Genomic DNA, 57,671 nt, shown 5'->3' on the forward strand with positions numbered 1-57,671 from the left:
GCGGCAAGCAACAACGACATCGAACTCCTGCTTGGGGTTTCGGTTGTCTCGGTCGTGGTCGTTCTGATCACACAGCTGATTTCTGACATCGGCTATGTGTTCCTGAACCCGCGTATCCGCATTTCATAAGGGAGGGCTGGCAATGGAACCGCTTACCTGGTTTGGCGCTTACGGCGCAACTATCGCCCCCCTAATGATGGTGGCAATCACTCTGGCCGTTGTGACGGGGCTTGGCGCCGCGCTCCTGGCCTTTACCAACTCGTCCCCGCGGGCCAGCTTCTCGCTGTTCAATGGTGTCGCCGTTCTTCTCTTGCTGATCGTCGGCTTTATGTATGTCTACGCAGCCATGTCGGGCAGCGGCGGTGGCATGTCGATGACCACCCTACGCAACATACTGATCGGCATTGCACTGCTGGGTCTCTTCGCCGCGATGTTGGCCTACTTCCTGGACACGTTCTTTGACGATCCTGCCGCCTTCATGGGCACAGTGTTCAAATACGCCGTCTATGTGGTCGGCGCCTTGATCGTTCTTTGGCTGGTAGTGACGCTTTTGTTCCAAGGTTCTGGCTACAAGGAATATCTTGCCGGTCTTGACGAAAACGCAATGCCCCCGTCCGAGGACCTGGCGCGCGAGAAATTCGTCCGCACGATCCAGACACGGGGTATTTTGGCGTCGATCGTAGTTCGGTTCTGGCCGGTCATTGCGGCGCTTGTCGTGCTCTTTGCCGTATCGATCCACTTCAAGCGCAAGCTCGGTCTTTATGGCAAGCTGTTTGACAACGTGATCGGGATGATCGGCTTCGGCCTCGTCATGTTCTGGGTGTTCACCGCACTGTTTGCCGGAGCCTTTGACATGATCGCCACACATGGCGCTCTGGATCAGGTATCTGGGCTCAAGAACAAAGTGCCCGGCACCCCGATGCGCAGTTACGAGGAAGGGGTTTATCCCTACTACCTTCTGGGAGGTGACCTCTTGGCCCGGGACGTCTTTACCCGCATGGTCAAAGGCAGCTCGATCGTAATTGTGATTGCCCCGATGGCGACTCTTTTTGCCTTCATGGTCGGCATCACGCTGGGCCTTCCTGCCGGGTATTTCGGCAAGAAGCTCGATGCGACCCTCAGCTTTGTCGCCAACCTGATCCTGGCCTTTCCGGTGATCCTGTTGTTCTTTCTGCTGGTGACACCGGAAATCCGCGCAACTGGCCTGCCACAATACATGGCCATGTTCCTGTTCGTGTTCCCAGTGATCTTCTTGGCCATCCTGATCCACTCGCGATTCAGAACCGAGCCAAACAAGAACATGAAATGGATGGCGATCGTGCTGATCCCGGCGATCTTGGTCTACATGTCGGTCATCAACTCGGACGCCCAGGATTCGAAGATGGGCTGGTGGCCACTGGACCTCTTCGAGATCGACCCCGGCATCCTTGTCGTGTTCGTCTCGGTGGTCTTCGTCAACTCGCCCACCGTGTTCCGGATCGTGCGTGGCCTGGTGTTGGACATCCAGACCCGCGACTATGTCGCCGCCGCCCAGACACGCGGCGAGCGCCCGTGGTACATCATGCTTTGGGAAATCCTGCCCAATGCTCGTGGACCGCTGATCGTCGATTTCTGCCTACGGATCGGTTACACCACGATCCTCCTCGGAACCCTTGGCTTTTTTGGACTTGGTCTTGAATCGGAAAGCCCCGACTGGGGGTCGACCATCAACTCGGGCCGGAAACTGCTTTCGGTCTATCCTCACCCTGCCCTGCCGCCTGCCTTTGCGCTTCTGACCCTGGTTCTGGGTCTGAACCTGCTGGCCGACGGCCTGCGTGAAGAATCGCTCAAGGATTGATGATCCATGAGCTACGCGAACGGTAAGGTAACAAAACGCGCTGGCGCCGAGACCCTCTCTCGGCGCCCGACAGATGCCAGACGGAAACCAGACGGATTCCATACACTGTCGAAACGCGTGAAAGGAGAAAGTTAATGTCGAAGATACACGACTACACCGGCCCCATCCTTGAGATCGACAAACTGTCGATTTCCTTCTTCACCCGACTGCGGGAAATTCCCGCTGTGATGGACTTTTCGGTCAAAGTGGCTCCGGGTGAAGCTGTTGGTTTGGTTGGTGAATCCGGTTGCGGTAAATCCACCGTGGCGCTCGGCGTCATGCGCGATCTGGGCAAAAACGGCCGCATCGTCGGCGGATCGATAAAGTTTAAGGGGCGCGACATGGAACACATGTCGCCCGAAGAACTCCGCGATATACGTGGCAACGAAATTGCCATGATTTATCAAGAACCTATGGCCTCTTTGAACCCCGCCATGCGGATCGGCAAACAGCTGATGGAAGTGCCGATGATTCACGAAGGGGTCAGCGAACACGAGGCCTATCAACGCGCGCTCGAAGTGGTCACGGACGTGAAACTCCCCGACCCCGAGCGGATGCTGAAAAGCTTCCCGCACCAACTTTCCGGCGGTCAACAGCAACGGATCGTGATCGCTATGGCCTTGATGTCAAAGCCTTCATTGCTGATCCTCGATGAGCCGACCACTGCGCTTGACGTGACCGTTGAGGCCGCCGTTGTGGAACTGGTCAAGGACCTCGGAAAAAAATACGGCACTTCGATGCTGTTCATCTCACACAACCTTGGCCTGATTCTGGAAACCTGCGACCGGATCTGCGTGATGTATTCCGGCGAGGCGGTCGAACGCGGTGACATCGATACCGTGTTCAACAAGATGCAACACCCTTATACGCAAGCTCTTTTCCGCTCGATCCCGCTTCCGGGTGCCGACAAGAACTCGCGCCCACTGATCGCCATTCCGGGCAACTTCCCACTACCACATGAGCGTCCTCAGGGGTGTAATTTCGGGCCACGCTGCGACTATTTCGAAGGCGGTCTCTGCGATCAGGAGTTTATCCCGATGTATCCCGCCGGTGACGGTAGCGACGATCACGAAACCCGCTGCCTGAGGTTCCAAGAAATCGATTGGAACGCACCGCTCGAACTTGCTGAAACCAAGAAAAAAGGCGAGATCGGCAAGGTCGTTCTCAAGATGGACAATCTCAAGAAATACTATGAGGTCGCCGCCAACGCCCTCTTTGGCGGGGGTGAGAAACGCGTGGTCAAAGCCAACGAGACCCTCAGTTTCGAAGCCCACGAAAGCGAAACCCTTGCCATTGTGGGAGAATCCGGCTGTGGCAAGTCGACATTCGCCAAGGTGCTGATGGGGCTGGAAACTGCCACGGACGGGGTCATCGAACTTGATGGCAACAGCATTGAGGCGGTGCCAATCGAGGACCGCGACACCCAGACGGTGGCTGACATCCAGATGGTGTTCCAGAACCCATTCGATACGCTAAACCCATCAATGACCGTGGGCCGTCAAATCATTCGGGCGCTGGAGATTTTCGACATCGGCGACAGCGACGCTGACCGGAAGGACCGGATGTTGAAGCTTCTCGACCTGGTAAAACTGCCTCGTGCATTCGCAGAACGCATGCCACGGCAGCTTTCAGGCGGACAGAAACAGCGTGTTGGCATCGCCCGCGCCTTTGCTGGCGGGGCGCGGATTGTTGTAGCCGACGAACCAGTTAGCGCGCTTGACGTATCGGTTCAGGCGGCTGTAACCGACCTGTTGATGGAGATTCAGCGCGAAGAGAAAACCACCCTTCTCTTCATCAGCCATGACCTGTCCATCGTGCGCTATCTCAGCGACCGGGTCATGGTGATGTACCTGGGCCACGTGGTTGAGCTGGGCTCGACTGACGAGGTCTTCGCGCCACCTTACCACCCCTACACCGAAGCGCTTCTCTCGGCCGTTCCCATCGCCGACACCTCCATCGAGAAAAAACACATCGTTCTCGAAGGCGATATTCCGTCGGCTATGAACCCGCCCCCGGGCTGCCCTTTCCAAACACGTTGCAAATGGAAAGACAAAGTTGCTGGCGGTCTGTGTGAAAGCGAAGTGCCGCCAGTTCGGCAACTCTCGGAAGGGCATCAAATCAAATGCCACTTGGATGACGACGCGCTCAAGGAAATGGAGCCAGTCATTAAGCTTGCCGAAGCGGCAGAATGAAAATGAGGCGGCCAAATCGGCCGCCTCACATCTTACCGATGGCCGGCGTTATTCATCGTCTTCCTTGGCTTTGGCAGCCTCAATTTCCTCTGGCGATGCCACGATGATTTTTGGTGAACACCGTCTGTGTTCGTACCTCTTTAACAACCCTTCATTGCGGCGTTGATATGCACGGGCTTCTTCACCAGCAGCCCCTTTCACGTCCATAAAGAACAGGGCCGGGAAAAAGATGAGCCCCCCAACGACACCCGCCGCGACGTTGTCACCTTGTTTCTTCTTCTTCTCGTCGACCAACTTGAGGATGGCCGCGTTGTTCACGGAAATTTCTTGACGAAGTTCCTTGCAGGACAGTTTCGCGTCGCCGTCTTGAACAATTTCTACTGGATTTGGCTTGCGTCCGGCACAGGCGCTAAGCGCCAGCGAAGAAACAACCAGTAAACCGATAACGTTTTTCAACTTAGTATCCTCTCAACTTTTCCGCGATAGGGCTATCCATCTCGCAATCTATGAACAACCTACTAGCAATTAACCCACTGCATTTGCAGGTTGGCTGTTGCCAATGAGCGTCACGGCCAGGTGGTGTACAGTCGATTTTCTCCTTGATGGTTACATTTGTAACTTTTAACACCTCAACAACATTTGAAAAAGGAGCGCCACAAATGAAGATCGAACAGATTCACCACGTCGCCTATCGTTGCAAGGACGCCAAGGAAACCGTCGAATGGTATCGCGACATGCTGGGCATGGATTTCATCCTGGCCATTGCCGAGGACCACGTGCCCTCGACCCACGAACCCGACCCCTACATGCATATCTTCATGGATGCCGGCATGGGTAACGTGCTGGCGTTTTTCGAACTGCCGACCAAGCCGGAAATGGGCCGTGATCCGAACACGCCGATCTGGGTGCAGCATATCGCCTTCAAGGTGAAGGACCACGCTGAACTTATTGAATTCAAAGAACATCTCGAGGCCAAGGGAGTCGAAGTTCTGGGCGTGACCGACCATTCGATTTTCCACTCGATTTATTTCTTTGACCCCAACGGCCACCGTATCGAACTCGCCTGCCCGGACCCCAAGGAAGATGCGATGCTTGAAAAGCTCGACGCCGTGAAATGGGAAATGCTCGAGGAATGGAGCCGCACAAAGAAGGCACCAAAACACGCCGAGTGGATGCACGCCAAAGAACTGAGTGACGTCTGACATCGAGCGGCGGTAACAGCAAAAAGGCCGGGTCAATCGCCCGGCCTTTTCGCATTCAGTGTCAGGATTAGCTGCCCCAGATAATTTTCACGTAATTGCGAGTTTCCTTGTAGGGTGGAACCCCACCGTATTTCGTCACCGCACCGGGCCCGGCGTTGTAGGCTGCTAACGCCAGCCGCCACGACCCGAACTTGCGGTATTGCTGTTTTAAGTAGCGTGCACCACCATCCAGGTTTTCATATGGGTCATGGGGGTTTACACCCAGTTTCCGTGCGGTCCCGGGCATCAGCTGCGCCAACCCGATCGCGCCCTTGTGCGATTTGGCTGACACTTTCCAGCCCGATTCTTGCTGCACCAGCCGTAAGAACAAGTCGGTTGGCACGCCATGCCGTTGAGCCGCGGCCTTAGCCATGCTCAGGTATGGCCCGCGGTACTTGCCACGATAGGATTTCGGGCTGCTGCCCCATTTCGTGGGTGTATGCACTGTTGGTGGCTGCAACCGCACCGAGGCGTTATACTGACTACGCGCCCGCGTATCGAGAAGTTTTGTCTGTGATTTGAATGACTTCGACCGCTTGTTCGCGAACAGGTCGGCCTGCGCCCCCAGAGGGGCAGCCAAGGCGAGCACAAGCGATAAACCAATAATCCGACGCATGACCCGAATAGACCCCCAAAATGCGTGTGCACCTCTATATATGGTTTGTACGGAAATTCCAGACCAAGCATGCCGCAACGCTTTGCGACGGCATGATTTTGCTTCTCCATCGGCACGGTTGTTAGGATTTGACTCGCATTTTAAGCTTTTCTTCACTGCTTTCGGGTGGTGTAACGCTTGTTAACGACAAACGGGGATTCTTGAGGAGAACGCAATGGCCGGCTCATTGAACAAGGTAATGCTAATCGGCAATCTGGGCCGCGACCCCGAGGTGCGCACGTTTCAAAATGGCGGTAAAGTGTGCAATCTGCGCATTGCCACCTCGGAGACCTGGAAAGACCGCAGTACCGGGGAACGCCGTGAAAAGACCGAATGGCATTCTGTCGCAATTTTCTCGGAAGGGTTGGTCCGGGTCTGCGAGCAATACCTGCGCAAGGGCTCCAAGGTCTATATCGAGGGCCAGCTGCAAACCCGTAAATGGCAAGATCAGTCCGGTGCAGATCGCTATTCAACCGAGGTCGTTCTGCAAGGCTTCAACGGCACATTGGTGATGCTGGACGGCCGCAGCGGTGGCGGTGACGGTGGTGGCGCTTCTGGCGGCGGCGATTACGGTGGCTATGACAGTGGCCCGACCGGCAACCCCGCTGGTGGAGGAGCACCCAGCCGCGACTATGACGACGAAATTCCGTTCTAAGCGACAAGCCAGGACATCAAAGCAAGGGCTGCCCCAACTCTGGGCGGCCCTTTTTCTATGGAAGAACCAACAACACCACGCTGAGACCCAGCATAGGCAGCGAAAGCGCGCAGGCAATCAGAAACGGCACCCACGGCGTTGGCCGAGGTGGAGGCAGGGTGTGACCGTAAACAGGTGAGCCGCGCGGATGGAACATACTGGTCAGTTAACCACGGTTTAGGTTTCTTCTGCGTTAATGCCACCATGAGTTTTCACAGCAACATTTCTGTCGATAGCGCGTTCGAGCCGCCCACCCCATCACAATCACAGCTTTACTGTCGGATGCTGCGCAAAATGGGGCGTGATGTTCTGCGGCTCGATCTCAACGGTGTTGGCCTGGGGCGGCTTATCCTGCGCGATCTGGGACCCTTGGGAAAGATTGCCCTGATGCCCGGGGGACCACGCTGGCGGCAGGGCCTGTCGATCACCGCGCGCCGCGATGTGCTGGCCGATCTCCCCCGGCTGGCCCGACACCATTGCATCCGCGCGCTGATCACCAATTGCGCCACCCCATTGGACGAGCGCATCCTGCGCATCTCCGGACATCTGCCGCTGGTGACCGGCGGGTATCATGCGCAACTTGACCTGGGGGGGAGCAGCAAAACACGGCGGGCCCGCATGCAGGGCAAATGGCGCAATCGGCTTTGCCATGCCGAAAACCATGGAATCACGGTCAACCGTGCCCGTTTTGACCCGCGCCGCCACGGCTGGCTGCTAGAGGCCGAGGCCAAGCAACGTCAAACCCGTGGCTATCGCGGGTTGCCGCTTGGATTTGTCAGCGTTGCGGCCGAAACCGCTCCCAACCAGGTGCAGCTTTTCATCGCATCGCAAAGGGGAACACGTCTGGGGGCAATGCTGTTTTTAATGCACGAAGGCACCGCAACTTTTCACATCGGCCACCTCACCGACACGGGTCGCGGCTGCTCGGCGCATAACCTTCTTCTGTGGCAGGCCGCAACCTGGCTGGCACGCAAAGACACGACCTGGATCGACCTTGGCCCGTTGGAAACGGAAACCTCTGCCGGGCTGGCTCGGTTCAAACTGGGCAGCGGCGCGCAACCGGTTCAACGCGGGGCAAGTTGCCTGTACAGTGCCGTTACCTCCCCCCTTGGACGCCTGACCGCGGGATTCAGCCGCAAAGCCGCTCGTGGGATTGCAGGGCAAACCGGTCAGTCATCCCGCTGATATAATCTGACACCAACCGCGCCAGGGCCAGTTCATCCTTGGCCTCTGCGACGTCCCCATACCAGCGGTTCGGCAGCAGGTCAGGCCGCTGCAGATACAGCGGGAACAGGTCCTCGACCACCTGTGTCACCTTCTTGCGCATCTCCACCACACTGGGCGCGCGATACATGCGCTGAAACAGAAAATCTCGGATCACGCTCAGATCCGTCCGGAGCCCGGAGGAAAACTGAACCATCATCCGCCCGGCCCCGCGAATCTCGGCCGCGCTTTGTGGGTCTAGTTCCGTCAGGTTGCAGCGGCTTTCGGTGATGACATCCTCGACCAGAACGCCAAAGAACCGGCGCAGTGCCTCGTGCCAACGGCGATAGGGTTCCAACCCGGGATAGGTTTGATCCACCTCTGCAAAACACGCCTCCAGGATCGGCAATTGCATCACCTCTTCGACTGTGAACAGCCCGGCGCGCAGACCGTCATGCAGATCGTGGTTGTTGTAGGCAATATCGTCGCTCAGCGCTGCTACCTGCGCTTCGGCCCCGGCGTGCGTGCCAAGCTCTAAATCGTGACGCGCGTCGTACTCGGTCAGCGCGTAGGGCAAATCGCCGACCACCGGACCATTGTGCTTGGCAATCGCTTCCAGTGTCTCCCAGGTCAGGTTCAGCCCGTCCCATTCGGCGTAATGTCGTTCCAGCGCAGTAACGATGCGAATTGCCTGGGCATTGTGGTCGTACCCGCCAAAAGGGGCCATAAGCGCATCGAGTGCATCCTCACCCGTATGACCAAACGGCGTGTGACCAAGATCATGGGCCAGCGCCACGGCCTCGGTCAGTTCCGAGTTAAGCCCAAGAGCGCTGGCGATAGTGCGTGCAACCTGTGCCACTTCGATCGTATGGGTCAGGCGGGTGCGAAAATAATCCCCCTCATGCTCAATAAAGACCTGGGTTTTATGTTTTAGCCGCCGAAAGGCGCTGGAATGGATAATCCGATCGCGATCCCGTTGAAAACAGGACCGAAACGCGCTTTCTGGTTCGGCATATAGCCGTCCCCGGCTTTGACTGGGATCGGTTGCAAAAATTGCGGGGGCCTGCATGGTTTCTCTGCCTGTTCTTGCCCGTGCTGTTATCCGTGCTTATATTGCATCCGCGCACGCAGGAAAACAGCCTTAGGAGACACCATGCAAATCCCACCCAACGTTACGGACCGTGCGTTTGAACGGCTTTCCGAAATCGGTGCGTCAGCCGAAGGCAAAGCCCTGCGCGTGGCGGTAGAAGGCGGCGGATGCTCGGGCTTTCAATACAATATCGACCTTGATGACCCGAAGGATGAGGACATGATACTAGAGGGGCGCGGTGAAAAGGTCGTGGTCGATGCGGTATCGCTTCCATTTCTGGCCGGTGCGACGATTGATTTCACCGAGGAACTTATCGGCGCAAGGTTCGTGATCGACAACCCCAATGCCACTGCCTCCTGCGGTTGCGGCACCTCGTTTTCGATTTAAGCCCGCACCACATGCCGGGCAATCAGGCGCGCAATCGGCACTTCATAGGCCAGGAACAGGCCTGAAAGTACGATGATGCCTGCGCCGAGATATGTCTGCGCCGTAGGCCATTCGCCAAACACCCAGGCCCCGATCAGCACCATCCAGACGAACTGCAGCTTCAAAAGCGACGTGACCGCGTGTGCAGGCAAACCCCGCAACGCCACCACCAACAGCCAGCGCGCCGCAAAAAGCACGGCACCATACCCCATCGCCAAGCTCAAATCGATCAGGGGCATCGTTCGCCAGACAAAGGGCAGCGCCAGAGCCATCACGGTTAACAGCGCCAGGTTGGGATAAAGCACCTGCGCCAACCCGTTGCTTTCAAACCTGCTGATATAGCGCGAAAGAATGATCGATACGGTACCAAAGAACGCGGCGAGAAAGGCAACCATATGACCAAAACCCAACTGCGCAAATCCCGTGGGGAACAGGCAGAGAACGCCGACGAACCCGGCGCCAAGCGCCCCCCATGCGACCGGCGTAACCTGCTCGCCCAACATCGACCCTGCCAGAAGCGCGGCGAAAAGGGGCATCAAGCCGATGAACAGGAACACATCGGCGAACCCGAGGTGGCGAAAGGCAAGAAAGAAAAAAATTGTTGCTAGAACCGTGAACGCCGCCCGCAAGGCCATGGCCCGCGGGCGGATTGTCGACAATGGCTCCCCACCCGGCTTAAGGCGCGCGCTGATTAGGCACAGGGAAACCACCACTGCGCCTGATAAGGCATACATCTGTGGCGCCGCATAACCCGTCGCCAGGGCCTTGGTCATACCATCGGCCAAGGCAATCAACGCGGTGTAGACCACCACAAGGCTCGCGGCACGAGAGACAAGTACAGTCACACCCCCTGCCCCGAACGCTAGGAATCGTCGCTGTAGGACGCGACATCAATCCGGATTCCGCCCTTCCTGCACGTACGAAACCGGCAAAGAAAGCCTCGAAGTCGCTGCTGGCAGTTTCGGCCCGGAGCAAAAACTCTTGGGCCTCTTCCGACAAAGAATCTACCACGTGATGACGCATCGTGCTCCAATCCGCGTGACGCGTGTCCATTTCAAACAGACATTCGGACATCCCGCGCAGCGGCGCGGTCCCCGAATAGGGCCGGCGAAACTGCATCCGCCCTGGCGTGAAACCTTTTGCAAATGCGTCCGCGCCCGAAACCGCCATTAACCAATTACAGACGAAGAACTCGTGATAATCATCCTGCACCGACAGGGCATCGCCGCTTTCAACTTCGAAGCCGCGGGTATGGGCGACAAGCCACTCTTCCCAGATCGCGGGAGGGGCTGTCCCGGCGTAACGCGTAGCGATGCAGATCTCGGCCAGAAGGTCGGCGTTAAGATCAAGAAAGGCCAGGGTTCCGGCAAAATCCAGGCTTTGCCGCACCTCGTCGTCGAGCCCTGGGTCCTTGCGGCCATATTCGCTGAGATAGAAAACCGTATGGGTCAATTCATAAGCGGCCTTCTTGTTGGGAATGGCAAAACTCGCCGAACGGGAAACGAAATCACGCAATCGATCGTCGAGGCCCTGATCCTTCACCAATGGGTCGATCCCGCGACGCAGCATCAATCGGCGCGCCTCGGCCCGTAGTAAGTCGCTCATCTCGGCCCGGGCCAGTTCCTGATCATTTGCCCAAGTCACTAAGGCCGACCCCTTTTTTGCCCTCTATCCCGAGATCCTCAAGATCAAGACAGATTGACAGCAAAAAGCGGTAGTATTGCGGGAAAACCGCAAGCCGCTTGTCGACCTGGGCATAGAACCCTGCGTGCACGGCAAGTGTCTCGGGCGCGATACGCGCACCCATACATTCGAGAATGTTCAAAAGCTCGGCGTTTTCTTTGAGCCAGAAGACATCGTCACCAAAGCGCCGTTCGCGGGCAAAACTGGTCAGCAATGCGGTATGACCTTGATCTTGGCGTTGGATCCGGGACGGGACATTCAGGTGTACGACATTGGACATGTTGATTACTCCTTTCACAATCTCGGGCGAGCCAAACGCCCCGTCTCGGGTTCCGTTTCGGTCAGGCTCCCGAGGTGAACATGCGAGTGGCATCCCCACCAAGGGCATCGCTCGCCGTGCTCGGCGCCGCACCCGACGTAAAGGCTTCGACCGCATCGCCGTGGGTTGTATCGGGTGCCGCCGTGGGGAACGCACCAGAGGTAAACGCCTCTACGGCTTCACCAGTGATCGTTACACTGCTGCCGGACGGGGCCGCACCTGACGTAAAGGCCTCGACCGCGTTGCCGCTGATCGCCTCGTTGCTGCCAGTCGGGGCGGCGCCCGATGTGAACATCTCGACCGCATTACCGTCCAAGGCCGTGTTTGACGCCAACGGACCGGCGCCGGAGGTGAAGAGAGCCGTGGCATCTCCTGCATGCGTGGCGTGGGTCGTCCCAGGGGCCGCACCCGAGGTGAACATTTCAACGGCCTCGCCAGCCAGACCGTCCCCCGAAGCACAGGGGGCGGCACCAGACGTGAACATCGTACATCCCTCACCCATGTGCAGGCTGGACTCGGGCATGATCTCATTGGCGATTTCGTCGGTTTTGCGAAGTGCAGACATTTTCTTCTCCCTACAGGTTTGTTGCCTCTTTAAGATGCACGTTTAACGGGTTTTGATTAGAAAAACTTACTACTTACACGTGTTTTTCCTTTTGCCTAAGTCAAGGTTCTCCGGTAACAAATTGAATTAATGTAGTTTTTGAAAATCGAGAGATTTTGGAGAAATCATGCTCGGCATGGGTTGCCAGCGGTCACCATCGAGCAGATCAAATCACAGCGAACCAGGTGAATGCCGAATCGAACTAGCCGTGAGCAGTGAGTCTTCGCGACAATCCAGAGAACAATTCTGTGTTTCAATTGACGTCCGAAACACACTAAAACCGTGTGAACGGAGGCGCTCATGAAAATAGCAACATTCAACATCAACGGGATCAAAGCTCGAATTGGCGCGCTCAGCGACTGGCTAAGTGAGGCACGGCCCGACGTAGCTTTGCTGCAGGAAATCAAGTCGGTCGACGAGAATTTCCCCCGTGAGCACTTCGAGGACATGGGCTACATCGTCGAAACCCATGGTCAGAAGAGTTTCAACGGCGTAGCGATCCTGTCGAAACTTCCGCTTGAGGATGTGCGCCGCGGTTTGCCAGGAGATGAAAGCGACGAACAGGCCCGCTGGATCGAGGCCACGGTGATCGGTCAGCGGGCGGTGCGCGTCTGCGGCCTCTATCTACCCAACGGCAACCCGGTGCCGGGGCCGAAATACGACTACAAACTGGCCTGGATGGATCGTCTCCATACCCATGCTCTAGACCTTCTAGCCAGCGAAGAGCCCGTGCTGATGGCGGGCGATTACAACATCATCCCTCAGGACGAAGATGCCGCCCGCCCCGAGGCCTGGCAGGAAGACGCGCTGGCCCGCCCCGAAAGTCGCGCCGCCTTTCGCCGCATCCTGAACCTCGGCTTTACCGAGGCGTTCCGTGCGCGGGTGCATGGCCCCGAGCATTATTCGTTCTGGGACTATCAGGCCGGCGCCTGGAATCGTAATGACGGCATTCGCATCGACCATTTCCTACTCAGCTCGCAATGCGCCGACCTGTTGGAAGATTGCCAGATCGATAAGGAATTCCGAGGCCGCGAAAAGCCATCGGATCATGTGCCAGTCTGGGTGCGACTAGCAGCTTAACCCGCCCCGCGCAGATAATTCGCCAGCATCCGGGTTGAACCGTCCTTGTTGTGCCCATCGTCCTCGCCGGACAAAACCGGGCCAAGTGCAGTGGCCAATTCCTTACCCAGTTCCACGCCCCATTGGTCAAAGGAATTGATGCCAAGGATTGCCCCTTCAACAAACACCCGGTGTTCGTAGAGCGCCACGATACGGCCCAAAGTGCGTGGGTCGAGCCGTTCGTAAATCAGTGTGGTTGATGGCCGGTTGCCCGCGAATACCCGCTGTGCAGCCTGCGTCTCCAACTCATTCCCTTCATAGCCAAGACTGCTGGCAATCTCTCGTGCGGTCTCCAGCGAACGCCCCACCATCAGCGCCTCGGACTGGGCCAGGCAATTGGCCTGCAACAACAGGTGGTGATGTGCCAGTTCCGGTTCGTGCCCCACGCGGCCGACCAAGAACTCGCACGGCACCACCTGTGTGCCCTGATGCAGCAGTTGATAGAACGCATGTTGCCCGTTCGTGCCCGGCTCGCCCCAGACCACCGGGCCGGTCTCGCGGGGCAATGCCGCGCCAGCCTTGGTCACCCGCTTGCCATTGCTCTCCATTTCCAATTGCTGGAGATAGGCCGGCAGCCGCAGCAGCCGTTGCTCGTATGGCAACACCGCACGGGTGGGATAGCCCATTCCCTGATGGTGCCATACACCCACCAATGCCAGCAGAATCGGCAGGTTATCGGCCAAAGGTGCCGCGCGAAAATGCGCATCCATCTCGGCCCCACCGGCCAGGAATTCATCGAAATCCTCGGGGCCCACGGCCAGCATGAGAGACAACCCGATCGGCCCCCAGACCGAATACCGCCCGCCAACAAAGTCACCAAACCCGAATGTCCGTGCTTCGGGGATGCCAAAGGCGGCCGTTCGGTCCGGGCGGGACGACAGAGCCACGAATTGCACTGCCGGATCGGCAACGCTTTCCGCCATCCACAACCGCACGGTTTCAGCATTGGTCATTGTTTCGATAGTGGTAAAGGTCTTGGAGGCCACAATCACAAGCGTGGTCGCCGGGTCCAACCCACGCAACGTATCGGTCGCGTCCGCCCCATCCACGTTCGAAATGAAATGCACCCGCGGCCCATTGCAGTAAGGGGTCAGCGCTATGTTTGCCATCACCGGCCCGAGATCCGAACCGCCGATTCCGATATTGACCACATCAGTAATCGGCCCGCCCTGCCCTTTGAACGCGCCGCTGCGCACGTCTTTCACGAAACCCTGCATTCGGCTCAAGGTTTCACGGATCTCAGGCATGATATCCTGCCCGTCGACGTCAATTCGAGCATCAAGGTTGCGCAATGCCGTGTGCAAAACTGCGCGATCTTCGGTTGTGTTGATCTTGTCCGCAGCGAACATCGCATCGCGCTGTGCCTCAACACCCGTTGCGCTGGCCAAGTCAACCAGGATACCCAATGCCGCACCATTCAGGGCCGTCTTGGAATAATCGAACAACATGCCGCACGCCTGCAGCGAAAACATCGCTGCACGATCGGGGGCTTCAAACAAAGCCTCGATTCGGCGGCCTTGCGCCGCTTCAGCATGCGCTTCCATGGCACTCCAAGCTTTTTCGATACTCATGTCATGGGCTCCAATGTACGGTGCAATCACTTAGAACCGACGATACCGGCGCCTCGCTGGCTGGCAAATTCTGGGCCTTCTCCAAGGCATTGCGCTTGGCCGTACCGGTGATCATGAGGTGTTTAGACAGGGCTGCGTTCAACACCCGCGCCGACATGCTGACCCGCGGTTCCGGTGCGCCATCGGCCCGGATTGGAATCAGAATTGGTGCATCAGGTGCCAGCGCGGTGGCCAGGTTGTCGCCTCCGGGAAACAACGACGCCGTATGCATATCCACTCCCATCCCCAACAGTAAAACCGAGATCGGCAGGCACGGGATCAAACCGCTTTCAATCTCGGCCAGGACCTCTTCTGGATCATCCGCCGGAACGAAAAGCGGATGGAAACGCGCCTCCGCCGCCCTCCCGACCAACAGCCGTTCTTTGATCAACCGCGCGTTCGAACGCAAGTTCACCTCAGGCAGCCAACGCTCGTCGCTCAGCGCCACATCGACCCGAGGCCAGTCCAGGTCGGCGCCGCTCAGACTGTCGAAAACCGGTCCGGGCGTGGTACCGCCCGCAACGACCAGCGTGGCACGCCCACCCCCCATCAACACGCTTTCCAACTCGCCCGCGATGGTATTTGCCAGATCCAGCGCCATCATCTCGGCATCGGCATATTCGATTAGTTTCACTTGCGTATCTCCCGCCAACGCCGCCCGTCACGATGCATCAGAGCCAGCGCCTCAGTCGGCCCGGAACTTCCGGAATCGTAAGGCAATGGCGTTGCGCCACCCTCCAACCACTCCTTGATGATCGGATCGGTCCAGGCCCAAGCTGCCTCAACCTCGTCGCCGCGCATGAACAACGTCTGATTCCCCCGGATCACATCCATGATCAGACGCTCATAGGCATCGGCTGCGAACTGTGTGTCCGGACCGAGGGCCTCGGCAAAAGACATGTCCAGTGGCACATCGACCAGCCGCATGCCACCGGGGCCTGGTTCCTTGATTGTCACGCCAAGTTCGATTCCCTCGTTGGGCTGCAATACAATGGTCAGGATATTGCGATGCCGTCCGGCTTCGGCCCCGAAAATCGAGTGCGGCGCATCCTTGAACACGACGGCGATCTCACTGGTGCGGGCGCGCAAACGCTTGCCAGTGCGCAGGTAGAAGGGCGTGCCCGCCCACCGCCAGTTCGAAATATGGGCTTTGAGCGCGACAAAGCTCTCCGTGTTCGACTTGGCGTCGCCCACTGTTTCCAAATATCCAGGCCTGTCGCCATCATCGAGATATTGACCGCGTACAATATCGTCCGGTGTCACGTGATCCAGCGCACGAATGACCTTGAGCTTTTCATCGCGAACCGCGTCCGGGTCGAACTTGGCCGGGGGCTCCATCGCGATCAGGCACAAAAGCTGCATCATGTGGTTTTGCACCATGTCGCGCATGGCACCCGCGCGGTCATAGTATTCCTCGCGCCCTGCGACCCCCACGGTTTCGGCCACGGTGAACTGGATATGGTCAATATACTGGCTGTTCCACAGCGGCTCGAACAACATGTTGCCGAACCGGATGGCCATTAGGTTCTGCACTGTTTCCTTGCCCAGGTAATGGTCAATCCGGTAGATCTGGCTCTCGTCGAAATGGCGCGCAAGGGTCGCGTTCAGCTCTTCTGCTGTCTGTTGATCGCGCCCAAAGGGTTTTTCTACCACGATTCGGGCTTCGCCCCCGCCCATCCCGTAATCCCGCAGCCGCTCGGCCAAATCGCCAAACAGCGATGGACCAACCGAAAAGTAAAACGCGCGTACATGTGAGGGATCGGTCATTCCCGCCAGCGCGTTCCAGCCGGTGTCACCGCGCGCATCCAACGTGACGTAGGAAACGGTCTTGAGGAATTTCGCAATCGCTGCCGGCTCGCAACGTTGGTCGGTAACAAATTCGACAATCGCCTCCTGAACAAATTGGCGATAGGCATCACCGTCTAACTCGGTGCGGGCTGCGCCAATAATGCGACCTCCCCCTTCCATCTGTCCGTCACAGAAGCGGCGGAACAGCGCGGGAAGTATCTTGCGGCGAGCCAGGTCGCCGGTTCCTCCGAATATGATCAGATCGAACGGCTCAACCGGAATGACGCGCGAAACCATGGAGGGAAATCCTTTTTGTCACTCTATCGCACAATTTCCAATCTGTTCCTAGGAATAGCAGCGAAATGTTAGCGATAGCATTAGCCCCATGAAGGCCGCTACACAATCCTTGCCGCACCCATCCAATGGAAAGTGAAACTAACACTTAGTTCACAAAACCGTCACTTTGTCCGACCTGTCTTCACCTATGGTCCTACGGGCGTTAGCAAGGGCCAAGGAAACGAAAGCAACAGGTTTATGAAAGACCAACTGTCTGGTACCGACCCGGCCGCGAACCAGGGTAAATTCATCGATAAACTGACAACCGCGGATGGCAGTGCGCGGGCCCACGTCGCGCTGACCCGGCCCGAGACCCTGTGGTTTAACACCGGGACGCTATGCAACATCACCTGCGCCAACTGCTATATCGACAGCTCCCCACTCAACGACTCGCTGGTCTATATCACGACACGCGAGGTCGTGGCATTTCTGGACCAGATCGAGACCCGCAAGTGGCCGGTGCGCGAGATCGGCTTCACCGGCGGTGAACCGTTCATGAACCCGGACATCATCATCATGCTTCGCGCCGCACTTGAACGCGGCTTCGACGTGTTGGTTTTGACCAATGCCATGCGGCCGATGATGCGTAAACGGGTTCAGGCCGGTTTGCACGACTTAAACGCGAATTTTCCCGGGAAGCTAACGCTCCGCATATCCCTGGATCATCACCGGGCCGATTTGCATGACGCCGAGCGCGGCGCGGGCAGTTTCGCCAAGACGATTGAAGGCATGCAATGGCTGCGAGATATGGGCATCACTATGGCCGTAGCGGGGCGCACACTTTGGGGCGAAAGCGAAGCCGAGACACGCGCGGGATTTGCCGCGCTCTACGCCAAACATGGTTTCGAGATTGATCCGCAACACCCGGGCCAAACGGTTCTTTTTCCGGAAATGGACATTCAGGCCGAAGTTCCTGAAATCACCACCGCCTGCTGGGGTATCCTGGGCAAATCTCCCGAAGACGTAATGTGCGCCAGCTCACGTATGGTGGTTAAACGCAAGGGCGCGGACCAACCCACGGTACTGGCCTGCACCCTTCTGGCTTACGACCCGCAATTCGAAATGGGTAGGACGCTGGAAGAGGCCGAGGCCGATGTCTCACTCAACCACCCACACTGCGCTAAATTCTGTGTACTGGGCGGAGCGTCCTGTTCCGCGTGAGTTTCCCTTCAAGTGCGGTGATTTTTCTCGTCCGCCGAGCGGTTGACCGAGCTGAGCGCTCTGTTACCCATGGAACATGACCCATGACGAGCTTTTAAAATCGCTGCCCCCGGACACGCGCGCAAGCCTTCACGAAATGTCGGATGCCGCCGGGTTGCAACATTTGGCCGGGCATCTTAGCGGGCTGGCCGTGACAGGCGCTTGGATCGGGACTGGAGCGCCGCTGTGGTGGTTGGCCCTGCCGCTGCACGGGGCACTTCTGGTTTTTCTGTTCACACTGCAACATGAGTGCACCCACAAGACCCCCTTTGCCAGCAGGCCATTGAACGAAAGTGTAGGCCACATCACAGGTTTCGTGATTTTGCAGCCGTTCCTGTGGTTCCGCTACTTTCACCTGGCCCATCACCGTCACACCAACGATCCTGACAACGACCCGGAGCTCACCGCAGGGGCCAAACCCGCAACCCGCCGTGCCTATTTGTGGCATGTATCCGGTCTTCCGGTCTGGTCATGGCTTGGCCGCCAGATGTTCGAAAACGCCTTCGGCACACCTCAGAGCCCCTATCTGCCCGCCCGTGTCCTGCCTCGGTTGCGTCGCGAGGCGCGTTTCATGCTGGCGGGTTATGGACTGATCCTGCTGATCGCCCCCGGCCCGGCCTTTTGGCTCTGGATCTTGCCGATGATGTTGGGGCAACCTTTGCTGCGGCTCTACCTGCTCGCCGAGCATGGTCGCTGCCCGCATGTGGCCAACATGCTGGAAAACTCGCGCACCACCTACACCACGCGGGCCATTCGCTTCATCGCATGGAACATGCCCTATCATATCGAGCATCACAGCGCCCCGAACGTGCCGTTTCATCACCTGCCCGAATTGCACCGGCACATGCGCGATCACCTGATAAGCACCTCGCAGGGCTATGTCGCCTTTACCCGCGACTATGTCTCGACACTTGAGGGGTAGCTGATCTCGCCCCCCCCCACCGCAGCCCGCACGCCGGTGGTTGATGGGCAAGATGTCGGCAGACCCCGCGCCACGCGTACTGCAAGATAGGCAAATGCTTGCGCTTCCAGCATGTCGCCATCAAGGCCGACCGCTTCCACCGGATTCACCGGGCAATCCATCGCTGCGGTCAGCATCTGCATCATCACCGGGTTCTTGCGCCCGCCGCCAGTGACCAGCAGCTGCTGTGGCGCGGCCGGAACATGTTCCATCGCCCGCAACACCGCCGCCGCCGACATCCCTGTCAGGGTTGCAGCCGCGTCGGCGTCGTTAAGCTCGCGCACCAACCCGATCATGTCGGAAAAACTGTCCCGGTCCAGAGATTTGGGCGGAATGCGATAAAAATACGGATCATCAAGGAACAACTCCAACGCCCCGTCTTCTACCTTGCCCTTGCGGGCGACCGCGCCGTCCATGTCACACGGCTTGCCCAAGCGCGCCTGCATAAGATCATTGATAGGCGCATTGGCTGGCCCGGTGTCAAAGGCCAGTAAGGCGCCATTCTCCTCGGGGCGCGACTTGCCCGGGTCCACCCAGGTGATATTGCCTACACCACCAAGATTTAGGAAGGCGACCGGGTTCTCTGCCTCTATCCATTGCGCGCAGGCAAAGTGAAAAAACGGGGCCAGTGGCGCACCTTCGCCCCCCAGGCGCACGTCGGTGCTGCGGAAATCCCAGGCTACGGGCAGGCCCAACTCATACGCCAGCCGGGCACCATCGCCAATCTGGTGCGTGCCGCGCCCGCGCGGATCGTGCGCCAAGGTCTGGCCGTGAAAGCCAACGATATCCACACCGTCGAACCCGCGAAGAGCTTCGATATGGGCGGCCTCGACAATCTCGCGTGCTGCATCCACATCCGCCCCTGGCCACTTGCCCAAAGCGGCATGCAGTACTTCACGCTCATCGTCCGAATAGGCCCGATAGCGGCTGCCACCAAAGCCGAAGATTGTCTCGCCATCGGTCTCGATAATCGCCGCATCCACACCGTCCAGCGAGGTGCCGCTCATCGCGCCCAATGCGATCACCCGTCCCGGCTTCAACATGGTCTTTCCCTCGTGTCCTGCCCGCCCTATACAGGCCCGCGAAGAATAAGGGACGAACCACATGACCTACCACCCCAAATCGGACTTTATGGCAGTGATGATCGAGCGCGGCTTCTTGGCTGATTGCACCGATTACCAGGGCCTAGACGAAGCGCTGTCCAAGGGTGTGGTACCGGCTTATATCGGTTTTGATGCCACGGCCAAGTCACTTCACGTCGGCTCACTCATCCAGATCATGATGCTGCGCTGGTTGCAGAAGACCGGCCACAAGCCGATCACGCTGATGGGCGGCGGCACCACCAAGGTGGGCGATCCGTCGTTCCGAGCTGATGAGCGACCCTTGCTCACGCCTGAGCAGATCGACGACAATATCTCGGGCATCAAGAAGGTGTTCTCGGCCTATGTATCCTATGATGACGGCCCCACCGGCGCGTTGATGATCAACAACGCCGAATGGCTGGATGATTTGAACTACCTCGAGTTCCTGCGCGACATCGGACGGCACTTCTCAGTCAACCGGATGCTGTCGTTCGAATCGGTAAAATCGCGGCTCGATCGCGAGCAATCGCTGAGCTTCCTCGAGTTCAACTACATGATCCTGCAGGCCTATGACTTCCTGGAACTGAATCGGCGGTACGGCTGTCTGCTACAAATGGGCGGCTCGGACCAATGGGGCAATATCGTCAATGGGATCGACCTGACACGGCGGGTGCTGGATCAGGAGGTCTATGGCCTGACCTCACCGCTGCTGACCACCTCTGACGGCAAGAAGATGGGCAAAAGCCTTGATGGTGCGGTCTGGCTCAATGGCGACATGCTGAGCCCTTATGAGTTCTGGCAATTCTGGCGCAATACCACCGATGCCGACGTGGGGCGGTTTCTCAAGCTCTACACTGAGTTACCCATCGATGAATGCGACCGTCTGGGCACCCTTGGCGGGGCCGAAATCAACGATGCCAAGATCGTGCTGGCCAACGAGGTCACAGCGCTCTTGCATGGACGAGAGGCGGCAGAGGCGGCAGAGGCCACGGCCCGCGAAGTGTTCGAGAAGGGCGGGATCGGGGACGATCTGCCCACAATCGAACTGAGTGCCGAGGAAATCGGTGACGGGATTTCTATTGTGCAGTTGATCGTGAAATCTGGGTTGGCGAAATCCGGAAAGGACGCCAAACGCCTGATCGCGGAAAAAGGTGCCCGCGTTGACGACGACCTGCTTCTTAACGCTGGGCTGATGGTTACCACGGAAGATTTATCAGCCCCCATGAAGCTTTCGGCAGGTAAGAAGCGTCACGCGCTGGTCAAACTGGCTGATTGATCGCAGGCCGCACTAACCCATCCCGAATCCGCTTGGACAAGCGGTACAGAAATCGCTTGGACAGCGTTTCAAAGCTTGCAGAGCATACGGTCTACAGCGGCTTTATCTTCAACCGAGTCACCCGGTTTTCCTGCCGCGCCATTACCTCGAACCGAAACCCGTGGAAGGAAAAAACCTGTCCCGGCGTCGGAATTGTCTGGGCCTCGTGAATGACGAGGCCCGCCACGGTATTTGCATCCTCGTCCGGCAGCGCCCAATCGGTCGCCCGGTTCAGATCACGGATCGTCATTGCTCCGTCGATGATAAACTGTCCATCTTCTGTCTTGCCAATCGGGTGATCGGCATCCGGGTCGAATTCGTCCGTGATTTCCCCAACAATCTCTTCCAGAATATCTTCCAGAGTGATCAACCCCTGAATCGAACCATACTCATCAACAACCAAGGCAAAATGGGTTCGACGGCGCAGGAATTGACGCATCTGGTCATCCAGCGTGGTGGTTTCTGGGACGAAGTACGGCTTCATGGCCACATCCGCGATTCTGAAATCCCCCAGCCCATTGGGCGACGGGTCATCGCCGAGCATCAGCTTGTGCATCGCCCGAAGCAGGTCCTTGGCGTGAACCACGCCGATAATGTTGTCCGGATGGCCCTGGAACACCGGCATTCGTGTGTGGTTGCTTTCCAGGCATTGTGCCAAGATGGCCTCGGGCTCGTGATCGGCGTCGATCATTTCAATGCCCGAGCGGTGCAACATGATCTCTTCCACCACCCGGTCGGCCAGATCGAGCGCGCCAAGGATCCGGTCGCGGTCTTCCTTTTCGACCACACCTTCGGAATGGCCCAGTTGCAGGGCGCCGGCGATTTCCTCGCGCACGGCCAGGATGTGACTGTCAGGATCGGTTTGCACGCCAAATACTCGCAACATGCCGCGCACCAGCCAGCGCACTGCGCTGACAACCGGGGCGAAGATCAGCACAACGATCTTGATCGGGCGCGACACAAGCCCGGCGGCGGCTTCGGCATTGGTGATGGCGTAGGTCTTGGGCAGCACTTCGGCGAAGATCAGCACCAACAGCGTCATCACCAGCGTCGCCAATGCCACGCCGCCTTCGCCGAACAGGCGCGAAAACAGGGCCGTGGCCAGCGACGCCGCAAGGATATTCACAAGATTGTTGCCCAAAAGGACCGACCCGATCAGACGCTCATTGTCTTCAGTGATTTCAAGCGCCCGTTTTGCGCCGATGGCACCCTTGTCGGCCTGCGCCCGCAGCTTGCCGCGTGACGCCGCTGTCAATGCGGTCTCGCTGCCCGAAAAGAAGCCGGAAAGAACAAGAAGAAACAGGATCGCCGCACAGGTGATCCAGAACGCGCTGTCATAAAGCGCTGCAGAAGGTTCCATTGCCGTCATTCGTTGATTAACTCTGAAAACTGTTATGGGCTTGGCAGGCGTCGCATTCAAGAGGCCGGCATCTTCAGGCCGCGTGGTGGTGCAGATCGGCAAACCGCCCGCACCATCCAGAATTGCCTTTTCGTATCGAAGTAATCAGTCCTTGCGTCGGTCCTTGGTCCCGGACAGCGGATGGTGCTCAAGCACCAGTTCACGCAAACGCTCGTCCAGAACATGAGTGTAAATCTCGGTTGTCGCTACATCGGCGTGACCCAGCATCACCTGGATTGACCGCAAATCTGCTCCGCCAGCCAACAAATGCGTTGCGAAAGCGTGGCGCAACGTATGTGGTGTAACCTTTGACGGGGTAACCCCGGCCAAAACCGCCAATTCTTTTATCAGCGCATAGAAACGGTGCCGTGTCAGATGCCCGGTTTTGCCACGCGAGGGAAACAGAAAACGCGACGGCGGATGGCGCTTCTTGCGTGCTTCTTCCTCGGCCTGATCCCGATCGACCAGCCACGCCGCCAAGGCCTCACGCGCCGGGGGAGACAGCGGCACCATCCGCTCCTTGCCCCCTTTGCCCAGCACCAGAAGCATACGAGGATCCCCCCGTGCCGCCATGACCGGCAACGAAACGAGTTCGCTCACCCGCATGCCCGTTGCGTACAAAAGCTCCATCAGGCATTGATTGCGCAGCCGGTCCGCATCACTCCGACCGTGACTTCGCGCGGCCTCCAGCAACCGGTCAACCTCATCATGACTCAGTGTCTTGGGCAGCCGTTTGGTGCGCCCCGGCCCCTTGATTTCAATGGCCGGATTGTCGTCGCGCAGACCTTCCTCGAAGGCAAAGCGATACAGCTGCTTGATGGCCGACAATCGGCGTGCCTTGGTCGACGCGGCAAAACCCTGGTCATCACAATGCACCAGATAGGATTCGATATCGTCGCGCTTGGCCGCGGCAACGTCCCCGCCCCGCCCTGTCAACCAGCTATCGAAATCCATCAGGTCCCGCCCATAGGCCAATAGCGTGTTTTCCGCTGCCCCCAACTCGGCCGCCTGAGCCTCTAGAAACGGGGATATCCAATTGCTCGCTGCCATGACGTCACCCGCCCTGGTTCAGCAGCATGAGTTGCAGCGCCGCACGCCGTGCGGTGTCTTCCAACCCAATTGCGCGAAAGCCGCGCAACGCGGCCTCGATATCCGCAAGGTTCCCCGCGACACCGCTTGAAAACAGCGACATGGTCTTCAGGATGGCCTCGCCCAGCTTGCCTTCCGCCAAGAGCCCCTCAAGCGCCGTGGGCACCATACTGTCCCCGAATGCGCGCGAAATCACACGCCCCAGAGGATCGCGTGTTATCGCCTCCTGAGGCACCCCGCGCGCCAACGCGGCCAGAAACCGCTCTTCATCGTTTTCAAGCCGCATTTTCGAGGCAATCGTCTCGTAGTCCGGCGATAACAACCCGACCGTCAGCGCCAGAACATGCGCGTCACCTGCCAACGGCAGTCGCGCCAAACCCTTGGCGTAAAACCGGGCAAAAGGAACTTCGAGATGCGCTTCCTGCATCGCCTTCCAAGCGGCCGGCAAGGTGACGGCAACCGCCCCCGGATCACCTGACTTCATGGCGATGTCAAACCGCTGCAAGGCCTCAACCCGATCCCATATCCCTCCGGACGCAGCCGGATGGCGCGCGGTATAGACATCAATCAATCGGTTTTCCGACAGGGCCCCGGTCCGGCTCAGACGCTCTGCGGCTTCCAGCTCAGCTTTCCAACCCGAGGTGTCACGCAGATCGGCCATGGCATAGGCCCGCGGCAATGGCGCCGTCGCCATCGGCACGCCCGCTGCCTCGGACAAGCGAAACAAAAGTGGTGTCACATCGGCGGGTGGCGCCGGATCACCGAGTTCTTCAATTAGTTCCGGGTCGATAAACAGGCTGATTAACTGTTCCTCGGAGGGCCGCATCAATCCCAGCACCCGACCGGTGTCCAACATCACCGCAGCGGCGTTCCAATCCCCACCGCGCGCCAGGCAATACACCCGGCTGGCGGTATCCGCACTCAGATGCGGATGCGCGTTCAGACGATTGCAGGCTTCTTCTTCGGTGCCACTCATCAGGGCGAGGTCAAACCACAGTTTGAACAGCGCCGGCGTGTCCGGTCCCGCCCGTTCGATCAGTGCCTGCGCAGGTTCCACCGCCCCAAGCTCCCACAGTTTTCCGATCCGCGCTGCCAACATAAGGTGCCCAACCCCCGCGTCATGCGGCGGTTCGGCCTCGGCCAGTAGCAGTGTATACAAAAGCGACTGCATCGCCGGCATGCCAAGAACATCCTGCCCCCGCAGCGCTCTAACCAAATCGCCACTCTGGCTGTTTTGCCACAGGGTTGACGGCAACCCGGTAACTGAGGCGGGCAACAGCCCCACCGCGTCACGACCGGCTTCATCCAGCGTGCGCACAGAGACATCCGGCGACACCGCACTCTCTGTTACGTCGGGTTCCTGACCGACTGTTTCGCCACCGGGAACGGCCATGGGACCAACCCGACTTGTCACAGGCAGCGGGTTGTTGAGCCACTCGATCGCCGAAAGTGGCTGCTGCGCAATCGCAGCACCGCTCAGGCCCAGAACGACGCTCTGGACCGCAATTTGTGTGGCAATCAGGGCCTTAAGAGGCGTCCAGTTCAATGGTCTGACGAATCTCCTGGGTCGGCGGTGAAAAATCCGCGCCGAAAAACGGACCGACATAGGCATAGGCAACCAGTGCAATTCCCCCAAGAACTGCCAGTATTAACAACCATTTGATGATGCGCCCCATAGTACACTGCCCATGTGTTCGTGTGTATTTGCCAAACTTATAACTGGCCTTTTGGCCAAGATCACGTCATTCAGACGTCCAACCGGGAATTTGGCGACCGAACGCCGACTGTCCCGGCCGAATTTAGCAGGAATGAGAGCGGGCAACAGGGCCGAGCGCGCATGGGTTGGACAGTCAAGAAGACGATCGTTCTCGTGGGAATGATGGGGGCAGGAAAAACCGCTGTGGGCAAAGCCTTGGCCGCGCGCTTTGATGTGCCCTTTCTCGATTCCGATACCGAAATTCAGGACGCCGCCAACATGACCATCGCCGAAATCTTTGAACGCGACGGTGAGGCCTTCTTTCGCGTCAAGGAAAGCGAGGTGCTCGAACGGCTGCTGGATGACCAGACCAAGGGTGTTTTGTCCACCGGCGGAGGGGCCTTCCTGGCCGAAGCCAATCGCAGGATGATCAGCGCCAAGGGCGTATCCGTCTGCCTGCAAGCCGATCTCGAGCTGCTGTGGAACCGAGTGAAACACAAAACCACGCGCCCCCTACTGCGCACTGCCAACCCGCGCGCTACCCTAGCCGAGCTTTACGACCAGCGCGCCGACATCTATGCGCTTGCTGACCTTTCGGTCGAGGCCCACCAGGACTATTCAATCGAAGATATGACCGACCGGGTTATCGCGGCGTTAACGGCCCGGCCCGACGTTCTGGAGAGAACCTGAGATGAGAGAACGCGTTCATGTGGACCTGGCGGAACGATCCTATGACATCGAAATCGGTCCTGGCCTTCTGACCGTCGCGGGCCGCCTGATTCGCCCGCTGCTTTCCCGCAATTTCGTGGCCGTGATCACCGACGAAACCGTCGCAGACCTGCATCTCGATACGCTCCGTGCCGGTTTGGCCTCTGAGGGGATCGAAATGGTGTCGTTGGCCCTGCCCGCCGGTGAAAGTACAAAAAGTTGGCCGCATTTCACCCGCGCGGTGGAATGGTTGCTGGAACAAAAAGTTGAGCGCAATGACATGGTTGTGGCGCTCGGCGGCGGGGTGATTGGCGACCTGGTGGGTTTTGCCGCTGCCGTGTTGCGTCGGGGCGTGCGGTTTGTGCAGGTGCCCACCACTCTATTGGCCCAGGTCGACAGTTCGGTCGGAGGCAAGACCGGGATCAACGCGCCGCAGGGCAAGAACCTGATCGGTGCCTTCCACCAGCCCAGCCTGGTGCTGGCCGATACGGACGTTTTGGGCACGCTCACCGAACGCGATTACCTGGCAGGTTACGGCGAGGTGATGAAATACGGGCTGTTGGGAGATATAGACTTTTTTCAATGGCTTGAAGGCAATGCTTCACGTGCCGCCGCTGGCGATATGGAGGCCCGTATTGCCGCTGTCAAACGCTCCTGCGAGATGAAGGCCGAGATTGTTGCCCGCGATGAAACCGAACAGGGCGACCGGGCGCTGTTGAACCTAGGGCATACGTTTTGCCATTCCCTTGAGGCAGCGACCGGCTACTCCGACAGACTCTTGCACGGTGAAGGGGTTGCCATTGGCTGTGCGCTGGCCTTCGAGGTCTCAGCGCGTATGGGCCTGTGCAGCCAGGAAGACCCAAGCCGCGTTCGCGCCCATCTCAACGACATGAAGATGAAGACTGATCTTGCTGATATTGCAGGAGATTTGCCAAACTCGGAAGGGTTGATCGACCTGATGATGCAGGACAAGAAAGTCAAGGACGGCAAGATCAACTTCATCATGGCGCGCGGTATCGGTGAGGCCTTTGTCACCTCTGACGTCGATCTCGCCCTGGTCCGGCAGGTGCTGGACGAACAGCTCGCGGCCAAGGGTTAACGGCACCGCACGGTCAAAAAGCGGTGTATGGCATCCGTCTGCTATCTGTCGGGTATCCGTCTGGCAAATTTCCAGACACAGGTTAACGACACCAAAGGTTAACCCACCGAACGCAACCGATCCTCACGCGCGCAACCGCTCGCCATTCGGATCAAATGGCGGTTCGTTCAGAATACGCGCCTTGTGTGGACGACCCAGGATCATCACTTCGATCTCGTCCCCCGGACCCGCATCCTGGACGAAACCAAGCGCCAGACTCATCCCGACCGTGTAGCCATATGCCCCCGATGTGACCTTCCCGATCCCCTTGCCGTTCTTGAAGATCGGCTCGCCACCGGTGGCGTCGGCATTCGATGCGGTTACGTCCGTCTCGTCGACCGCAAGAAGAACCAACGTTTCGCGGGCGTCGTTGTTCAAGGTCTCTTCCACCGCCGGTTTGTGCAGGAAGTCCTTCTCCAGCTTGACCAGCCGGTCCAGCCCCACCTCTTGCGGCCAGTACTCCGGGCTATACTCGCGGCTCCACGATCCGTATCCCTTTTCGATCCGCAACGACATCAGCGCCCGTGATCCCACCGGCACGGCCCCGACATCTCGGCCTGCTTCAAGAAGCGCCTGATAGAGCTTCACCTGATCGGTTTCGGCGCAATGCAGCTCCCAACCCAGATCGCCAGTGAAGGATACCCGGATCGCCAGACACTCGACCCCGCCCAGCTCAATCCGTTTCGAGCGCATGAAGGGAAAATCATCGGTCGCAAGTGATGCATTGGTCATCCGCTGCAGCATCTCGCGCGATTTCGGCCCAGCCACGTTGAAACCGCAAATCGCCTCGGTCATCGGCTCAAATCGCGTGCCTTCGGGCAAGGGCACCATGTCATAGAACCGTTTCTGATAACGCTCGGCCATGCCGGAACTGACAACCCAGAACTCTTCCTCGCCCAAACGCGTGACCGTGGCGTCGCCAGCAATCCCGCCGCGTTTGCCGATCAGAGGCGTCAGGCAGGACCGCCCCACCACTTTGGGCATTTTGTTGGCAAAGACCGCGTTCAGCCAGTCCTCGGCCCCTGCCCCTGACACCCGGTATTTGGCAAAGTTCGAGATGTCGATAATCCCGGCGCATTCACGCAGGGCGCGGCATTCCGCGCCCACCGGGTCAAACCAGTTCTGTCGGGTAAAGCCGTTGGTGTCTTGCGTCCCAGGGATATCGGCATACCACAGCGGGTGTTCCCAGCCGTAATTGAGGCCAAAGACCGCCCCCATGTCCTTTTGCATCTGGAAAACGGGCCGGGTCCGTACCGGGCGGCCCGCGTCGCGTTCTTCGTTGGGGAAATGGATGCTGAACCGGTGTGCATACTGGTTCTCGACCCGCGCCTTGGTAAACGCCTTGTCGGCCCAATGGCCGAACCGGGTCACGTCCCAGGCAAACATGTCCATGCTGGTCTCGCCCTCGACAATCCATTCGGCGGCCAGCTTGCCCATGCCGCCCGATTGCGAGAACCCGGGAATAATCCCGTTGCAGCAGAAATAGTTCGACAGCTCCGGCACCGGACCGAACAACACGTTGCTGTCCGGCGACCAGATCATCGGGCCGTTGATCACCCGCTTGATGCCAGCCTCGCCCACCGCGGGCACCCTTTCGATGGCGCGCATCATGTTGTCCTCGATCCGCTCCAGATCGTCGGCGAAGAGTTCATGGCCAAAGTCCGGCGGGGTGCCGTCCTCGGCCCAGAATTTCATGTTGCGCTCGTAAGCGCCGACCAGAAGACCAAGCCCCTCCTGGCGCAGATAGTATTCGCCGTCGCGGTCGGCCACGGACGGCAACCGTCGGTCCATCCCGGCAATCTCGGCAATGGTTTCGGTCACGAAATACTGGTGTTCGGTCGGTTGCAGCGGCAGCTCCACCCCCGCCATCGCCGCCACCTCGCGCCCCCAAAGGCCGGCGGCATTGATCACCCAATCGGTGCGGATGTCGCCCTTGGCCGTGCGCACGATCCAGCTGCCATCCGGCTGCTGCTCGGTCCCGGTTACCGGATTGAACCGCATGATCTCGGCCCCGTTCTGGCGTGCGCCGACGGCATAGGCGTTGGTCACACCGCTTGGGTCGACATTGCCGCCATCGGGTTCGTACATGATGCAGCGGATGCCATCGAAATCGACCAGCGGATGCAGGCGTTCGGCCTCGTCCCGGTCGATCTGGTGGAAATTCATGCCGTAAAGCTTTGCCTTGGCGGCCTGCAGCATCAACTGGTGTTCGCGGTCCTCTGTCTGTGCCAGGTACAACGATCCGGGCTGGAACACGCCGCAGCTTTGGCCGGTTTCGGCCTCCAGCTCATTGTAGAGGTTCATGGTATAGTGCTGAATGCGGGTGATGTTGGTGTTGTCGTGCAACCCATGAATATTCGCCGCCGCATGCCAGGTGCTGCCGCTCGTCAGTTCGTCACGTTCGAGCAGAACCACGTCGGTCCATCCCAGCTTGGTCAGGTGATACAGGATCGAACACCCGATAACCCCGCCCCCGATTACAACGGCCTGTGCATGGCTGCGCATGTGACGCCCCTTTTCAACGTTCTGTCCTGCGCTCAGCATGGCCAGCCTGCGGGGCGTGATAATGCCGAAACGCGACATTTTTCGTCGCATTGTGTCGCCGCCCTCTGTGGGGATTGAGTCACAGCGGCGTGGTTTTCCGGCGTGACCGCTTGGCGCGGTGACCGGGTTCGGGCCAAATGGCCGAAAAACCAATTCTTGGGGCAATTGATATGAGTACGCCATCGGCACTTTGCCTGACTTTTGACGATAATTTCGTGGACTCCTGGCACCAGGCCGCGCCGCTGTTTGAGAAATACGGTGCGCGGGTCACCTTTTTCTTGTGCTGGCCGGAACGGATCACTCCGAAACAGCGTGATCTGCTGATGTCGCTGCAGGATATGGGTCACGAGATCGGGTTTCACACGCGCAGCCACGTGCGCCTGCCAAAATACCTGCAAACCCACAGCCTGGAAGACTACGTGTCCGATCAGATCGACGACGGACTCGATTGGATGCATAAGCTGGGTTTATCGCCACGCAGCTTTTCCTTCCCCTATTTCCGCTTTCGCCCCAAACTGATCGAGCCGCTTTTGGAACGGTTCGATATCCTGCGGCTGGAAGGTCCCTATGATGAATATCAGGACTCGCTCAGTCCTCGGTGGGGCAATCGCACGGTCAACACCTATTGCTTTACCGACAAGACAGGGATGGAGCTGTCCAACGCCTATTTCGCCGACCGGTTCGAGTGGCTGCGCCAACACGGCGGCGTCGGCGTGACCTGCGGGCATTTCATCGGAGCCACCGGCAACAAGTTCGCCCGGATGCGTTGTACCGAGGATGACCTGGAGGGGATCCTGGCGCTTGCGCGGGCTTATGATTTTGAATTCACCACGATGAGTGAGTTGGCCGCGCCCCAGCCCAAAGGACAACAGCAGGCCGCCTGACCTAGGTGGCACACTCCTGCCGGGCGGTGTTCCGTTTGCGCCCAAATCTGTCGCATTTCGCTTTGACCTTTGACAGGCCAAGCCGCAGGATCGCGCCACCACATGGCGGAGGTCCAAATGAAAACCAGCACACGGGTTGTTGTCATCGGGGGCGGCGTTGTCGGCTGCTCGGTACTGTATCATTTGACCAAACTCGGCTGGTCCGACGTGATGCTTGTGGAACGTTCGGACCTGACCAGCGGCAGCACCTGGCACGCGGCGGGCGGGTTTCACACCCTGAACGGCGATACCAACATGGCCGCGCTTCAGGGTTATACCATCCGGCTTTACAAGGAGCTGGAAGAGATCACCGGCATGTCCTGCGGGCTGCACCATGTCGGCGGCGTGACCCTGGCCGACAACCAAGACCGGATGGACATGCTTTTGGCCGAACGGGCCAAGCATCGGTACATGGGGCTTGAGACCGAGATCGTCGGACCGGATGAAATCAAGAAAATTGCGCCCGTCACCAATGTCGATGGCGTGATCGGCGCGCTTTACGACCCGCTGGATGGGCATCTTGACCCGTCCGGCACGACCCACGCCTATGCCAAGGCCGCCCGCATGGGCGGGGCTGTGATCGAAACCCACTGCATGGTGCGCGAGACAAACCAGCGCGCAGATGGCACATGGGACGTCGTGACCGACAAGGGCACGATCCATGCGGAACATGTAGTCAACGCGGGTGGCCTGTGGGCGCGTGAAGTGGGCGCCATGGCCGGTGTCTATTTCCCGCTGCACCCGATGGAGCACCAGTATCTGGTGACCGAAGACGTGCCGATGATCGTCGAGATGATGAAGGACGGCATCGAACACCCGCACGTGATGGACCCCGCCGGGGAAAGCTATCTGCGGCAGGAAGGCAACGGGCTGTGCATCGGGTTTTACGAACAGCCCTGCCGCCCCTGGGCCGTCGAGGGCACCAGCTGGGATTTCGGCCAGGACCTGCTGCCCGATGATTTCGACAAGATCGAGGACAGTATCGAGTTTGCCTACAAACGATTCCCCGATCTTGAACGCGCCGGTGTCAAGAACGTAATCCACGGGCCATTTACGTTCGCGCCCGATGGCAACCCGCTGGTCGGCCCGGTGCCGGGCATGCGCAACTACTGGTCGGCCTGCGCGGTGATGGCCGGGTTCAGTCAAGGTGGCGGCGTCGGGTTGATGCTCGCGCAATGGATGGTCGAAGGCGAATGCGAGCGCGACACCTTCGCGATGGATTGCGCCCGGTTCGGCGACTGGATCACCCCCGGCTATACACGGCCCAAGGTGATCGAGAACTATCAGAAACGCTTTTCGGTCAGCTATCCTAATGAGGAACTGCCCGCCGCCCGGCCCCTGCGGCAGACACCGATGTATGACATCTTTGACCAAATGGGTGCGGTCTGGGGCGCGCAATACGGGTTGGAAGTACCGAACTACTTTGCTGAGGGCGACGAGCCGCGGTACGAGACGCCCTCGTTCCGTCGCTCCAACGCCTGGGAGGCCACCAAGCGCGAGGTCAAGGCGGTGCGCGAGGCTGTCGGCATCAACGAGGTGCACAATTTCGGCAAATACCTTGTCACGGGGGCAAATGCGCGGGGCTGGCTGGACCGTATCATGGCCGGGCGCCTGCCCAAGCCGGGGCGGCTTTCGCTGACCCCGATGCTGAGTGAAAAAGGCCGGCTAATCGGAGATTTCACCATTTCCTGCCTCAGCGACGAGGCCTTCCAACTCACCGCCAGCTATGGCTCTCAGGCCTATCACATGCGTTGGTTCGAGCAACACGAGGCCGATGGCGTGCATGTCGAGAACATCTCGGACCGGCTGAACGGTTTCCAGATTGCCGGACCAAAGGCGCGCGAGGTGCTGCAGGACTGCACGCTGAGCGACATTTCGGACATGCGCTTCATGGACATCCGCCACCTCACCGTTGGCATGGTCGATTGTCTCGTGCAGCGGGTCTCATATACCGGCGATCTGGGGTTTGAAATCTACTGCGATCCTATGGCACAACGCAGCCTGTGGCAGACGCTTTGGGACGCGGGTCAGGCGCACGGGATGAAACCGTTCGGCATGCGGGCGATGATGTCGCTCAGGCTCGACAAGTTCTTCGGTTCGTGGCAGCGCGAGTTCTCGCCCGATTACACGCCCGGTGAAACCGGTATGGATCGCTTTATCAACTGGTCGAAAGAGGTTGATTTTATTGGGAAACATGCCGCATTAGCCGAACGGGAAAAAGGCGCTGAACGCACCCTTGTCGCCTTCGAGATCGACGCCGATGACGCCGATGTCGTCGCCTATGAGCCGATCTGGCATGATGGTGCGGTGATCGGCTTCTGTACCTCGGGTGGCTACTCGCATCACGCGGGCAAGAGCATCGCCATGGGGTTGATCCCCACCGATGTAGCTGAAGACGGGCTTGCGGTCGAGATCGAAATCCTTGGCCAGATGCGCGCGGCGATCCAAATCTCCACCCCGCTTTTTGATGCAGACGGGGCCAGGATGCGCGGTTAACATGCCGCCATGAGCGATGTTCTGATCCTGATCCCTGCCGCCGGTGCCTCGCGCCGGATGCAGGGCCGTGACAAACTTCTGGAGCAGATCGACGGCGAGGCAATCCTGACACGCCAGACCCGCCGGGCGCTTGCCACCGGCACCGATGTCCTGGTCACTCTGTCACGGGATCATCCGGACAGGCGCGCGGTGCTGACGCCACTCGACGCAGCGGAACTGACCCTGCTCACAATCGACGGGTCCGAGGGGATGGCGATCTCTTTTCGAACAGCGGCGTCATACGCTTCGGACCACGACTATACCGGTGTACTGGTGGCCTTGCCGGACATGCCCGATCTGGGCACGGGCGATCTTTGCCATGTCCTGGACACCTTTCGCACCGATCCGACAAAGGTCCATCGCGCAACGAGTTCGGATGGCCGACCCGGCCATCCCGTTGTTATTCCGAAACGTCTGTTCCCCCGACTTGCGGAACTCAGGGGCGATCAAGGCGCGCGTATGGCTTTGAGAGAGGAAACCCCGCGCCTGATTGCCTTGCCGGGCGTCCGCGCACTGATCGATCTTGACACACCGCAAGAATGGGCGGCCTGGAGGGATGGGACCGGTCAACACGCAGGAAATCACAAGCCTTAGGAGGCCAATTCGGTCGGCGGCGAGGCGGCCTCCCGCATGCATGGGGGCAGGATAATCTCGTCCACACCCTGAAAGACGATTGTGTCGGCTCCGTCGGTGATCGAGCCGCAATCCGGGCTCGACCAGTCAATGTCGACCGGATAGGTCAACTGTGACAAATCGATTTTCTGATAGGATTGGCCCGATGGGCCACCGATGATCTTGTCTTCACCTACACCGAGAAGGCGTGGTTTCAGAACAAAAACGCCATCATGTTGGCTGCCATCCATATCTACTGTCCTTGGGCGCATATTGACGGGAAATGCAAGTTCGGGTCTCATTGCTGCTCGCTCTACTGATTACTTGTCTTCCGGCAGCCTCTTTATGGGCCGCTTACATGGAAACGGTTACATGGAAACAATCGCGCCCGGATGTGGCCAGTTTTTACCAACACCGGGGGGTTTTTGCGGTCAAGCCGCGTTTTTATTGCGGAAAAACACCAAAAACGGGAAGGGATTTTCACCCCTTCCCGGTGTCCGAGCAAAAGGCATGGATGCCCGGACGCTGCATATTTCGGTTGTCTCTGTCAGATACCCGAGGCCGCGTCTTCGATCGGCCCCGAACGGTTGTTGTATCAACCCGTTGCCCGGCCGCTTCTCAGTGCGCTAGCAAACGGGCTTCGTGTTTCTTCAGTGACCGGCGTGCGGCCTGGAAACTGTTAATGCCTTTCTTGCTGTTCAGTTCGGGAAAGAGCGCGAACACCTCTTCGCGCTGTGGCTGGCCAAGCCGTTCAAGCGACGCCACGCCAGGCTGAAAGCTTTCGCTCCAGGCACCGTTCGAAAGCACCACCTCGTGCCGATCGAACAGAATGTGCACATATGTCACGCCCAGAGTGCCGACCTCGTCCACGCCCTTCAGGTCGGTCAAGTGCTTGGCCGCGGCCAGAACTTCACGCTCTTCAAAGTATAGCTGCGCCTTGTCACCGGTCGTCAGCACGCGATGCTGCGGCGACACTATGAGGTCGTATTCCGGCAGATTATCGCCAAGCGCGCCCTTCTGGATCAGGATCGGACGTAGATTCGGCTGGCGGGCGAGTTGGTGGCCGGTCAGGTTCTTCGAACCTATCCAGCGAATCTCCTGAATGGCGTTGTCGCGGGTAATGATCCTGTCGCCCTCTCGCAACTCTTCAACCAGACGCTCACCCTTGAGCGTGGCAATCATCGTTCCCGGTGTAAAACAATCGATGCTCTCGATGTCGCGGAAGGCCATGGTCTCATTCGATGCACCGGAGGATTCAAAGGCGTCGACGCTGCCATCGTCCGTGTCGGTACCGTGGACTCCGGAAAGCTCCCAATTGACCATCTGATCAGCCATAGTACGGACCCTTTCAATCGTGCCGGGAACGCCCTCCCCGGCCTTTGACCACGCGCCCAATCGCGGTACGGGCGCGCAAACGTCAGCTTCTTGCACAACGCGTCGGAACGAAATGAAAAGGCAAAGCAACCTTAGACGGGGGTTTCACACCGGTCTGGCGGCTTTCTCGCGGGGCCGGACCCTGTGGCGGATCACAGCTGACACTCCTTTTCGCATCCTCCAATGCATCACAGTTCAGCGGCCGCCCCATGGCCAAGAAACATGCCCCCAGTCGAGCAACGACAGTGATACCTTCCAAACCGGACCCAACAAACCGGAATTTGACCGAAAAAAGGCAGTTTCGGCCCCCTTTCCGCCCAATTCCGGCAGGAATTCGCCGAGATTTTAACGCGTTACCGGTGATTGTTTCCGTATGCGAATGACAACAGGAAACGGGATTACGCCAATGTTTAAAAGCTTGAACCGCAAAATCGGCGGGGTCCTGTCGCACGGGATAGCCCGGTGATCCGTTTCCAGCACGGAAACAATCGCCCATGTCGCAATTGTGGCAAAAAATGGACTCCGCGCCACATAACCTTGTGTGGATTGACCACTGTTGCAGAACCAATTCTCCAAATTCCTTCAAATTGGCCACGATCACAATGGATCGCCAGGAAAACGAGGTCGAATCGGATCGCGCTTTTCGATCCATGCCGGGGGCCGGGAAAAGCGACTACTGGTCCTTGCGGACGCGGCTGAATGAAAAACGCCATGGTACCCAAGGCCGGACTCGAACCGGCAAGGCCGTTAAGCCGGGGGATTTTGAATCCCCTGTGTCTACCAATTCCACCACTTGGGCATTTGGCATGGCGTCCCCCCATGTAGCGCGATGGTGCGCGGTGGAAAAGAGCAAAAACGCGTTCCAGCCACCGCAGATGTCGGCTTCCTCCGGGGCATTTTGCATTCTCCCCTCCGTTCGAGTGTGATAGAGGCAAGACAACGGCTCGGCACAACCATGAACCGGGCAAAGAAAAACGAGCAGACATCCATGTTACGCGGCCTTTACACCTGGACCATGCAGCTTGCGGATCATCCGCGCGCCATGTGGGTGTTGGCTCTGATTGCCTTTATTGAAAGCTCGGTCTTCCCGATCCCGCCGGACGTGATCATGATACCGATGATTCTGGCCCGCCCCAACCGCGCCTTCGCCATTGCCGGGGTGGCACTGGTGGCTTCGGTTCTGGGTGGGCTTCTGGGCTATGCCATCGGCGCGCTGGCATACGAGCAAATCGGCCAGCCGATCCTGGCCAGCATGGGCAAGGCCGAGGCGATGGAATCCTTCAACACCCGATTCAACGATTTCGGCTTCTGGGCGGTGCTGACAGCGGGCATGACCCCCTTCCCCTACAAGGTGATCACCATCATGTCGGGTTGGACCGGCATGCCGCTGGGCACTTTCATCGCCACCTCGATCCTGGCGCGGGGGTTGCGTTTCTTCATCGTGGCCGCCCTGCTATGGAAGTACGGCGCACCCATTCGTGATTTCATCGAGCGCCGCCTTGGTCTTATGTTCATCTTGTTTGTGGCCCTGCTTCTGGGCGGATTCTATGTGGTGAGGTACCTATGAACCTTCTGACACGCCCCAACCTGGTCTTCCTTGCCGCCGGCGGATCCGCTGCGCTGATGCTTGGTGCGCTGTTTTTTCAATACGTGATGAAACTGCCGCCCTGCGAGCTGTGCTATTGGCAGCGCTATCCGCATATCGCCGCAATCGCCATCGGCATGCTGGCCCTGATGATCCCGGGGCGCGGTCTGCCGCTTCTGGGGGCTCTGGCGGCGCTGACCACAAGTGGTATCGGCGTCTACCACACCGGGGTTGAACGCGCCTGGTGGAAAGGTCCAGAAAGCTGCACTGGCGGCGGCGATGCCCTGGGCGGCCTGTCCGGCAGCGATCTTCTCAGCATGGATACCCCTACCGGGATCGTCATGTGCGACGAGGTGCCGTGGGAGATGTTCACCCTGTCCATGGCCAGTTGGAACGCGATTGCTTCGTTTGGTCTTGTGCTGATCTGGCTGCTTGCGGCGCGCAGCCGGGTCTGACCCTTCATTCGATCTGTCAAGCGCAGCCCCCGGCCTTGGGGTCCACCGGAGGCTGCTCGGGCTATGCCCGCCTAGGGGTTAGGCGGATCAGCCGTCCGAAATGGGTTTGATCAACCCGGACTCTTGCGCGGCCTGCATTTCACCGTCATCCAGCGCACCGTCGCCATTGGTGTCCATCTCCGAGAACGCTTCGGCCGTGGTGTCGGTGTAGACCGCCTGCATCTCTTCGATGGTGATCATACCGTCACCGTTGGCGTCGAGTTCGACGGCGGCAAAGGCAAGTGTCGGGCTGAGGATCAGGCCAAGCGCGGCCAGGGTTTTGCTCATATGGGTCATTGTTCCGTGTCTCCATTGTTGGTCTTGGGAAAGCATCCTTGCTTTCGCCGCCAACTGGCCCCAGGTGACGCCGCAACGAAACCCCTGCGCTGCGGGCTGCCCGTTTCACGCCAATCGCCGCCGGAAACTCCACTCGCCCCAAGCGGGTATCAGCCGGGTAAAATTCCGCCGATCCAAGCGGGCAGAATTGCGCCTGCGTAACCTGCGGATTTCAGCGGCAATCAGCCATGAAACCTTGTGACCGGGGCTCGGCAGAACCCCGCCGCCCCGCCCTTACGCTCTGCTGAGCGCAGCGGGGACCGGCGGCGAATGCAGTACGAAAAAAGGGGGGCCAATGGCCCCCCGTTAGTTTCGCCGTTCAGGCTCACTCATTAGTTTACCGCCCGGTTTTTGCCTGCGGCCTGAACGTCGTCAGGGGCGAGCGCACCCGCCCCGGATCTCTTTAGCTACACCCGCTCGTCGCGCCGCAGGTGTTGCATTTCATGCAGGTGCCGTTGCGCACCAGCGTGTAGTTGCCGCAATCGCCACAGGCTTCACCCTCGTAGCCCTGCATCTTGGCCTTGGTGCGCGCGTCCATCTGGGTCGATGCGCTGGCAACGGTTTCCGTCGCCGTGGCCGAGGTGCTGCGGGTCTTGACGTTGACCAGCATGGTGGCGTCCCCGCCCCCGCCCGAATTCGACTTGGCGGTCTCGGGCACCAGCGTTTGCAGCGCCACTTCCGGGTCGGCCCCGTCGAGCGCCGTGGCGCCGACGGATTGACCACCGTTCAGCACCACAAGTTCCTGCGGCAGACGCTTGCGCAGATAGCCGGTCGAGCTGATCTGTTTCAGCACTTCGAGCGAGCGGGTTGCAGCGGTTTCCGACATCTCGGCGATGTTGGACACCCCTTCCTCTTCGCCGCGACCCAGGTCATCAAACGCGGTGCCTTCGGGTTTGATATGCGCCAGGTCGGTGCGGTCGAGATAGCTGACAGCCAGTTCGCGGAAGATATAGTCGAGGATCGAGGTCGCGTTCTTGATCGAGTCATTGCCCTGCACCATGCCGGCCGGTTCGAACTTGGTGAAGGTGAATGCATCGACGAACTCTTCCAGCGGCACGCCGTATTGCAGACCGACCGACACGGCGATGGCAAAGTTGTTCATCATCGCCCGGAAGCCGGCACCTTCCTTGTGCATGTCAATGAAGATTTCGCCCAACTGGCCGTCTTCATACTCGCCGGTGCGCAGGTAAACCTTGTGGCCCCCGACAACCGCCTTCTGGGTATAGCCCTTGCGGCGTTCCGGCATCTTCTCGCGGTGCGACTTGACGATTTCCTTGACGATCACCTTTTCGATGATCTTCTCGGCCAGTACCGTGGCTTTCTCTTGCGGCGAGCCGCTTTCCAGAACCTCTGCCGCCTCTTCGTCATCCTCGACCAGAGCCGCTGCCAAAGGCTGGCTCAGTTTCGAGCCGTCACGATAGAGCGCGTTGGCCTTGATGCCGAGCGACCACGACAGCTCGTATGCCTTCTGGCAATCCTCGATGGTGGCATCGTTGGGCATGTTGATCGTTTTACTGATCGCCCCCGAGATAAAGCTCTGTGCTGCCGCCATCATGGTGATGTGGCTGTCGACGCTGAGATAACGCTTGCCCTTCTTGCCGCAGGGGTTGGCGCAATCGAAAATCGGGTAGTGTTCGGTTTTCAGATGTGGCGCACCCTCAAGGGTCATGGTGCCACACACGTGGTCATTGGCCCCGTCAATGTCGGCGCGGGCATAGCCCAGGTGTCGCAGCATGTCGAACGTCGGATCATTCAGCTTCTCAGCCGGAATGCCCAGCGTCTTGGTGCAAAAATCCTCGCCCAGGGTCCACTGGTTGAACACGAAGCGGATATCGAAGGCGGTCTCCAGCGCCGCCTCGATCTTGTCCAGTTCCGGCTGACCAAAGCCATGACCGATCAGCGAGGTATGGTTGATCCCCGGCGCATTGCCAAGCGTGCCGTGACCCACCGCATAGCCGATGATTTCTTCGATCTGGGCGCTGCCATAGCCGAGTTTTTCAAGCGCGGCAGGCACCGACTGGTTGATGATCTTGAAATAACCGCCACCGGCCAGCTTCTTGAATTTCACCAGGGCGAAATCGGGCTCGATGCCTGTGGTGTCGCAATCCATCACCAGGCCGATGGTGCCGGTGGGCGCAATCACAGAAACCTGTGCGTTGCGATAGCCGTGGACCTCGCCCAGACGATGGGCCTCGTCCCACACCGCCATGGCCAGATCGACCAGCTTCGCATCCGGACAGTTTGCCAGGTCGAGCGGCACCGGCTTGATCGCCAGACCTTCGTAGCCTTCCGTCGCGCCATAGGCGGCGTTGCGGTGGTTGCGGATGACGCGCAGCATGTGCTCGGCATTGCGCTCGTAACTTGGGAACGGACCCAGCTCGCCAGCCATCTCGGCCGAGGTGGCATAGCTGACACCGGTCATGATCGCGGTCAGCGCACCGCCAAGGGCGCGGCCTTCGTCGCTGTCATAGCCCAGCCCCATGTTCATCAGCAGGCCGCCGATGTTGGCATAGCCAAGGCCCAGCGTGCGGAAGTCATAGGAGAGTTGGGCAATTTCCTTGGACGGGAACTGCGCCATCATCACCGAGATTTCCAGCGTGATCGTCCACAGACGGGTCACATGCATGTAGTCCTCGGCCTGGAACACACCATCCTTGAGGAAGGTCAGCAGGTTCATCGACGCCAGGTTACAGGCGGTATCATCCAGGAACATGTATTCGGAACAAGGGTTTGAACCGCGAATCTCACCGTCTTCGGGGCAAGTGTGCCACGAGTTGATGGTGTCGTGATACTGGATGCCCGGATCGGCACAGGCCCAGGCTGCGTGGCCGACCTGCTCCCACAGATCGCGCGCCTTGATGGTCTTGGCGACGCTGCCGTCGGTGCGGCGGATCAGCTCCCAATCGGCGTCCTCTTCAACCGCCTTGAGGAAGGCGTCGGTGACGCGGATCGAGTTGTTCGAGTTCTGGCCCGAGACCGAGGCATAGGCCTCGCTATCCCAATCGGTGTCATAGGTCGGGAACTCGATGCTGGCGTAACCCTGCTTGGCATAATCCAGCACGCGCTTGACGTAGGTTTCCGGGATCGCGACCTTCTTGGCCTCGCGGATCGCCGTTTTCAGCGCCTCGTTCTTCTTGGGATCAACCGCGTCATTCAGATCGCCATCCCATTTTCCAATGGCACCAAAGATGAGGTTGAGCTTCTCTTCGTGCATCTTCGAGCCGGCGACGATCGAAGCAACCTTCTGCTCTTCCTTGACCTTCCAGTTGATGTATTCCTCGATATCCGGGTGGTCGGCGTCGACGATCACCATCTTGGCCGCGCGGCGCGTGGTGCCACCCGACTTGATCGCGCCCGCTGCCCGGTCACCGATTTTCAGGAATCCCATCAGGCCACTGGATTTGCCGCCACCCGACAGCGCTTCGCCATCGGCGCGCAAGCTGGAGAAGTTGGTGCCCGTACCAGAGCCATATTTGAACAGACGCGCCTCACGCACCCAGAGGTCCATGATGCCGCCGTCGCCCACGAGATCATCACCGACCGACTGGATGAAGCAGGCATGCGGCTGCGGATGTTCGTAGGATGATTTCGAGCGGGTCAGCTTCTTGCTTTCGTGATCGACATAGTAATGCCCCTGCGCCGGGCCATCGATGCCATAGGCCCAGTGCAGACCGGTGTTGAACCATTGCGGGCTGTTCGGGGCCGCGCGTTGGGTCGCCAGCATGTGGCGCATTTCGTCGAAATAGGCGCTCGCGTCTTCCACGGTGGTGAAATAGCCACCCTTCCAGCCCCAGTAGGCCCAGGCCCCTGCCAGCCGGTCGAAAACCTGCTTCGAGCTGGTTTCGCCACCAATCTCGACATCGTCGCCATCGGGAACCGAGCGCCAAAGGAATTCGGGCACGCCCTTTTCCTTGACCTTCTTCAACCGCGCCGGAACGCCCGCTTTCCGGAAGTATTTCTGTGCAATCACGTCCGAGGCCACCTGGCTCCAGCTTGCGGGTACTTCCACCTCGTCCAGCTTGAATACGGTGGTGCCGTCCGGGTTTCGAATTTCCGAAGTGGTTTTTACGAATTCCAGTTCCGCGTATGCGTCCTGACCTGCCTTGGTGAATTTTCTTTCAATTTTCATTGCTGCCCCATAGTCCCAGCGTTGTTTCCCCAATGCCCAGCAATCGCCGTTCCGATTGACCAGACACACCAGAGTCGGGGTTTCAGCAAAGGCAAATCTTAACCGGGCGCGTACCGCATCCTCTGCGCCACGCAATCTGTCCAGCGTTAGTCGCCGGTTAGTTTAACGGTTTCTTTTTTGTCCCTGCCTAGCTCTCGCGCCACTATATGTTGTGGCTCCCTCACCGGCCTGCACAATTTGCCGTGACACCCCATATGGGTCAACTTCTTTATTTATAAATTTCCCGGATTTTGTTGTTGACCGTAACAGAGCCACAACCCCTTGTGCGCGCCGAGGTGATTCATCCACAAGCTCGGCGACCGGAAACAGGCTTGGACTTGACCTTGGGTGAACATGGCGAAACAGTAGGTTTTCGGCTGAGTTATGGGCCTTTCCCGAGGTTTCGCTAAAACTTTCGGATCGCGGCGCAGGACAGAGTCGTTAACAATTTGGGCGATGGTAAAAAAAATTTGCGGTCTTCGAGATTGCATCGCCATTCGTGGAAAAAGGAACACATGTTGAAGTCAAAGTTGCGAATCTCCTTTGCACTTCCGCTTGTGGCCGCACTTCTTGCCGGCTGCGAAACCGCAACATCAGAAGTCGCTGTTCCGGGTAGGAACATGCAGGTGACGTCGGCCTTCTTCAGCGAAGACCCCGAGCGGTTGATCAACGCCGCCCGCCGCGCCTGCAGCAGTCCGAACGAAGAATTCATCCGCCCCCGCGCCGGCGTCGCCCAATGTCGCCTTCTGATGGACCCGGAGGCCACGGCGGCAGTGATTCTCCAATTCGACGGCGTGATCGAGGATCTGCCGCAACTGGTGATCAGCCTGTCATCCGCCAGAGCGGGCGACGGCCATGTTGTTTCGGGCTGCGCCTTTGTCAAGGTGCCGCAGCGAAACGGCCAAGTTCTGCGCGTGGTGCAGGAGGACCGTAAAATCCAGTTGAAATTGAGCCAGATGCTTGATGCCGTCGGCGGCAAACCGGTTCGCGACGTGCCCGAAGAATTCGCCGAACGCTGCTACAGCCTGTGATCCCGACTCGTCAGAGTTCGGTCAGACTGCGTGCAATTAGTTCCTTCATGACCTCGTTGGCCCCGCCATAAATCTTCTGCACCCGCGAATCCGCATACATCTGCGCGATGGGATACTCCATCATGTAGCCGTAACCGCCATGCAACTGCAGGCACTCATCCACCGCGTCACATTGCATCTGTGTGCACCACCATTTCGCCATGCTGGCTGTGGTCGCGTCCAGCTCGCCACGCATGTGCCGCGCCACGCAATCATCGACAAAAACCCGCGCAACATGGGTGATGGTTTTGACCTCGGCCAGTTTGAACCGCGTGTTCTGAAGCGCCAGAAGCGGTTTGCCGAAGGCCTTGCGCTCGGATGTATAGGCCACGGTTTCCTGCAAGGCTTTCTCCATCACGGCCACTGCACCGATGGCAATCACCAGCCGTTCCTGGGGCAAAGCCTTCATCAACTGATAGAAGCCCTGCCCCTCTTCACCCCCCAACAGATTCTCGGGGCCGACCCGAACATTGTCGAAGAACAGTTCGGACGTGTCCTGGCTCTTGAGCCCGAGTTTTTCCAGGTTCCGTCCGCGGCGAAAGCCTTCCGCCTCGTCGGTTTCCACCACAATCAATGACATGCCCCTGGCCCCGGCCTCGTCCCCGGTTTTTGCCACCACGATCACAAGGTCGGCCTGTTGGCCGTTGGTGATGAAAGTTTTCGAGCCGTTAATCACATATTCATTGCCCTCAAGCCGCGCCGTTGTGCGCACGTTCTGCAAATCCGACCCGGTACCCGGCTCGGTCATGGCGATGGCACAGACCGCTTCACCGGTCGCCATTTTCGGCAACCAGCGTTTCTTCTGATCTTCGGTACCATAATCCAGGATGTAGCCCGCGCAGATTTGCGAATGCACGCTGTTGCCAAACCCGGACACACCCCCGGCACGAAACTGTTCGGTGGTAATGATCGCCTCGTGGCGAAAATCGCCGCCCATACCGCCATATTCTTCCGGCACGCTTGCACAGAGCAGCCCCATCTCGCCGGCCTTCATCCAGAAATCACGGTCGATATGGCCCTGTTTCTGCCAGCGTCCCTCATGCGGGACCATCTCGGCCATGTAGAACTTGGAAATGGCGTCGCCAAACATGCGCAACTCGTCATCCATCCAGGCGGGTTCATATCCACTCATGCGGCGTCTCCCTCATCCATGCCCAACTCGGCCAGTATCTCTTTTGTGTGGTCCCCCCGCATCGGGATCGGTGGCGGGGTCCATTCCGCCGTGCCCAAAAACCGCGGCGCCGGGGCGGCCTGCAACACACCATCGTTCTCGTGCCAGGTCTTGCGCGCAAGGTTCATCTCGTGCGCCGCGGCCTCTTCGGGATTAAGAACCGGTGCAACGCACGCATCCGTCCCCAGGAACAGCGTTTCCCAATGGGCACGCGGTTTCTCGGCAAACATCGCCGCCAGTCGTTCGGTCAACGCGGGCCAACTTCGTTTGTCATATTGCGCCCTGAATGCCTCATCCTCGGCCAGTCCCATCAGGTCCAGGAAGATTGCATAGAATTTCGGCTCCAGACATTGCACGCTCATGAAACCACCGTCTGACGTGGAATACGACCGGCTCCAGTGCGGCCCATCCAACAAGTTGGCCCCGCGCGTCACGCCAAAGTTCCCGGTCTGGCGCATGGTCATCATCAGGTTCATCATATGCGCCGAGCCATCATAGATCGCGGCGTCCACCACTGTGCCCTGACCTGTGGCCCGCGCCCGCATGATCCCGGCCAGAATCCCAACCGCCAGATACATCGACCCGCCACCGATATCGCCCACCAGTGTCGGCGGCGTGAATGGCGCGTCGCCCGCATCCGAGGCATACCACGCGGCACCCGCCATTGAGATGTAATTGAGATCATGACCGGCCGCCGTTGAGAGCGGCCCTTCCTGGCCCCAGCCGGTCATGCGACCAAAAACCAGGCCTGGATTCCGTGCGTGACAGGCCTTTGGGCCGATCCCCAGCTTTTCCATAACCCCGGGCCGAAACCCTTCGATCAGGCCATCGGCGCTCGCGACCAGCGCCATGAAAATCTCGATGTCAGCCGGATCTTTGAGGTTCAATTCGATCGAGCGTTTTCCGCGATCCAAAATCGACTGCTCAGGCATGCCCGGCGTCGCGGCACCGCCCTTGCGATGCACCACGATCACCTCGGCCCCCAGATCCGCCAACAACATCCCGGTGAACGGTCCCGGTCCGAGCCCTTCGACCTCGACGATTCGAACACCCTGCAGCACGACAGTCTCCCTTCCAGCTTCCGCCCCATCAAAGCACGAAATCCGCCCTGTTGCGCAAGGTCCGCCAGCCTAGCTACGTGACGTCACCCGCAGGTGCCGTGTGACCGACTCCGTGTCCTTGGTACATGCTGGAAAATCCAGGGTTGCACCCGCGCATTCGACACGGAACCGCCCTGCGGAAAGCCCTGAGCGACCTGGCGCATGCCTATTTCGAACAGCAAATCCGCCTGTCGGAATTCAGGCAGAACGCGCGCAAGCTGTCGCTGAGCCAGCTTAACGCCGAGGTGAACCTGCGCCGGTCGGAATTGAATGAAGCCCGTTCGAACTACCAGACCCGGGTCGAGTTGGACGCCGTAGACCGGGACTATGTCTATCTGGCCGGCGAAGTTGGCGCCCAAGGCCGTTACACCATGCCATTCGGACGCAAGGCCAGCCTTGCCGACGCGCTCTTTGACAGCGCCCAAGGCGTTCCGACCAAAACCGGGAACATTGCCGAAGTTTACGTTCTGCGCGGTGCCCAATCCGGTTCGGGAGTAACGGCCCGGCATCTCGATGCGCGCAACGTGGCGAACCTCGTCCTTGCGACAAGGTTCGAACTCCGCCCGAACGACATCGTCTTCGTTGCCGAGCAACCGGTGACCCGGTGGGGCCGCGTGATCAACCAGATCACACCTTCCCTGATCACATCTTCGGTGGGTGCGGTTACCGACTAGACGCGCCTGGTTTCGGGGTTGTCTGTCAATACCCGTCTGCGCCCCGGACACTCAATGTGTCGGGGCGGGCGGATGTCAAAGGCCGTGACGAGATCAGAGGCCGAGCTTTGATCGCGTCGCCCGCACGTTGCTTTGGAATTTGTAGCCGCGCACCATGCCCGCGTCGTTGTCGACCGGCCACCATTCGGAATCGCCGGGCCACGAACGCCAGACTTTCCCTGCACGATCAACGACATGCGAGATGCAAACCGTCTCACCCTTGGATTTTCCAGCGCGGTTTCCATTGGGCCAGTACCAGTTCAGGTTTTGGCAAAGGACCCCCTGGTTATCGACCGTCCATTTTCCGGCGCCAAGGTTTTCTGGTTGTTCCTGGCACCATGCCCGCGCCTGCCAATTGGGCGCGAAATAGATGCCGCCGCCACAGTTTTCCTCCCACATGTCGGTTTTCCCGGCATAGATCTGGGCGATTTTCTGGGCCGTCGCCGGCTGTGCTCCACGAGGCATCTTGTCTGCGACCGCGACCGCGGGAACCGAGAAGAGAAGAAATAGAACTGCAAGTCTGCGAATCATGACGTTTTCCTCCGAAAGCTGTCAATTGAGGCCATACAAATGCCTCTTTCGCGAAAAGTCGGTCAAGAATTGGGTTGGAGATACACCGTTTCCAAATCGAAGACACCGGCGCGAATCGTGCGCAGGCACTTTTTTGACTGATTCCCGGATGAATCGCCTGTTATCGACGGTTTTTGCCGCCCAATTGCGGCCATAGGCCAATCCCTTTGGTTCCGAAACGTAAACAATCATCGCGGACTGGGCCTCATTGCTGTCAAATTGTGAGCGAATTTCTCCTCATTCTCGACATATTTGCGAATTTTCTGCCCAAATTTTGCCACATCAGATACTGTCATCAGGTGGGGGCAGACGCCGATTCTGTTGAAACGGCTCTGACGGGGTTTTTGATCTCATGCGCGAAATGAGACCGACCAGAAACAAACGTGATCTGCATTCGCGAAAGCGACCAGAGACACATGTTGAGACCGACCGGAGGCAGAGGACTGCATCCCGGCGTCAAGGCTGTGGGTGCATCTGATGGCAAATGGTAGGTACACGTTTCTGTTCGACGTCGAGGAATCAAGCCGGGATCTGGTTTTCTACGACGCCTCACGGGTCCGCAAGAAGCGGGTGCGCCGGTTGGCCCTGTCGGTGATCTTCGTCGCGGTGGTCTGGCTCGGCGTGTTCTTTGCCGGAACCATCTCCCTGTCCGGCGTGATCGACGAGATTGCGCTGTGGTGGAACATCAAGACAATCGACACGGTCCAACCCCAGGACACCACGGGCAAAGAAGCAAAGCATGATCACTCGCATGACAGCAAGGCAACGTTTCGCGAAAGCCGTGCATTCTGGGCGGCCAATGCGGCGGAACTGAACCAAGGCAACTGCGGCGGAGCGGTTTCGACAGCTGCCAACACCAATGGTGGGCGGGTTATTGGCTATGTCCCAACGGCACTGCAGTGGGCGCCGTCCTCGCTCGAAATGAGCTGCGACACGCTTGATGTCGTTGTTACCGACTGGATTACCATCAAGGTCATCGATGGCCAATTGAACCCGGTTCTTGCCAGCAACAGCGTCCGCGAAGCCGTCGAAACCTACTTGAACACTGCCACTCACAACCCCGAACTCATGCCGTCGGTCATTCTCGACACCGGCTATGACGTCGATGGGTTTCTTGCCCGGATGAGCATGCCGCAAACCCGCGCCACACTCGTCAGCGACCTCGCAGACCTGACAGCGCAGCTTGACGCCACCGGCCTGTGCCTCGACTTCCGGCAATTGAACGCGGCCCAGTTGCTGACGCAGGAACGCCTGTTCGCTGACCTCGCACAAAAGCTCAAGACCGGCGGGCATCAGGCCTGCGGCATCTTTGGTGCTGGTCAGGACGTGTGGTCCGACAACCGTATCACCCGGCATTTCGATACCGTCATCCTCAAGGCCTTCCAGGATCCCTGGGTCGGCAGCCCCCCTGCCCCTCTGTCCGGCGACGCCTGGTTCGCCGACACGGTTCAACGCGCCTTGACCGTCGTTGGCACCGACCGGTTGACCATCGCATTGGGCAGTTTTGCCGCCGATTGGGCCACTGGCAAACCGGTCCCGCAAAAGCTGGCCTTTGCCGAAGCCATGACCCGGATGGCGGAAAGCAAGACCAAACCGGTCTTCAGCCCGGAAACCGGCAACACGTTCGCAACCTACCGCGATACCGACGGTCGCAATCACAAGCTCTGGGTTCTGGACGCGGCATCGTTCCACAACCAATTGCAGACCCTCAAGTCGCTGGGCCTGGAAGATGTCGCGGTCTGGTCGCTTGGAACCGAGGACCCCGGCATCTGGACTGCCCTGCAAAGTGGCGGCGCCTCGGCCGAAGCACTGGCATCGAACCTGTCCAAGCTGCGCTTCCGCAACTATGTCGCGTATCGCGGCGAAGGCGCGTTTCTTCGCGTAAGCGCCCGACCGCGTAATGGTTTTCGCACGGTGAATATCGATACGAACACCGGCCGCATCGCGGACATCGCCTACGAACAAACCCCACGACCCTACATTCTCGAGCGTTATGGCCAGCCGGAATTGCACAAGCTTGTCCTGACCTTCGATGACGGCCCGCACGAGACATATACCCGCGACATCCTCGATGTGCTGGAGGAAACCCAGACACCGGGTGCGTTTTTCGTTGTCGGCACGCAGGTTCTGGAAGAGCCGGACCTGCTGCAACGGATGATCGACGAGGGCCACGAGGTTGGCTCGCACACCTATTCGCACCCACGCATGGATCAGATCTCGTGGTCGCGCGGCGATCTTGAGCTTGGCATGATGAAAAAGCTGATTGCCGGCTACACCGGGCGCACCACATCACTTTACCGCGAACCGTTCCTGCGCGCCGGTGGTCCGATCACCGAAGACCGCGTCTGGTCGCTTGAAAAGGTCCAGGCCTCGGGCGGGATCATTTCCGGAATGGAGATCGTCCCGAAAGACTGGGAAGGTCTGTCGGCACAGGCCATCGCGAAATACGTCATCGACGAGGTCAACAACGGCGTTGGCAATGTCATCGTGTTGCATGACGGTGGCCAGGACAGAACCGCAACCGTCGAAGCCCTGCCGATCATTATCGGCACGCTCAAGGCGCAAGGCTATGAGTTCACCTCGCTGGCCGACCTTCTGGGCACCACGCCGGCGGCTCTGATGCCCGCAGCAGATGGTGAATGGGTGTTGTTCGACCGGGTCTCGTTCGGCTTTTTCTCGGCGACCTGGTTCAGCCTCAAGACCATTTTCTGGGTGGTTTTGGCCATCGGCGTTGTCCGGACGCTGATCATCCTGATCCTTGCCCTTCTCCGCCGCCGGTCGCGCCCGGTCGACGATGGTTTTGAACCCAAGGTGACGGTCGTGATCCCGGCCCACAACGAAGAAAAGGTCATCAACCGCTGCGTCAACAGCGTGCTGGCCAGCGATTACGGCAATTTCGACGTGATGATCATCGACGATGGCTCGACCGACGGAACCTTCGACAAATTGCTGCGCTTCCTCCACAATCCACGCATCCAGGTTTTTGCCCAGTTAAATCAGGGCAAATGGAGCGCCCTGAACGCCGCCGTTGCCAATACCGACTCCGAGGTGATCGTTTGTATCGACGCCGATACCCAGATCGCGCCTGACGCCATCCGCCACTTGGCCCGGCAGTTCAGCAACCCGAAAATCGGCGCTGTGGCCGGCAAGATCACGGTTGGCAACCGCCGCAACCTGCTGACCCGGCTTCAGGCTCTGGAATATGTCACCGCGCAGAATTTCGATCGCCGTGCCTATGACCTGGTCAACGGCATGCTGGTCGTGCCGGGGGCCATCGGTGCATGGCGCGTCGCGGCGGTGCGTGATGCCGGGCGCTATTGCAACGACACGATGACCGAAGACGCCGATCTGACCGTTGCCGTCAACCGCTTCGGCTACCGCGTGACCTATGAGGAAAAGGCCGTTGCCTATACCGAAGCACCGGAATCCGTCAGCCAGCTTCTGACCCAACGCCTGCGCTGGTCGCTCGGCATGTTCCAGACCTCGTGGAAGCACAAGGGCGCCTTCCGCCAGGGCCGCGCGGTCGGGCTGTTTTCGATCCCGGACATGCTGATCTTTGGCTACCTCTTCCCGCTGCTTGCGCCGATTGCCGATATCTTTGTGGTCATCCTGCTCTACAAGCTCTTGGCCGGCACCTGGAGCGGCGAGGTTGGCGCCGCGGTTTCGTCCGCCCCCAATCACCTGATCCTGGCCTACCTGATCCTGCCAATGCTTGATCTCGTGGTTGCGGCCTACGCCCTGAAATCCGATGGCCAGGAAAAGATGCGGCTGCTCTGGCTGTTCCCGTTCCAGCGGTTCTTCTATCGCCAATTGCTCTACTTCTCGGTTTATCGTTCCGTGCTGCGCGCCATCACCGGCACGCTTGCAGGCTGGGGGCAAATGAAACGAACCGGTTATGAACCCGTCCGGAGGCCTGCGTGATGAAACGACGGAGTTTTCTCAAATCCGCGGCGGCCACCGGACTGTTCGCCGCCGGTTCCGGATATCCGGTGCAGGCAAGCCCGGTCATCACCTCCACAAGTATCGTGCTGACCGATATCTCAGCTGATACCGATCCAGTTTTTCTTGGTGCTTTCGCGGCAAACCTTGCGGAGTTCGGCATACCGATCACTTGCGTTCTGGACCAACGGGACGCGGCCGCTGGCAAACAGGAATTGATGCGCTCGGTTCAGGCGCTTGTTCAAATCGGCGGCGGGGTCGAATTCGCTTTGAACATACCCGAGCTTTCGACCATGACGCCCTATTTCCAATCCCGTGCCATATTCGAAGCCAAGAAGGCCCTGGCCAAGATCCTAACGCCGCAGAATCTGCCCGGCACCATCCAGACGGTGCTGTGTCATGAAACCGAGGCGCCAACCAACCCGGCCGGTGTGCGCGCTGCCGGCGTGTTCAGCGTTGTCGTGTTGCCGAAAAGCGAACGACCCGTGCGTTCCGAGGCATGGCAAGACGCCTCGGTGCGGTTTTCCGGTGGCTACCGGATATCTCCGCGCAAGGAATTCGTTTTCGACCGCGATATGGTGGGCAGCGAAAACAAGTTGATCTATTTCGTCTCGGCGCGCGATGTGTCTGCGGCAAGCGAAGGGCAGTTGCTCGGCTGGAGCACGCGCCTGGGTCAGGCCCTTGCGCAGCGTGAAGCCGCCGGTCAACTTGCCCTGATGCCCCTGCCCGACATGCGGTTGCGCGATAATTTCGTGAACGAGCGGCTGGTCTCGGTCCTGATCGACCTGCCGGAAACCCCAACCGACGCCGAACGGCGCGCGGTTAGCGATCTTTCCGAAAGGCTCGCGCAAACCGGAATTCCGGTGACGACCAAACATGCGGGAACACACTTCTGGTCCAGTATGCAGGATGGCGTGGAAACGCTGTCGCCGATCACCACAACCTGCAAGCCGGGGCACCCGGTCGGCCTGTCGGCGAGGACCGAGATCAAACCCGGTTTCGGGTTGCAGCTTGTCTCGGACGATCCTCACCTTTCCGGGGTAGAGGGATGCGGATTTCTCAAGCTTTCCGTCACTGAAGTCCGAAGTGACACGGCCGCAGGCGAGTTGTCGGAGCGCATTGCGCAGAAACGCGACAAGGTCATCCTGATACGAACCGACCAGATTTCCACGCCGGTTGCCCGTCGACGCATTCAGGTGGCCCTGTCCGATCTGCGCCACGATGCGGTCACCCGGTATGTCGGACTGCACGACATGGTCGCCCAGATGCATTCCAACGGTCCGGTGGAAACACGCCACCGGCTGACGCGCGCGGCGATCGCCGGTTCGGCGGCAAAGGCGGCGGCCAAGCCCGCCCAGAACCTGCACCCGCAACTGCTCGAAGATGCCAAACACGCCTGGAGCTTCATCGAAAAATACACCAACCGCACAACCGGCCTGTGCCCGGCAACCGTCAACCAGGGCGCCGGCGGCAGCATTCACGAAGCGGTCACTATGTGGGATGTGGGCAGCAACATCAACGCCATCGCAGCCGCTGCCGAACTCGGGTTGATCGACAAGAAACAAGCCATCAAGCGAATGAAACGAATCTTGCCCAACATCACCGGCCGGCGCACCGAAAACCGGTTGTTGCCGCAGGGCTGGATCAGGACAGATCGCTTTCACTGGGGCGATTGGACCTTTGACGGCTGCGACGCCGGGCGGCTTCTGTCCGCTCTGGACGTGTTCCGCCGCCGCGTAGGCCTGGAAAAGGAGCTCGAAAAACAAGTGGCCGCCTGGGAGTTCGACAAGGTCATTACCAACCGCGAACTCCACTCGTTCAAGGAACGCAAGCTGATCACGACGTATAACTCGCATTGCGCCCACTACCTTGCCCTGGCGTTCCGCCGATGGGGCTACGATATCGTCTCTCCCTACGAGACGTTCACCGGCGGATCACCGGCCGATGGCGAGGTGGCGCTGCTCGAAACCGTTGCCGCCATTGGCCCGCTGGGCGCTGAACCTCTTCTGCTCGAAGCGATCGAGCTGGGAATGTCGCCCGAAAGCTCCTATCTGGCGGACGTGCTTTATTACGCCCAGGAGGAAGAGTATCACGACACCGGACGGCTGGTCTGCGTCTCGGAAACACCCATCGACCAGAAGCCCTGGTTCATCTACCAGGGGCTTCAACTGGGGGCCGGGCCGCGCGCCTGGCGGCTTGATACGGTCGGGCATGAACCGCAATACCTGACCGCCGAGGCCGCGGACAAGCTGCTCTCCTTCTCGACCAAGGCCGCGTATCTCTGGGCTGCCTACAAGCCCGGCGCGCTTTCCGAAAAACTTCTTGCGCGGGCGCGCGCGACGGCCCGCAACAAGACCGGCTTCGCGTCGAGCATCAATCTGAAGGCAAACAAGACCTCGACCAATTATACCGATCTGAACACCAATTCGGTCATCCTTCAGGCCGTCGCGCATAGCCTGCACGGAACAGGGTGATCCAGTTAGCCGCCGTCACACGGCGACCTCCGGATTGTCCGCATCTCAAATCGCTCGACACGTCGACAGGGAAATCTCTCCCGCCTGAACCGGCATGCCGCGGGCGGGGTTGATCACGGCTGCCTGCACCCCGGTGATCGACGCCATGCACCGATCCGCTTGGCGCGCACTGACCGAACGGCCACCGACATAGATGTCCAGCCAGGGCAACCCGGAATAGCCCGAGTGGCACGGGCCGTTTTGCGGGCGCGGGCCATCGCCGCACAGATCCTCCACGATCCCGTATTTCTGTATCCTTGGGAAGTAGAACCGGGTGCCGGCCGGAAAGTCCATCCGGCTGCGCCCGCCCCGTTTCGAGTGGCCGACGGCAACCGTGATCGGATCATTGTAGGTGCCGGTGCCGCCTGCCTGGCGATGGATCACAGGCCGGGCAATGCGCGCTGACCCTCGCGGCGTGTTGTCCCAGTAACTATAGCCCGTCAGATATATCTGCATGGGGACAGCCCGGTTAGGCGCGGTTCGGACCGGTGTCACACCAACGGCCACCCCGGACGTCGACACAAAGGCATTCCGCGTCGGTGTCTGTTTCGACGACGTGCACCCGGCAACACCCACTGCGAAAATCCCGAATACCGCTGCACGCAAAAGCTGATTTCCCATGAAAACCTCCTGAAGCTGATCGCGGGCGTCAACGCCCAATGGGACCGGGACACGCGGTTCGCTGCCCTAGCGCACAAAGCTTCGAAGAGAGGGGTAAACCAGCCGTTTACACGACCGTGGAATGAACCTGCAATTTTGTTAAAATAGAATGACTCGGCGGGCGGGTTACCCCGGTATCAACGCGGATGGGATAAGGTGAATCGCGGTCGGTGTCGGTCTGAAGCAAACAGTATCCGGTGGTGACACCGCCGACGTTTCGGCTACAAGACGCGACCGCAACGTACAAATACCATGCACTGCCGAAACTGCGGATCTACCGCGAAATCGCCAGTCGACTCACCCGCTTCAGAACACGCCGACGCAATGCCGAGGCTGGCATTAGACTGCGCTCAACCGACGTGCGGATCGCGACGTCTGTTTGCTCTGACCGGGATATGTGTCGGATCGGGAACCCGCATTGCCCGGGTCACCAGCTACTGTGATAAAATGCGAGACGAGCCCACCCTTGCAGACGGGCTCGCCCCAGAATCTTGTAGCTTGTCGCGGCCGCCATCGCCTTCAAAGTGATCGCCCACTACGCTGCCACCGGCGGCCCCGAGATTGAACGTGGTGCCCGGTAGGAAGCCACTCAGCGTAACGGTCAGGGACGCGGAAGCCGTCGGTGTCGGTCAACACAGCGTCCAGCTGAACCGCCACGTCCTCACCCGCGACGCCATCAGAAACCGCAGGCCCATCGACCAGACGGAAATACAACTCTCCCGCCCCGTGATTGGTGCCCCAGACCGCAACGACAGTCCCGTCTTCCAGCGTCGTCAGAACCGGGTTTCCGCAATTGGAACCGCGTCAGGCACCGTTGTAATGGGCAAAAACCTCGGTCTCGCCGTCTTTTCTGATCAGCAAAACGCTATACGTATCTCGTTCACTTTCCGGACCCATTCCTGGCGAACCATAAGGCATACCTGGAACCGTCAGGCCGATTGCGTCCGGGCGTTCTGCCAACAAGCGCCGAACATCCGCCGGTGGAACATGGCCTTCGACAAAGTATCCATCAATCGTCGCAGTATGGCATGAGGCAAGTTCTTCGGTGATGCCGTTCCTGAGCTTGTAGCCATAGAGGGCTTCGTTCGACGCGTTCTGCACGGTCACATCAAACCCTGACATGCGCATGATCTTGATCCAAGCGCCGCAACATCCGCAGTCGGGGTCTTTGATGACATGGAGCGTGGAGTTGTTTTGAGCTAGCGCAGGCAGCGAAGACGCGACAAAGGCGGCTGCGGCACCCATCAAAACGTTCCGGCGATTTGTCTTCAATGTTTGCATGGCGTTTCCCCTTATTGTGTCCAGAACCAGTACGACGCGGTTGAACCTAGCCTTGAAGCCGACTGTGGCCTTGTCATTGGTATTACGTTCACACGCTTCGCTCCATGACTTTGCTCAAGCCTCACAAAGAGGTGATTGTCTTGACGTTCCAGCACAGTAACGGAGTAGCGGTGAATTTGAAGGTCATTGAAGACACGTAATGACCGTCTTCAACGTTCCCGACATTGGATGCGATCACAGCAAAGCCACGATTGAAAAGGCGATTGGGGAAACAGAGGCTTCCGCGACGGTCTCATTTGACAGGGTCGCCTGCGAGATCGGCGTTTCAAGCTGTCTTACGGACGAAGGCGTGGCGGCGCTACTGAACAAGGAAGGTTATCCCAGCACGATCACCGTCTAGACTCAGTGCATACCGTGACCGGTCGCAATACCGAGATGGTGTTCGCGGTGGTGATCACCGACGGCCATCAGGCCGAAAAACCCAAGCGCCTGTATCTGACGCGGATTCTCCTTCGACCTGACCGTCCATACAAGCGCGTCTCCGTCATGCACGACAATACTGTCCCAGCCTGTTTCCGCTGCGAGAACAGGGCCATGCGCAGGTATCATGCGCGATACGGCCGCGCCACCCTCTCCGGTCAACCGGATGCGCATTTCCAGCCCGTCTTCAACCAACGACGTCTCAGTTTCGGCATGCATTACCAGCTTGTCCATGTCGACGAGATGGGCCCGTAGACCTTCGATATCGACTTGTGTCCAATCGGTTTCCGGCGAATGCCGGAGCAGAGCGACGATTTCCGCAATGGCAGCAAACGCGCCCTGGCCTGGTTCGGCAATCCCAGGTGCCGTTGGAGCGGAATGTGCTCCTGAATGCGTGTGGCCTGACTGCGCTGCCGCCGCGATGGCAGTGGCAGTAAGAATTGCTGCGGCTATGACAATGCGCTTCATGTTGCCTGAATCCTTTCGTGGCTTTCTGTTTTCGATTGTGCTGAATTGAGGGGGCTTAAATATGATAGAAATCACAAAGAGTGTGGATGCCATGCTCCCCCCACCGTTCGACCACCTGCCCGCAACGGCGGCTAGCACCAAGAAATTGGACGCCGGAGAACGGCTTTTTCTGCAGGGGGACAAGACCACATCGATTTACTTTCTGGCGTCGGGAGACATCCGGCTTGTTCGATACGGAGAAGCTGGCCATCTCGTGCCGGTCTTTCGCGCTGCCGCTGGCGATACATTCGCAGAAGCGGCCCTGTTTTCACCGACCTATCATTGCAATGCTGTCGCGCAGACGCCTTCGACGGTCATCGCCCTGAACAAAACCGAAATCCTGCAAGCGATGGCGCAGGATCCGCTCTTTGGGCTTGCTCTGGCACAGAGATTTGCGGGACAGGTGCAGAGGTATCGCCGCAAGCTGGAAATCCTCGCCATCCCAAAAGCGGAAGATCGGGTTTTTGCCGCACTCTCCGACGGATGGCTCACCGGCAAAGTGGTCGACTTTGCCAGTGAGATTGGGCTTTCGCACGAGGCTACTTTTCGGGCGCTTGCACAGCTTGTACGCAAAGGGCGCGCCGTTAAAGTGGCGCGCGGGCTTTATCGGGTTGCTGCGTGGTAGTCACCGGTCGGCCCGGATTTCTGCAATCAGGCGTTTGATTTCCTCTTCCGGCACCAGACCGGGTGCGAGCGCGTCGCCAATCACGAAGGATGGTGTGCCGTTGAAACCGAGATTGGACGCCAGCATCATTGAAATCCGGATATGGTCATCCACTTCAGGTGCCTCCATATCGACCTTCAATTTGGCCAAGTCGAGCCCGAGGTCACGCGCCACTTGCATAACTGTTGCTTCGTTGGCTTTTGGTTTCATTTCCATCATTGCCCAGTGGAATTCTTCATACTTTCCCTGATTCCGCGCGGCCAAAGCGGCCCGGGCTGCAAAGACCGACCCCTCGCCCAGGATCGGCCATTCCCGGTAGACGACGCGGACCCCGGTATCGTCTCCGATCACGTTCTGGATGACGGGCGCAGCACGTTTGCAGTAGGGGCAGTTGTAGTCGAAAAACTCGACGATCGTGACATCGCCAGCCGGGTTTCCAATGACTGGCGCATTGGCGTCGTTTTCCAGCAAGTCGCGTTGCTCGGAAAGGACGCTTTGGGCAGTAGCGGCTTCTGCCTCGGCTTCGCGCTTCTGCAGAATATCAACCGCCTGCATGATGATTTCCGGGTTTTCCAGGATCGCTTCCAGGGCCAGCCGCTTCACGTCGTCTTTGGTCAACTCATCCGCTTGCGCGATGGCCGCTCCAAACGACAAGATGGCCGCAAGTATCCATGCAAATACGTTTCTCATATCAATCTGATCCCCATTTCATTGCTTCTGTGCGTTGCTGCTGAGCCATCCGTTCGCGTTTCGGCCAGGTCGATTTGATGTAGGCAAGGATGTCCCAGATATCCTGATCCGACAGGCTTTCTTCAAAACCCGGCATGCCGCTTTTGGCGCTGGTTATTCCGGCACGCTCCAGCGTGATCTGCCCGCCAAGTTTGGTATAGCTGAACAGCATCGTGTCATCGTGGTGCCAGGTGTGCCCGGTCTTGTCATGCGGCGGCGCAGGCAGGACACCATTTTCGTCGGGCGTGCGCCAATTTGGTTGGCCTTCAAGGTCAACAC

Annotated in this window: 52 protein-coding genes and 1 tRNA gene (2 of these 53 running past the window's edge); 24 read left to right on the plus strand and 29 right to left on the minus strand. The window is 59.0% G+C overall.

Annotated elements, in window-relative coordinates; all coding sequences use genetic code 11:
• The 3 genes from RXV86_RS20550 to RXV86_RS20560 all read left to right on the plus strand — a co-directional run.
• Positions 1-129 carry the 3' portion of an ABC transporter permease gene (locus tag RXV86_RS20550; protein ID WP_316302409.1) on the plus strand. Its footprint begins 957 nt before the window's first position, so 129 of the gene's 1,086 nt are visible here — the last part of the coding sequence; the start codon falls outside the window, past its left edge; it ends in the stop codon at positions 127-129.
• Positions 130-142: 13 nt separating this feature from the next.
• Positions 143-1,837 carry an ABC transporter permease gene (locus tag RXV86_RS20555; RefSeq protein WP_316302410.1) on the plus strand — a complete coding sequence of 565 codons (1,695 nt, stop codon included), beginning with the start codon at positions 143-145 and terminating at the stop codon, positions 1,835-1,837.
• 134 nt (positions 1,838-1,971) lie between these two features.
• Positions 1,972-4,068, plus strand: coding sequence for an ABC transporter ATP-binding protein (locus tag RXV86_RS20560; RefSeq protein ID WP_316302411.1), 2,097 nt, complete (start codon positions 1,972-1,974; stop codon positions 4,066-4,068).
• A gap of 48 nt (positions 4,069-4,116) precedes the next feature.
• Here the strand turns inward: RXV86_RS20560 and RXV86_RS20565 are convergent, their stop codons facing one another.
• Positions 4,117-4,524 (minus strand): hypothetical protein, encoded by a 408-nt coding sequence (locus RXV86_RS20565; RefSeq protein ID WP_316302412.1) that lies wholly within the window; start codon positions 4,522-4,524, stop codon positions 4,117-4,119.
• A 203-nt stretch (positions 4,525-4,727) separates the two neighbouring features.
• Between RXV86_RS20565 and RXV86_RS20570 the strand changes: the two genes are divergently transcribed.
• Positions 4,728-5,270, plus strand: coding sequence for a VOC family protein (locus tag RXV86_RS20570; RefSeq protein ID WP_316302413.1), 543 nt, complete (start codon positions 4,728-4,730; stop codon positions 5,268-5,270).
• A 67-nt stretch (positions 5,271-5,337) separates the two neighbouring features.
• Here RXV86_RS20570 and RXV86_RS20575 read toward each other — a convergent pair whose 3' ends face one another.
• The gene (locus RXV86_RS20575; RefSeq protein ID WP_316302414.1) at positions 5,338-5,925 is read right to left on the minus strand and encodes a lytic transglycosylase domain-containing protein; all 588 of its coding nucleotides are present in this window, start codon (positions 5,923-5,925) and stop codon (positions 5,338-5,340) included.
• Between the two features lie 214 nt (positions 5,926-6,139).
• Here RXV86_RS20575 and ssb point away from each other — a divergent pair, with 214 nt between their 5' ends.
• Positions 6,140-6,619, plus strand: coding sequence for a single-stranded DNA-binding protein (gene ssb / locus RXV86_RS20580; RefSeq protein ID WP_316302415.1), 480 nt, complete (start codon positions 6,140-6,142; stop codon positions 6,617-6,619).
• 243 nt (positions 6,620-6,862) lie between these two features.
• Complete coding sequence (locus RXV86_RS20585) at positions 6,863-7,843, plus strand: GNAT family N-acetyltransferase (RefSeq protein ID WP_316302416.1); 981 nt, start codon at positions 6,863-6,865, stop codon at positions 7,841-7,843.
• On the opposite strand, the gene RXV86_RS20590 is transcribed toward RXV86_RS20585, so the two are convergent.
• Positions 7,788-8,930 carry a deoxyguanosinetriphosphate triphosphohydrolase gene (locus RXV86_RS20590; RefSeq protein WP_316302417.1) on the minus strand — a complete coding sequence of 381 codons (1,143 nt, stop codon included), beginning with the start codon at positions 8,928-8,930 and terminating at the stop codon, positions 7,788-7,790. The two genes, RXV86_RS20585 and RXV86_RS20590, sit on opposite strands and share 56 nt — an antisense overlap.
• An 84-nt stretch (positions 8,931-9,014) precedes the next feature.
• Here RXV86_RS20590 and RXV86_RS20595 point away from each other — a divergent pair, with 84 nt between their 5' ends.
• Positions 9,015-9,338 carry an iron-sulfur cluster assembly accessory protein gene (locus RXV86_RS20595; RefSeq protein ID WP_316302418.1) on the plus strand — a complete coding sequence of 108 codons (324 nt, stop codon included), beginning with the start codon at positions 9,015-9,017 and terminating at the stop codon, positions 9,336-9,338.
• On the opposite strand, the gene RXV86_RS20600 is transcribed toward RXV86_RS20595, so the two are convergent.
• The 4 genes from RXV86_RS20600 to RXV86_RS20615 form a co-directional block, all read right to left on the minus strand.
• On the minus strand, positions 9,335-10,036 hold the full coding sequence (locus RXV86_RS20600; protein WP_316302419.1) for a DMT family transporter: 702 nt from the start codon (positions 10,034-10,036) through the stop codon (positions 9,335-9,337). The two genes, RXV86_RS20595 and RXV86_RS20600, sit on opposite strands and share 4 nt — an antisense overlap.
• A gap of 16 nt (positions 10,037-10,052) precedes the next feature.
• Positions 10,053-11,021, minus strand: coding sequence for a hypothetical protein (locus RXV86_RS20605; RefSeq protein WP_316302420.1), 969 nt, complete (start codon positions 11,019-11,021; stop codon positions 10,053-10,055).
• On the minus strand, positions 11,005-11,340 hold the full coding sequence (locus RXV86_RS20610) for a hypothetical protein (protein ID WP_316302421.1): 336 nt from the start codon (positions 11,338-11,340) through the stop codon (positions 11,005-11,007). Before RXV86_RS20610 ends, RXV86_RS20605 begins: the two co-directional genes overlap by 17 nt.
• Positions 11,341-11,401: 61 nt before the next feature.
• On the minus strand, positions 11,402-11,944 hold the full coding sequence (locus RXV86_RS20615; protein WP_316302422.1) for a DUF6749 domain-containing protein: 543 nt from the start codon (positions 11,942-11,944) through the stop codon (positions 11,402-11,404).
• A gap of 339 nt (positions 11,945-12,283) precedes the next feature.
• On the opposite strand from RXV86_RS20615, the gene xth reads away from it, so the two are divergent.
• Positions 12,284-13,063 (plus strand): exodeoxyribonuclease III, encoded by a 780-nt coding sequence (gene xth / locus RXV86_RS20620; protein ID WP_316302423.1) that lies wholly within the window; start codon positions 12,284-12,286, stop codon positions 13,061-13,063.
• Here the strand turns inward: xth and pgi are convergent.
• From pgi to zwf, 3 genes are read right to left on the minus strand one after another with little or no spacing between them, the layout of a single operon-like run.
• The gene (pgi, locus tag RXV86_RS20625) at positions 13,060-14,667 is read right to left on the minus strand and encodes a glucose-6-phosphate isomerase (protein ID WP_316302469.1); all 1,608 of its coding nucleotides are present in this window, start codon (positions 14,665-14,667) and stop codon (positions 13,060-13,062) included. The genes xth and pgi overlap by 4 nt on opposite strands.
• Before the next feature lie 7 nt (positions 14,668-14,674).
• Positions 14,675-15,346, minus strand: coding sequence for a 6-phosphogluconolactonase (gene pgl, locus RXV86_RS20630; RefSeq protein WP_316302424.1), 672 nt, complete (start codon positions 15,344-15,346; stop codon positions 14,675-14,677).
• A complete protein-coding gene (gene zwf, locus RXV86_RS20635; protein ID WP_316302425.1) occupies positions 15,343-16,797 on the minus strand; it encodes a glucose-6-phosphate dehydrogenase in 1,455 nt (484 codons plus the stop codon). The genes pgl and zwf overlap by 4 nt, the downstream gene beginning before the upstream one ends.
• A 237-nt stretch (positions 16,798-17,034) precedes the next feature.
• Between zwf and RXV86_RS20640 the strand changes: the two genes are divergently transcribed.
• Both RXV86_RS20640 and RXV86_RS20645 read left to right on the plus strand, forming a co-directional pair.
• Positions 17,035-17,997 carry a radical SAM protein gene (locus RXV86_RS20640; protein ID WP_316302426.1) on the plus strand — a complete coding sequence of 321 codons (963 nt, stop codon included), beginning with the start codon at positions 17,035-17,037 and terminating at the stop codon, positions 17,995-17,997.
• Between the two features lie 76 nt (positions 17,998-18,073).
• Complete coding sequence (locus RXV86_RS20645) at positions 18,074-18,958, plus strand: fatty acid desaturase (protein WP_316302427.1); 885 nt, start codon at positions 18,074-18,076, stop codon at positions 18,956-18,958.
• Here the strand turns inward: RXV86_RS20645 and RXV86_RS20650 are convergent.
• Entirely contained in the window at positions 18,934-20,040 is a 1,107-nt protein-coding gene (locus tag RXV86_RS20650; protein ID WP_316302428.1) for an anhydro-N-acetylmuramic acid kinase, read from the minus strand. The genes RXV86_RS20645 and RXV86_RS20650 overlap by 25 nt on opposite strands.
• A gap of 61 nt (positions 20,041-20,101) precedes the next feature.
• On the opposite strand from RXV86_RS20650, the gene tyrS reads away from it, so the two are divergent.
• Positions 20,102-21,355 carry a tyrosine--tRNA ligase gene (gene tyrS, locus RXV86_RS20655; RefSeq protein ID WP_316302429.1) on the plus strand — a complete coding sequence of 418 codons (1,254 nt, stop codon included), beginning with the start codon at positions 20,102-20,104 and terminating at the stop codon, positions 21,353-21,355.
• A 91-nt stretch (positions 21,356-21,446) separates the two neighbouring features.
• Here tyrS and RXV86_RS20660 read toward each other — a convergent pair whose 3' ends face one another.
• From RXV86_RS20660 to RXV86_RS20675, 4 genes are all read right to left on the minus strand, one after another.
• A complete protein-coding gene (locus RXV86_RS20660) occupies positions 21,447-22,754 on the minus strand; it encodes an HlyC/CorC family transporter (protein WP_316302430.1) in 1,308 nt (435 codons plus the stop codon).
• Between the two features lie 144 nt (positions 22,755-22,898).
• Complete coding sequence (locus tag RXV86_RS20665; protein WP_316302431.1) at positions 22,899-23,843, minus strand: site-specific tyrosine recombinase XerD; 945 nt, start codon at positions 23,841-23,843, stop codon at positions 22,899-22,901.
• Positions 23,844-23,847: 4 nt separating this feature from the next.
• On the minus strand, positions 23,848-25,428 hold the full coding sequence (locus RXV86_RS20670; protein ID WP_316302432.1) for a hypothetical protein: 1,581 nt from the start codon (positions 25,426-25,428) through the stop codon (positions 23,848-23,850).
• Positions 25,409-25,558, minus strand: a complete 150-nt coding sequence (locus tag RXV86_RS20675; RefSeq protein WP_316302434.1) for a hypothetical protein — start codon at positions 25,556-25,558, stop codon at positions 25,409-25,411. The genes RXV86_RS20670 and RXV86_RS20675 overlap by 20 nt, the downstream gene beginning before the upstream one ends.
• Before the next feature lie 68 nt (positions 25,559-25,626).
• Between RXV86_RS20675 and RXV86_RS20680 the strand changes: the two genes are divergently transcribed.
• Both RXV86_RS20680 and aroB read left to right on the plus strand, forming a co-directional pair.
• Positions 25,627-26,268, plus strand: coding sequence for a shikimate kinase (locus tag RXV86_RS20680; protein ID WP_316302470.1), 642 nt, complete (start codon positions 25,627-25,629; stop codon positions 26,266-26,268).
• A 1-nt stretch (position 26,269) separates the two neighbouring features.
• Positions 26,270-27,385, plus strand: a complete 1,116-nt coding sequence (aroB, locus tag RXV86_RS20685; protein WP_316302435.1) for a 3-dehydroquinate synthase — start codon at positions 26,270-26,272, stop codon at positions 27,383-27,385.
• 123 nt (positions 27,386-27,508) lie between these two features.
• Here aroB and RXV86_RS20690 read toward each other — a convergent pair whose 3' ends face one another.
• Positions 27,509-29,929 (minus strand): FAD-dependent oxidoreductase, encoded by a 2,421-nt coding sequence (locus tag RXV86_RS20690; protein WP_316302471.1) that lies wholly within the window; start codon positions 29,927-29,929, stop codon positions 27,509-27,511.
• A gap of 209 nt (positions 29,930-30,138) precedes the next feature.
• Between RXV86_RS20690 and RXV86_RS20695 the strand changes: the two genes are divergently transcribed.
• From RXV86_RS20695 to RXV86_RS20705, 3 genes are all read left to right on the plus strand, one after another.
• On the plus strand, positions 30,139-30,852 hold the full coding sequence (locus tag RXV86_RS20695; RefSeq protein WP_316302436.1) for a polysaccharide deacetylase family protein: 714 nt from the start codon (positions 30,139-30,141) through the stop codon (positions 30,850-30,852).
• Positions 30,853-30,969: 117 nt separating this feature from the next.
• Positions 30,970-33,387, plus strand: a complete 2,418-nt coding sequence (locus RXV86_RS20700) for an FAD-dependent oxidoreductase (RefSeq protein WP_316302437.1) — start codon at positions 30,970-30,972, stop codon at positions 33,385-33,387.
• Positions 33,388-33,396: 9 nt separating this feature from the next.
• The gene (locus tag RXV86_RS20705; RefSeq protein ID WP_316302438.1) at positions 33,397-34,020 is read left to right on the plus strand and encodes a nucleotidyltransferase family protein; all 624 of its coding nucleotides are present in this window, start codon (positions 33,397-33,399) and stop codon (positions 34,018-34,020) included.
• On the opposite strand, the gene RXV86_RS20710 is transcribed toward RXV86_RS20705, so the two are convergent.
• The 3 genes from RXV86_RS20710 to RXV86_RS20720 all read right to left on the minus strand — a co-directional run bounded on the left by RXV86_RS20710 (position 34,017) and on the right by RXV86_RS20720 (position 36,211).
• Positions 34,017-34,289 (minus strand): hypothetical protein, encoded by a 273-nt coding sequence (locus RXV86_RS20710; RefSeq protein ID WP_316302439.1) that lies wholly within the window; start codon positions 34,287-34,289, stop codon positions 34,017-34,019. The genes RXV86_RS20705 and RXV86_RS20710 overlap by 4 nt on opposite strands.
• Positions 34,290-34,656: 367 nt before the next feature.
• Positions 34,657-35,373: a Hint domain-containing protein gene (locus tag RXV86_RS20715; protein ID WP_316302440.1), complete on the minus strand. Its 717-nt coding sequence runs from the start codon at positions 35,371-35,373 to the stop codon at positions 34,657-34,659.
• A 751-nt stretch (positions 35,374-36,124) separates the two neighbouring features.
• Positions 36,125-36,211: transfer RNA gene (locus RXV86_RS20720), tRNA-Leu, on the minus strand.
• 189 nt (positions 36,212-36,400) lie between these two features.
• Between RXV86_RS20720 and RXV86_RS20725 the strand changes: the two genes are divergently transcribed.
• Positions 36,401-36,979: a YqaA family protein gene (locus RXV86_RS20725; RefSeq protein ID WP_316302441.1), complete on the plus strand. Its 579-nt coding sequence runs from the start codon at positions 36,401-36,403 to the stop codon at positions 36,977-36,979.
• On the plus strand, positions 36,976-37,452 hold the full coding sequence (locus RXV86_RS20730) for a disulfide bond formation protein B (protein ID WP_316302442.1): 477 nt from the start codon (positions 36,976-36,978) through the stop codon (positions 37,450-37,452). The genes RXV86_RS20725 and RXV86_RS20730 overlap by 4 nt, the downstream gene beginning before the upstream one ends.
• 87 nt (positions 37,453-37,539) lie before the next feature.
• Here RXV86_RS20730 and RXV86_RS20735 read toward each other — a convergent pair whose 3' ends face one another.
• Positions 37,540-37,788, minus strand: a complete 249-nt coding sequence (locus RXV86_RS20735; protein ID WP_316302443.1) for an EF-hand domain-containing protein — start codon at positions 37,786-37,788, stop codon at positions 37,540-37,542.
• 442 nt (positions 37,789-38,230) lie between these two features.
• Positions 38,231-41,956: a vitamin B12-dependent ribonucleotide reductase gene (locus tag RXV86_RS20740; RefSeq protein ID WP_316302444.1), complete on the minus strand. Its 3,726-nt coding sequence runs from the start codon at positions 41,954-41,956 to the stop codon at positions 38,231-38,233.
• 659 nt (positions 41,957-42,615) lie between these two features.
• On the opposite strand from RXV86_RS20740, the gene RXV86_RS20745 reads away from it, so the two are divergent.
• Entirely contained in the window at positions 42,616-43,026 is a 411-nt protein-coding gene (locus RXV86_RS20745; RefSeq protein WP_316302445.1) for a hypothetical protein, read from the plus strand.
• A gap of 10 nt (positions 43,027-43,036) precedes the next feature.
• Here the strand turns inward: RXV86_RS20745 and RXV86_RS20750 are convergent, their stop codons facing one another.
• Both RXV86_RS20750 and RXV86_RS20755 read right to left on the minus strand, forming a co-directional pair.
• Entirely contained in the window at positions 43,037-44,197 is a 1,161-nt protein-coding gene (locus RXV86_RS20750; protein ID WP_316302446.1) for an acyl-CoA dehydrogenase family protein, read from the minus strand.
• A complete protein-coding gene (locus RXV86_RS20755; protein WP_316302447.1) occupies positions 44,194-45,297 on the minus strand; it encodes a CaiB/BaiF CoA-transferase family protein in 1,104 nt (367 codons plus the stop codon). The genes RXV86_RS20750 and RXV86_RS20755 overlap by 4 nt, the downstream gene beginning before the upstream one ends.
• A gap of 125 nt (positions 45,298-45,422) precedes the next feature.
• Between RXV86_RS20755 and RXV86_RS20760 the strand changes: the two genes are divergently transcribed.
• Positions 45,423-46,010, plus strand: coding sequence for a hypothetical protein (locus RXV86_RS20760; protein ID WP_316302448.1), 588 nt, complete (start codon positions 45,423-45,425; stop codon positions 46,008-46,010).
• Between the two features lie 93 nt (positions 46,011-46,103).
• Here the strand turns inward: RXV86_RS20760 and RXV86_RS20765 are convergent, their stop codons facing one another.
• Entirely contained in the window at positions 46,104-46,580 is a 477-nt protein-coding gene (locus RXV86_RS20765) for a DUF995 domain-containing protein (protein ID WP_316302449.1), read from the minus strand.
• Positions 46,581-47,096: 516 nt separating this feature from the next.
• Between RXV86_RS20765 and RXV86_RS20770 the strand changes: the two genes are divergently transcribed.
• The gene (locus RXV86_RS20770) at positions 47,097-50,540 is read left to right on the plus strand and encodes a glycosyltransferase (protein ID WP_316302450.1); all 3,444 of its coding nucleotides are present in this window, start codon (positions 47,097-47,099) and stop codon (positions 50,538-50,540) included.
• Entirely contained in the window at positions 50,540-53,032 is a 2,493-nt protein-coding gene (locus RXV86_RS20775; protein WP_316302451.1) for a DUF3131 domain-containing protein, read from the plus strand. Before RXV86_RS20770 ends, RXV86_RS20775 begins: the two co-directional genes overlap by 1 nt.
• Before the next feature lie 45 nt (positions 53,033-53,077).
• Here RXV86_RS20775 and RXV86_RS20780 read toward each other — a convergent pair whose 3' ends face one another.
• Positions 53,078-53,692, minus strand: coding sequence for a hypothetical protein (locus tag RXV86_RS20780; protein WP_316302452.1), 615 nt, complete (start codon positions 53,690-53,692; stop codon positions 53,078-53,080).
• Positions 53,693-54,535: 843 nt separating this feature from the next.
• On the minus strand, positions 54,536-55,012 hold the full coding sequence (locus RXV86_RS20785; RefSeq protein WP_316302453.1) for a DUF411 domain-containing protein: 477 nt from the start codon (positions 55,010-55,012) through the stop codon (positions 54,536-54,538).
• Between the two features lie 199 nt (positions 55,013-55,211).
• Here RXV86_RS20785 and RXV86_RS20790 point away from each other — a divergent pair, with 199 nt between their 5' ends.
• Entirely contained in the window at positions 55,212-55,412 is a 201-nt protein-coding gene (locus tag RXV86_RS20790; RefSeq protein WP_316302454.1) for a copper chaperone, read from the plus strand.
• Between the two features lie 2 nt (positions 55,413-55,414).
• On the opposite strand, the gene RXV86_RS20795 is transcribed toward RXV86_RS20790, so the two are convergent.
• A complete protein-coding gene (locus tag RXV86_RS20795; protein WP_316302455.1) occupies positions 55,415-55,960 on the minus strand; it encodes a hypothetical protein in 546 nt (181 codons plus the stop codon).
• 61 nt (positions 55,961-56,021) lie between these two features.
• On the opposite strand from RXV86_RS20795, the gene RXV86_RS20800 reads away from it, so the two are divergent.
• Positions 56,022-56,624, plus strand: coding sequence for a Crp/Fnr family transcriptional regulator (locus RXV86_RS20800; RefSeq protein ID WP_316302456.1), 603 nt, complete (start codon positions 56,022-56,024; stop codon positions 56,622-56,624).
• Here the strand turns inward: RXV86_RS20800 and RXV86_RS20805 are convergent, their stop codons facing one another.
• Positions 56,625-57,353, minus strand: coding sequence for a DsbA family protein (locus tag RXV86_RS20805; protein ID WP_316302457.1), 729 nt, complete (start codon positions 57,351-57,353; stop codon positions 56,625-56,627).
• Between the two features lies 1 nt (position 57,354).
• A protein-coding gene (locus tag RXV86_RS20810; protein ID WP_316302458.1) for a cytochrome c crosses the window boundary here: on the minus strand, positions 57,355-57,671 show its 3' portion. It continues 136 nt past the right edge of the window; 317 of the gene's 453 nt are visible here — the last part of the coding sequence; its start codon lies beyond the right edge, outside the window — the gene reads right to left on this strand; the stop codon is at positions 57,355-57,357.

This window comes from Aliisedimentitalea sp. MJ-SS2 (assembly GCF_032586155.1).
Taxonomy (GTDB): domain Bacteria; phylum Pseudomonadota; class Alphaproteobacteria; order Rhodobacterales; family Rhodobacteraceae; genus JAWHTC01.

Excerpts from the sequence above, each read along its gene's own strand:
- RXV86_RS20555 (WP_316302410.1), top strand. The coding sequence starts at position 143 with ATGGAACCGCTTACCTGGTTTGGCGCTTACGGCGCAACTATCGCCCCC.
- RXV86_RS20560 (WP_316302411.1), top strand. The coding sequence starts at position 1,972 with ATGTCGAAGATACACGACTACACCGGCCCCATCCTTGAGATCGACAAA.
- RXV86_RS20570 (WP_316302413.1), top strand. The coding sequence starts at position 4,728 with ATGAAGATCGAACAGATTCACCACGTCGCCTATCGTTGCAAGGACGCC.
- RXV86_RS20575 (WP_316302414.1), bottom strand. The coding sequence starts at position 5,925 with ATGCGTCGGATTATTGGTTTATCGCTTGTGCTCGCCTTGGCTGCCCCT.
- ssb (WP_316302415.1), top strand. The coding sequence starts at position 6,140 with ATGGCCGGCTCATTGAACAAGGTAATGCTAATCGGCAATCTGGGCCGC.
- RXV86_RS20585 (WP_316302416.1), top strand. The coding sequence starts at position 6,863 with ATGAGTTTTCACAGCAACATTTCTGTCGATAGCGCGTTCGAGCCGCCC.
- RXV86_RS20590 (WP_316302417.1), bottom strand. The coding sequence starts at position 8,930 with ATGCAGGCCCCCGCAATTTTTGCAACCGATCCCAGTCAAAGCCGGGGA.
- RXV86_RS20595 (WP_316302418.1), top strand. The coding sequence starts at position 9,015 with ATGCAAATCCCACCCAACGTTACGGACCGTGCGTTTGAACGGCTTTCC.
- RXV86_RS20610 (WP_316302421.1), bottom strand. The coding sequence starts at position 11,340 with ATGTCCAATGTCGTACACCTGAATGTCCCGTCCCGGATCCAACGCCAA.
- RXV86_RS20615 (WP_316302422.1), bottom strand. The coding sequence starts at position 11,944 with ATGTCTGCACTTCGCAAAACCGACGAAATCGCCAATGAGATCATGCCC.
- xth (WP_316302423.1), top strand. The coding sequence starts at position 12,284 with ATGAAAATAGCAACATTCAACATCAACGGGATCAAAGCTCGAATTGGC.
- zwf (WP_316302425.1), bottom strand. The coding sequence starts at position 16,797 with ATGGTTTCGCGCGTCATTCCGGTTGAGCCGTTCGATCTGATCATATTC.
- RXV86_RS20640 (WP_316302426.1), top strand. The coding sequence starts at position 17,035 with ATGAAAGACCAACTGTCTGGTACCGACCCGGCCGCGAACCAGGGTAAA.
- RXV86_RS20645 (WP_316302427.1), top strand. The coding sequence starts at position 18,074 with ATGACCCATGACGAGCTTTTAAAATCGCTGCCCCCGGACACGCGCGCA.
- RXV86_RS20650 (WP_316302428.1), bottom strand. The coding sequence starts at position 20,040 with ATGTTGAAGCCGGGACGGGTGATCGCATTGGGCGCGATGAGCGGCACC.
- tyrS (WP_316302429.1), top strand. The coding sequence starts at position 20,102 with ATGACCTACCACCCCAAATCGGACTTTATGGCAGTGATGATCGAGCGC.
- RXV86_RS20660 (WP_316302430.1), bottom strand. The coding sequence starts at position 22,754 with ATGGAACCTTCTGCAGCGCTTTATGACAGCGCGTTCTGGATCACCTGT.
- RXV86_RS20665 (WP_316302431.1), bottom strand. The coding sequence starts at position 23,843 with ATGGCAGCGAGCAATTGGATATCCCCGTTTCTAGAGGCTCAGGCGGCC.
- RXV86_RS20675 (WP_316302434.1), bottom strand. The coding sequence starts at position 25,558 with ATGGGGCGCATCATCAAATGGTTGTTAATACTGGCAGTTCTTGGGGGA.
- aroB (WP_316302435.1), top strand. The coding sequence starts at position 26,270 with ATGAGAGAACGCGTTCATGTGGACCTGGCGGAACGATCCTATGACATC.
- RXV86_RS20690 (WP_316302471.1), bottom strand. The coding sequence starts at position 29,929 with ATGCGCAGCCATGCACAGGCCGTTGTAATCGGGGGCGGGGTTATCGGG.
- RXV86_RS20695 (WP_316302436.1), top strand. The coding sequence starts at position 30,139 with ATGAGTACGCCATCGGCACTTTGCCTGACTTTTGACGATAATTTCGTG.
- RXV86_RS20700 (WP_316302437.1), top strand. The coding sequence starts at position 30,970 with ATGAAAACCAGCACACGGGTTGTTGTCATCGGGGGCGGCGTTGTCGGC.
- RXV86_RS20705 (WP_316302438.1), top strand. The coding sequence starts at position 33,397 with ATGAGCGATGTTCTGATCCTGATCCCTGCCGCCGGTGCCTCGCGCCGG.
- RXV86_RS20710 (WP_316302439.1), bottom strand. The coding sequence starts at position 34,289 with ATGGATGGCAGCCAACATGATGGCGTTTTTGTTCTGAAACCACGCCTT.
- RXV86_RS20715 (WP_316302440.1), bottom strand. The coding sequence starts at position 35,373 with ATGGCTGATCAGATGGTCAATTGGGAGCTTTCCGGAGTCCACGGTACC.
- RXV86_RS20725 (WP_316302441.1), top strand. The coding sequence starts at position 36,401 with ATGTTACGCGGCCTTTACACCTGGACCATGCAGCTTGCGGATCATCCG.
- RXV86_RS20730 (WP_316302442.1), top strand. The coding sequence starts at position 36,976 with ATGAACCTTCTGACACGCCCCAACCTGGTCTTCCTTGCCGCCGGCGGA.
- RXV86_RS20735 (WP_316302443.1), bottom strand. The coding sequence starts at position 37,788 with ATGACCCATATGAGCAAAACCCTGGCCGCGCTTGGCCTGATCCTCAGC.
- RXV86_RS20740 (WP_316302444.1), bottom strand. The coding sequence starts at position 41,956 with ATGAAAATTGAAAGAAAATTCACCAAGGCAGGTCAGGACGCATACGCG.
- RXV86_RS20745 (WP_316302445.1), top strand. The coding sequence starts at position 42,616 with ATGCAGGTGACGTCGGCCTTCTTCAGCGAAGACCCCGAGCGGTTGATC.
- RXV86_RS20750 (WP_316302446.1), bottom strand. The coding sequence starts at position 44,197 with ATGAGTGGATATGAACCCGCCTGGATGGATGACGAGTTGCGCATGTTT.
- RXV86_RS20760 (WP_316302448.1), top strand. The coding sequence starts at position 45,423 with ATGCTGGAAAATCCAGGGTTGCACCCGCGCATTCGACACGGAACCGCC.
- RXV86_RS20765 (WP_316302449.1), bottom strand. The coding sequence starts at position 46,580 with ATGATTCGCAGACTTGCAGTTCTATTTCTTCTCTTCTCGGTTCCCGCG.
- RXV86_RS20770 (WP_316302450.1), top strand. The coding sequence starts at position 47,097 with ATGGCAAATGGTAGGTACACGTTTCTGTTCGACGTCGAGGAATCAAGC.
- RXV86_RS20775 (WP_316302451.1), top strand. The coding sequence starts at position 50,540 with ATGAAACGACGGAGTTTTCTCAAATCCGCGGCGGCCACCGGACTGTTC.
- RXV86_RS20780 (WP_316302452.1), bottom strand. The coding sequence starts at position 53,692 with ATGGGAAATCAGCTTTTGCGTGCAGCGGTATTCGGGATTTTCGCAGTG.
- RXV86_RS20785 (WP_316302453.1), bottom strand. The coding sequence starts at position 55,012 with ATGCAAACATTGAAGACAAATCGCCGGAACGTTTTGATGGGTGCCGCA.
- RXV86_RS20790 (WP_316302454.1), top strand. The coding sequence starts at position 55,212 with ATGACCGTCTTCAACGTTCCCGACATTGGATGCGATCACAGCAAAGCC.
- RXV86_RS20795 (WP_316302455.1), bottom strand. The coding sequence starts at position 55,960 with ATGAAGCGCATTGTCATAGCCGCAGCAATTCTTACTGCCACTGCCATC.
- RXV86_RS20800 (WP_316302456.1), top strand. The coding sequence starts at position 56,022 with ATGATAGAAATCACAAAGAGTGTGGATGCCATGCTCCCCCCACCGTTC.
- RXV86_RS20805 (WP_316302457.1), bottom strand. The coding sequence starts at position 57,353 with ATGAGAAACGTATTTGCATGGATACTTGCGGCCATCTTGTCGTTTGGA.